This is a genomic window from Acinetobacter sp. CY17 (genome assembly GCF_059515825.1).
In genome coordinates, this window is record NZ_JCAKMX010000003.1 from 54,884 (window position 1) to 112,554 (window position 57,671).

Annotated in this window: 55 protein-coding genes and 4 tRNA genes (2 of these 59 running past the window's edge); 26 read left to right on the forward strand and 33 right to left on the reverse strand. The window is 41.4% G+C overall.

All coding sequences use genetic code 11. The features are described from left to right. The 7 genes from rpsK to AC5YCI_RS03070 all read left to right on the forward strand — a co-directional run. Positions 1 to 63: the 3' end of a 30S ribosomal protein S11 gene (rpsK, locus tag AC5YCI_RS03040; RefSeq protein WP_001040166.1), read on the forward strand. It extends 324 nt beyond the left edge of the window; 63 of the gene's 387 nt are visible here — the last part of the coding sequence; its start codon lies beyond the left edge, outside the window; the stop codon is at positions 61 to 63. A 12-nt stretch (positions 64 to 75) separates the two neighbouring features. After that, the gene (rpsD, locus tag AC5YCI_RS03045; protein ID WP_496128831.1) at positions 76 to 702 is read left to right on the forward strand and encodes a 30S ribosomal protein S4; all 627 of its coding nucleotides are present in this window, start codon (positions 76 to 78) and stop codon (positions 700 to 702) included. A 17-nt stretch (positions 703 to 719) separates the two neighbouring features. Continuing rightward, a complete protein-coding gene (locus AC5YCI_RS03050; RefSeq protein ID WP_034587449.1) occupies positions 720 to 1,727 on the forward strand; it encodes a DNA-directed RNA polymerase subunit alpha in 1,008 nt (335 codons plus the stop codon). Positions 1,728 to 1,745: 18 nt separating this feature from the next. Continuing rightward, complete coding sequence (gene rplQ / locus AC5YCI_RS03055; protein ID WP_004691290.1) at positions 1,746 to 2,111, forward strand: 50S ribosomal protein L17; 366 nt, start codon at positions 1,746 to 1,748, stop codon at positions 2,109 to 2,111. A 140-nt stretch (positions 2,112 to 2,251) separates the two neighbouring features. Further along, positions 2,252 to 3,706, forward strand: a complete 1,455-nt coding sequence (locus AC5YCI_RS03060) for a flavin-containing monooxygenase (RefSeq protein ID WP_496175179.1) — start codon at positions 2,252 to 2,254, stop codon at positions 3,704 to 3,706. Between the two features lie 57 nt (positions 3,707 to 3,763). Further along, on the forward strand, positions 3,764 to 4,018 hold the full coding sequence (locus AC5YCI_RS03065) for an FAD assembly factor SdhE (protein ID WP_496128832.1): 255 nt from the start codon (positions 3,764 to 3,766) through the stop codon (positions 4,016 to 4,018). After that, a complete protein-coding gene (locus AC5YCI_RS03070) occupies positions 4,011 to 4,388 on the forward strand; it encodes a hypothetical protein (RefSeq protein ID WP_496128833.1) in 378 nt (125 codons plus the stop codon). Before AC5YCI_RS03065 ends, AC5YCI_RS03070 begins: the two co-directional genes overlap by 8 nt. On the opposite strand, the gene AC5YCI_RS03075 is transcribed toward AC5YCI_RS03070, so the two are convergent. From AC5YCI_RS03075 to rnr, 5 genes are all read right to left on the reverse strand, one after another. Beyond that, on the reverse strand, positions 4,375 to 5,250 hold the full coding sequence (locus AC5YCI_RS03075; RefSeq protein WP_496175180.1) for a DMT family transporter: 876 nt from the start codon (positions 5,248 to 5,250) through the stop codon (positions 4,375 to 4,377). The genes AC5YCI_RS03070 and AC5YCI_RS03075 overlap by 14 nt on opposite strands. 63 nt (positions 5,251 to 5,313) lie before the next feature. Continuing rightward, complete coding sequence (locus AC5YCI_RS03080) at positions 5,314 to 5,730, reverse strand: hypothetical protein (protein WP_496128835.1); 417 nt, start codon at positions 5,728 to 5,730, stop codon at positions 5,314 to 5,316. A 4-nt stretch (positions 5,731 to 5,734) separates the two neighbouring features. Further along, positions 5,735 to 5,941 carry a YheV family putative zinc ribbon protein gene (locus AC5YCI_RS03085; protein WP_496128993.1) on the reverse strand — a complete coding sequence of 69 codons (207 nt, stop codon included), beginning with the start codon at positions 5,939 to 5,941 and terminating at the stop codon, positions 5,735 to 5,737. 50 nt (positions 5,942 to 5,991) lie between these two features. Next, the gene (locus tag AC5YCI_RS03090; protein ID WP_496175181.1) at positions 5,992 to 8,022 is read right to left on the reverse strand and encodes a M3 family metallopeptidase; all 2,031 of its coding nucleotides are present in this window, start codon (positions 8,020 to 8,022) and stop codon (positions 5,992 to 5,994) included. 100 nt (positions 8,023 to 8,122) lie between these two features. Next, positions 8,123 to 10,567, reverse strand: coding sequence for a ribonuclease R (gene rnr / locus AC5YCI_RS03095; protein ID WP_496175182.1), 2,445 nt, complete (start codon positions 10,565 to 10,567; stop codon positions 8,123 to 8,125). A gap of 243 nt (positions 10,568 to 10,810) precedes the next feature. Between rnr and AC5YCI_RS03100 the strand changes: the two genes are divergently transcribed. From AC5YCI_RS03100 to AC5YCI_RS03130, 7 genes are all read left to right on the forward strand, one after another. Next, positions 10,811 to 10,900 (forward strand) — tRNA-Ser (locus AC5YCI_RS03100). A 14-nt stretch (positions 10,901 to 10,914) separates the two neighbouring features. Further along, positions 10,915 to 10,991: transfer RNA gene (locus AC5YCI_RS03105), tRNA-Arg, on the forward strand. Between the two features lie 47 nt (positions 10,992 to 11,038). Next, positions 11,039 to 11,115 (forward strand) — tRNA-Arg (locus AC5YCI_RS03110). A gap of 284 nt (positions 11,116 to 11,399) precedes the next feature. Further along, complete coding sequence (locus tag AC5YCI_RS03115; RefSeq protein ID WP_496175183.1) at positions 11,400 to 11,612, forward strand: hypothetical protein; 213 nt, start codon at positions 11,400 to 11,402, stop codon at positions 11,610 to 11,612. Between the two features lie 113 nt (positions 11,613 to 11,725). Next, positions 11,726 to 11,802, forward strand: a tRNA-Arg gene (locus tag AC5YCI_RS03120). Positions 11,803 to 11,936: 134 nt separating this feature from the next. After that, positions 11,937 to 12,437, forward strand: coding sequence for a YcxB family protein (locus tag AC5YCI_RS03125; protein ID WP_496128839.1), 501 nt, complete (start codon positions 11,937 to 11,939; stop codon positions 12,435 to 12,437). Between the two features lie 12 nt (positions 12,438 to 12,449). Further along, positions 12,450 to 13,088 carry a fumarylacetoacetate hydrolase family protein gene (locus AC5YCI_RS03130; RefSeq protein ID WP_496175184.1) on the forward strand — a complete coding sequence of 213 codons (639 nt, stop codon included), beginning with the start codon at positions 12,450 to 12,452 and terminating at the stop codon, positions 13,086 to 13,088. A 44-nt stretch (positions 13,089 to 13,132) separates the two neighbouring features. Here the strand turns inward: AC5YCI_RS03130 and msrA are convergent, their stop codons facing one another. From msrA to thyA, 5 genes are all read right to left on the reverse strand, one after another. Continuing rightward, a complete protein-coding gene (msrA, locus tag AC5YCI_RS03135; RefSeq protein ID WP_496128841.1) occupies positions 13,133 to 13,654 on the reverse strand; it encodes a peptide-methionine (S)-S-oxide reductase MsrA in 522 nt (173 codons plus the stop codon). A 114-nt stretch (positions 13,655 to 13,768) separates the two neighbouring features. Next, on the reverse strand, positions 13,769 to 14,236 hold the full coding sequence (locus AC5YCI_RS03140; RefSeq protein WP_496128842.1) for an META domain-containing protein: 468 nt from the start codon (positions 14,234 to 14,236) through the stop codon (positions 13,769 to 13,771). A gap of 78 nt (positions 14,237 to 14,314) precedes the next feature. Next, on the reverse strand, positions 14,315 to 15,340 hold the full coding sequence (locus tag AC5YCI_RS03145) for an Lnb N-terminal periplasmic domain-containing protein (protein ID WP_496175185.1): 1,026 nt from the start codon (positions 15,338 to 15,340) through the stop codon (positions 14,315 to 14,317). A 26-nt stretch (positions 15,341 to 15,366) separates the two neighbouring features. Beyond that, positions 15,367 to 15,879: a dihydrofolate reductase gene (locus AC5YCI_RS03150; protein ID WP_496175186.1), complete on the reverse strand. Its 513-nt coding sequence runs from the start codon at positions 15,877 to 15,879 to the stop codon at positions 15,367 to 15,369. A 100-nt stretch (positions 15,880 to 15,979) separates the two neighbouring features. Then, the gene (gene thyA / locus AC5YCI_RS03155; protein ID WP_496175187.1) at positions 15,980 to 16,822 is read right to left on the reverse strand and encodes a thymidylate synthase; all 843 of its coding nucleotides are present in this window, start codon (positions 16,820 to 16,822) and stop codon (positions 15,980 to 15,982) included. Positions 16,823 to 17,244: 422 nt separating this feature from the next. On the opposite strand from thyA, the gene AC5YCI_RS03160 reads away from it, so the two are divergent. Then, on the forward strand, positions 17,245 to 17,748 hold the full coding sequence (locus AC5YCI_RS03160; RefSeq protein ID WP_496128846.1) for a CHAP domain-containing protein: 504 nt from the start codon (positions 17,245 to 17,247) through the stop codon (positions 17,746 to 17,748). Here AC5YCI_RS03160 and AC5YCI_RS03165 read toward each other — a convergent pair. The 3 genes from AC5YCI_RS03165 to lgt form a co-directional block, all read right to left on the reverse strand. Further along, the gene (locus tag AC5YCI_RS03165; protein WP_496175188.1) at positions 17,745 to 18,116 is read right to left on the reverse strand and encodes a hypothetical protein; all 372 of its coding nucleotides are present in this window, start codon (positions 18,114 to 18,116) and stop codon (positions 17,745 to 17,747) included. The two genes, AC5YCI_RS03160 and AC5YCI_RS03165, sit on opposite strands and share 4 nt — an antisense overlap. Then, entirely contained in the window at positions 18,116 to 18,481 is a 366-nt protein-coding gene (locus AC5YCI_RS03170) for a hypothetical protein (protein ID WP_496175189.1), read from the reverse strand. Before AC5YCI_RS03170 ends, AC5YCI_RS03165 begins: the two co-directional genes overlap by 1 nt. Positions 18,482 to 18,570: 89 nt before the next feature. Further along, positions 18,571 to 19,386 (reverse strand): prolipoprotein diacylglyceryl transferase, encoded by an 816-nt coding sequence (gene lgt, locus AC5YCI_RS03175; RefSeq protein ID WP_496175190.1) that lies wholly within the window; start codon positions 19,384 to 19,386, stop codon positions 18,571 to 18,573. Between the two features lie 90 nt (positions 19,387 to 19,476). Between lgt and AC5YCI_RS03180 the strand changes: the two genes are divergently transcribed. After that, positions 19,477 to 20,247, forward strand: coding sequence for an NRDE family protein (locus tag AC5YCI_RS03180; RefSeq protein WP_496175191.1), 771 nt, complete (start codon positions 19,477 to 19,479; stop codon positions 20,245 to 20,247). A 70-nt stretch (positions 20,248 to 20,317) separates the two neighbouring features. On the opposite strand, the gene AC5YCI_RS03185 is transcribed toward AC5YCI_RS03180, so the two are convergent. The 4 genes from AC5YCI_RS03185 to AC5YCI_RS03200 form a co-directional block, all read right to left on the reverse strand. Next, positions 20,318 to 22,504 carry a PhoX family protein gene (locus AC5YCI_RS03185; RefSeq protein ID WP_496175192.1) on the reverse strand — a complete coding sequence of 729 codons (2,187 nt, stop codon included), beginning with the start codon at positions 22,502 to 22,504 and terminating at the stop codon, positions 20,318 to 20,320. Positions 22,505 to 22,651: 147 nt separating this feature from the next. Beyond that, a complete protein-coding gene (tatC, locus tag AC5YCI_RS03190) occupies positions 22,652 to 23,398 on the reverse strand; it encodes a twin-arginine translocase subunit TatC (RefSeq protein WP_496128852.1) in 747 nt (248 codons plus the stop codon). Next, positions 23,395 to 23,790, reverse strand: a complete 396-nt coding sequence (gene tatB, locus AC5YCI_RS03195) for a Sec-independent protein translocase protein TatB (RefSeq protein WP_496128853.1) — start codon at positions 23,788 to 23,790, stop codon at positions 23,395 to 23,397. Before tatB ends, tatC begins: the two co-directional genes overlap by 4 nt. Positions 23,791 to 23,805: 15 nt before the next feature. Next, on the reverse strand, positions 23,806 to 24,024 hold the full coding sequence (locus AC5YCI_RS03200; protein ID WP_496128854.1) for a Sec-independent protein translocase subunit TatA: 219 nt from the start codon (positions 24,022 to 24,024) through the stop codon (positions 23,806 to 23,808). Positions 24,025 to 24,173: 149 nt separating this feature from the next. Here AC5YCI_RS03200 and AC5YCI_RS03205 point away from each other — a divergent pair, with 149 nt between their 5' ends. Further along, on the forward strand, positions 24,174 to 25,055 hold the full coding sequence (locus tag AC5YCI_RS03205; protein WP_496128855.1) for an AEC family transporter: 882 nt from the start codon (positions 24,174 to 24,176) through the stop codon (positions 25,053 to 25,055). 28 nt (positions 25,056 to 25,083) lie between these two features. Here the strand turns inward: AC5YCI_RS03205 and rdgB are convergent, their stop codons facing one another. The 8 genes from rdgB to AC5YCI_RS03245 form a co-directional block, all read right to left on the reverse strand. Continuing rightward, positions 25,084 to 25,710 carry an RdgB/HAM1 family non-canonical purine NTP pyrophosphatase gene (gene rdgB, locus AC5YCI_RS03210; protein WP_496175193.1) on the reverse strand — a complete coding sequence of 209 codons (627 nt, stop codon included), beginning with the start codon at positions 25,708 to 25,710 and terminating at the stop codon, positions 25,084 to 25,086. 83 nt (positions 25,711 to 25,793) lie between these two features. Further along, entirely contained in the window at positions 25,794 to 26,381 is a 588-nt protein-coding gene (locus AC5YCI_RS03215) for a tetratricopeptide repeat protein (protein WP_496128857.1), read from the reverse strand. Further along, positions 26,378 to 26,971: a methionine biosynthesis protein MetW gene (gene metW, locus AC5YCI_RS03220; protein WP_122899985.1), complete on the reverse strand. Its 594-nt coding sequence runs from the start codon at positions 26,969 to 26,971 to the stop codon at positions 26,378 to 26,380. Before metW ends, AC5YCI_RS03215 begins: the two co-directional genes overlap by 4 nt. Further along, on the reverse strand, positions 26,971 to 28,128 hold the full coding sequence (gene metX / locus AC5YCI_RS03225) for a homoserine O-succinyltransferase MetX (protein ID WP_496175194.1): 1,158 nt from the start codon (positions 28,126 to 28,128) through the stop codon (positions 26,971 to 26,973). Before metX ends, metW begins: the two co-directional genes overlap by 1 nt. Positions 28,129 to 28,215: 87 nt before the next feature. Then, entirely contained in the window at positions 28,216 to 29,913 is a 1,698-nt protein-coding gene (leuA, locus tag AC5YCI_RS03230) for a 2-isopropylmalate synthase (protein ID WP_496175195.1), read from the reverse strand. Positions 29,914 to 30,341: 428 nt separating this feature from the next. After that, the gene (locus tag AC5YCI_RS03235; RefSeq protein ID WP_496175196.1) at positions 30,342 to 31,025 is read right to left on the reverse strand and encodes a Fe2+-dependent dioxygenase; all 684 of its coding nucleotides are present in this window, start codon (positions 31,023 to 31,025) and stop codon (positions 30,342 to 30,344) included. Positions 31,026 to 31,107: 82 nt separating this feature from the next. Further along, the gene (locus AC5YCI_RS03240) at positions 31,108 to 33,333 is read right to left on the reverse strand and encodes a TonB-dependent receptor (protein ID WP_496175197.1); all 2,226 of its coding nucleotides are present in this window, start codon (positions 33,331 to 33,333) and stop codon (positions 31,108 to 31,110) included. A gap of 225 nt (positions 33,334 to 33,558) precedes the next feature. Then, a complete protein-coding gene (locus AC5YCI_RS03245) occupies positions 33,559 to 35,826 on the reverse strand; it encodes a TonB-dependent receptor domain-containing protein (RefSeq protein WP_496175198.1) in 2,268 nt (755 codons plus the stop codon). A gap of 265 nt (positions 35,827 to 36,091) precedes the next feature. On the opposite strand from AC5YCI_RS03245, the gene tig reads away from it, so the two are divergent. The 3 genes from tig to clpX all read left to right on the forward strand — a co-directional run bounded on the left by tig (position 36,092) and on the right by clpX (position 39,552). Next, entirely contained in the window at positions 36,092 to 37,423 is a 1,332-nt protein-coding gene (gene tig / locus AC5YCI_RS03250) for a trigger factor (RefSeq protein ID WP_496128863.1), read from the forward strand. A 186-nt stretch (positions 37,424 to 37,609) separates the two neighbouring features. Then, on the forward strand, positions 37,610 to 38,215 hold the full coding sequence (gene clpP, locus AC5YCI_RS03255; protein WP_122899998.1) for an ATP-dependent Clp endopeptidase proteolytic subunit ClpP: 606 nt from the start codon (positions 37,610 to 37,612) through the stop codon (positions 38,213 to 38,215). A gap of 29 nt (positions 38,216 to 38,244) precedes the next feature. Beyond that, the gene (gene clpX, locus AC5YCI_RS03260) at positions 38,245 to 39,552 is read left to right on the forward strand and encodes an ATP-dependent protease ATP-binding subunit ClpX (protein WP_496128864.1); all 1,308 of its coding nucleotides are present in this window, start codon (positions 38,245 to 38,247) and stop codon (positions 39,550 to 39,552) included. Positions 39,553 to 39,591: 39 nt separating this feature from the next. Here the strand turns inward: clpX and AC5YCI_RS03265 are convergent, their stop codons facing one another. The 3 genes from AC5YCI_RS03265 to AC5YCI_RS03275 all read right to left on the reverse strand — a co-directional run bounded on the left by AC5YCI_RS03265 (position 39,592) and on the right by AC5YCI_RS03275 (position 42,096). Next, positions 39,592 to 39,981 (reverse strand): hypothetical protein, encoded by a 390-nt coding sequence (locus AC5YCI_RS03265; protein WP_496175199.1) that lies wholly within the window; start codon positions 39,979 to 39,981, stop codon positions 39,592 to 39,594. A 106-nt stretch (positions 39,982 to 40,087) separates the two neighbouring features. Continuing rightward, a complete protein-coding gene (locus AC5YCI_RS03270) occupies positions 40,088 to 40,453 on the reverse strand; it encodes a hypothetical protein (RefSeq protein ID WP_496175200.1) in 366 nt (121 codons plus the stop codon). Positions 40,454 to 40,569: 116 nt separating this feature from the next. Beyond that, entirely contained in the window at positions 40,570 to 42,096 is a 1,527-nt protein-coding gene (locus tag AC5YCI_RS03275) for a fumarate hydratase (protein ID WP_496128867.1), read from the reverse strand. Positions 42,097 to 42,608: 512 nt separating this feature from the next. Between AC5YCI_RS03275 and AC5YCI_RS03280 the strand changes: the two genes are divergently transcribed. Then, on the forward strand, positions 42,609 to 42,791 hold the full coding sequence (locus AC5YCI_RS03280; protein WP_496175201.1) for a hypothetical protein: 183 nt from the start codon (positions 42,609 to 42,611) through the stop codon (positions 42,789 to 42,791). A 69-nt stretch (positions 42,792 to 42,860) separates the two neighbouring features. Here AC5YCI_RS03280 and pta read toward each other — a convergent pair whose 3' ends face one another. The 5 genes from pta to nagZ all read right to left on the reverse strand — a co-directional run bounded on the left by pta (position 42,861) and on the right by nagZ (position 49,464). Then, positions 42,861 to 45,005, reverse strand: a complete 2,145-nt coding sequence (pta, locus tag AC5YCI_RS03285; RefSeq protein WP_496175202.1) for a phosphate acetyltransferase — start codon at positions 45,003 to 45,005, stop codon at positions 42,861 to 42,863. A gap of 44 nt (positions 45,006 to 45,049) precedes the next feature. Further along, positions 45,050 to 46,261: an acetate/propionate family kinase gene (locus tag AC5YCI_RS03290; protein ID WP_496175203.1), complete on the reverse strand. Its 1,212-nt coding sequence runs from the start codon at positions 46,259 to 46,261 to the stop codon at positions 45,050 to 45,052. A 257-nt stretch (positions 46,262 to 46,518) separates the two neighbouring features. Beyond that, complete coding sequence (locus tag AC5YCI_RS03295) at positions 46,519 to 46,938, reverse strand: hypothetical protein (RefSeq protein ID WP_496175204.1); 420 nt, start codon at positions 46,936 to 46,938, stop codon at positions 46,519 to 46,521. A gap of 105 nt (positions 46,939 to 47,043) precedes the next feature. Continuing rightward, a complete protein-coding gene (locus AC5YCI_RS03300; RefSeq protein ID WP_496128873.1) occupies positions 47,044 to 48,309 on the reverse strand; it encodes a glutamate-5-semialdehyde dehydrogenase in 1,266 nt (421 codons plus the stop codon). 132 nt (positions 48,310 to 48,441) lie between these two features. Next, positions 48,442 to 49,464 (reverse strand): beta-N-acetylhexosaminidase, encoded by a 1,023-nt coding sequence (gene nagZ / locus AC5YCI_RS03305; RefSeq protein ID WP_496175205.1) that lies wholly within the window; start codon positions 49,462 to 49,464, stop codon positions 48,442 to 48,444. A gap of 177 nt (positions 49,465 to 49,641) precedes the next feature. Between nagZ and AC5YCI_RS03310 the strand changes: the two genes are divergently transcribed. From AC5YCI_RS03310 to urtC, 5 genes are all read left to right on the forward strand, one after another. Next, the gene (locus AC5YCI_RS03310; protein ID WP_496128875.1) at positions 49,642 to 51,846 is read left to right on the forward strand and encodes a carboxy terminal-processing peptidase; all 2,205 of its coding nucleotides are present in this window, start codon (positions 49,642 to 49,644) and stop codon (positions 51,844 to 51,846) included. Between the two features lie 272 nt (positions 51,847 to 52,118). After that, positions 52,119 to 54,191 carry a bifunctional diguanylate cyclase/phosphodiesterase gene (locus AC5YCI_RS03315; protein ID WP_496128994.1) on the forward strand — a complete coding sequence of 691 codons (2,073 nt, stop codon included), beginning with the start codon at positions 52,119 to 52,121 and terminating at the stop codon, positions 54,189 to 54,191. Positions 54,192 to 54,535: 344 nt separating this feature from the next. Continuing rightward, a complete protein-coding gene (gene urtA, locus AC5YCI_RS03320) occupies positions 54,536 to 55,765 on the forward strand; it encodes an urea ABC transporter substrate-binding protein (RefSeq protein WP_496175260.1) in 1,230 nt (409 codons plus the stop codon). Positions 55,766 to 55,826: 61 nt separating this feature from the next. Next, complete coding sequence (gene urtB, locus AC5YCI_RS03325) at positions 55,827 to 57,434, forward strand: urea ABC transporter permease subunit UrtB (protein WP_496175206.1); 1,608 nt, start codon at positions 55,827 to 55,829, stop codon at positions 57,432 to 57,434. A gap of 35 nt (positions 57,435 to 57,469) precedes the next feature. Further along, on the forward strand, positions 57,470 to 57,671 hold the start of the coding sequence (gene urtC, locus AC5YCI_RS03330; protein ID WP_496128996.1) for an urea ABC transporter permease subunit UrtC. The gene runs 899 nt beyond the window's last position; only the first 202 of its 1,101 coding nucleotides appear in the window; the start codon lies at positions 57,470 to 57,472; its stop codon lies beyond the right edge, outside the window.

A 57,671-nucleotide genomic window follows, 5' to 3' on the forward strand; every position in this document is an offset into this window, starting at 1 on the left:
ATTACCGATGTGACACCAATTCCTCACAACGGTTGCCGTCCACCTAAAAAACGTCGCGTGTAAGGAGAAACATTCATGGCTCGTTATATTGGTCCAAAATGCAAACTCTCTCGCCGCGAAGGGACAGACCTGCAATTAAAATCTGGCGTTAAACCGTTTGACGTTAAGACTAAAAAACATGCTAAAGCGCCTGGTCAACATGGCGGCGCTCGTGGTAGCAAACAATCTGAGTACTCACTACAATTACGTGAAAAACAAAAAGTACGTCGTATGTACGGTGTTTTAGAACGTCAATTTAGTAACTACTACAAAGAAGCAGCTCGTGTTAAAGGCGCAACTGGTGAGAACTTATTAAAGTTACTTGAAAGCCGTCTTGATAACGTTGTTTATCGTATGGGTTTTGGTTCTACACGTGCAGAAGCTCGTCAGTTAGTATCTCACCGTTCAATCACTTTAAATGGTCGTCGCGTTAACATCGCTTCTATCCAAGTTAAAGCTGGTGACGTGATTGCAGTTCACGAAGGCGCTAAACAACAATTACGTATCAAAAACGCAATTGAATTAGCTGCTCAACGTGGTACAGCTTCATGGATCGAAGTAGATCATTCAAAACTTGAAGGTACATTCAAATCTGCACCTGATCGTTCTGATTTACCTGCTGAAATCAACGAAAGCTTGATTGTAGAATTGTATTCTAAATAATCCTTGAGGTAGCAATAATGACGCGTACTGCAAATGAGTTTCTAACTCCGCAAGCGATCAAGGTCGAAGCGGCAAGCGGGACCTCGGCAAAAGTTATTCTAGAACCCTTAGAGCGTGGCTTTGGTCATACTCTGGGCAATGCTTTACGTCGCATCCTTCTTTCTTCTTTACCTGGCGCAGCTGTGGTTGAAGTAGAGATTGAAGGTGTTGAGCACGAGTACAGTACTTTGGAAGGCTTGCAGCAGGACATCGTCGAGCTCTTGCTGAACCTAAAAGGATTGTCTATTAAGCTGTTCGATCAAAATGAAGCTTATTTAACATTAGAGAAACAAGGTCCTGGCGACGTAACTGCCGCTGATCTTCGTTTACCTCATAATGTTGAAGTGGTTAACCCTGAGCATTTGATCGGCACATTAAGTGCTACTGGCAATCTTAAAATGCGCCTTAAAGTTGCTCAAGGCCGTGGTTATGAGACTTCTGACTCACGCTTCCCTGAAGGCGAAACTCGCCCTGTAGGTCGCTTACAGTTAGATGCTTCTTATAGCCCGATCAAACGTGTGTCTTACACAGTGGAAAACGCTCGTGTAGAACAACGTACTGACCTTGATAAACTGATCATTGATCTTGAAACAAATGGTACTGTTGATCCTGAAGAAGCAATTCGTAAGGCAGCAACGATCTTGCAACAACAAATCGCGATTTTTGTTGACCTGCAAAAAGATCAAGCACCAGTTGCTCAAGAACCTCGCGAGGAAGTTGATCCAATCTTGCTTCGTCCAGTAGATGATCTAGAGCTTACTGTTCGTTCTGCTAACTGTTTGAAAGCAGAAAACATTTACTACATTGGTGATCTTGTTCAGCGCACTGAGGTTGAGTTACTCAAAACTCCTAACCTTGGTAAAAAGTCGCTTACTGAGATCAAAGATGTTCTGGCATCGAAAGGCTTACAGCTCGGCATGCGTTTAGAGAACTGGCCACCGGCTAGCCTCCGCATGGACGATCGCTTTGCCTATCGTAGCCGTTAATTAAGTAGGACTATCACCATGCGTCATCGTAATAGTGGTGTGAAATTAGGCCGTACAAGCAGTCATCGCAAAGCGATGTTCCAAAACATGGCTAATTCTTTGTTCGAGCACGAGTTAATCAAAACTACTGTGCCTAAAGCAAAAGAGTTACGTCGTGTAGCTGAGCCTTTAATCACTTTAGCTAAAAACGATACTGTTGCAAACCGCCGTTTAGCGTTTGCTCGTACTCGTTCAGCAGCAACTGTTGGTAAATTATTTACCGTTCTTGGCCCTCGTTACAAAGAGCGTAACGGCGGTTATCTACGTGTTCTTAAAGCGGGCTTCCGTGCAGGTGATGCTGCACCGATGGCTTACGTTGAACTAGTAGATCGCGAAGTTAAATAATTTCGCAAGAACTGTTCAGTTGTTCTAAAAAAGACCGGTGTTTCACCGGTCTTTTTTATTGTCTTTTTGTAACTAAAACTCTTCTAACAATTATTTTTCTAGATCATAAAATGCTGTTTAAGCTCAGTTAAGGATGAGCAATGCATCCACAAGTCATAGACACCGTTATTATTGGTGCTGGAATTTCCGGTATTGGTCTTGCCGTTCATCTAAAAAAAAATAACCCGCAGCAAAAATTTCTAATTTTAGAGGCGCGTCATTGCATTGGTGGTACTTGGGATTTATTTAAATACCCGGGTATTCGCTCTGATTCAGACATGGCGACATTTGGCTTTGCTTTTAAAGCTTGGAATAAAAATACTTTACTGGCTGATGCTGTATCGATCCAAAATTATTTGCAGGAAGTGGTTGAGGAGTATCAACTCAAAGCCCAGATGCAATTTAATACGCGTGTCATGCAGGCACATTATTATTCGGATAAAAAATGCTGGAAATTAAGCCTTCAAGATTCGACAGGTCGCTGCTCTGAAATCTGGGCGCAATTTGTGGTGGGCTGTACGGGCTATTATGACTATCAAAATCCCTATCAACCTTATTTTCAGGGTCAAGAAAATTTTCAAGGACAACTGATTCATCCGCAGCATTGGCCACAGGAGCTCGATTATAAAAATAAAAAAATCGTAGTCATTGGGAGTGGGGCGACAGCAGTGACTTTAGTGCCTGCCTTGGTGAAAGGCGGCGCAGCCCATGTCACTATGCTACAACGCTCACCTAGTTATGTCGTGAGTGTTGCAGCTGAGGATCGTTTATATCAAAGCTTGCGCGCTCAACTGCCAGACAAGTTAGCCTATCAAATTGTTCGCGGTCGTAATATTTTGACTCAGCGTAGTTTATATTATGTTGCGCAGAAGCAGCCTAGATTATTAAAAAAGTTACTGCTTAAGCAAGTTGATCGCCAATTACAAAATAGGCGAGATTTAAGGCACTTTCAGCCGCACTATATGCCATGGCAGCAACGTCTATGTGTAGTGCCTGATGGTGATTTATTTGCAACCTTAAACACTCAGCAAGCCACGATTATCACAGACGAAATTGCTGAATTGAGCCAACATGGTTTAATTTTAAAGTCAGGACAATATTTAGATGCGGATCTCATTGTGAGTGCTACCGGTTTAAATTTACAGGTTTTAGGTGGCTTGCAGTTGTATGTAGATGATCAGCCAATTGATATAGCTCAGCGTATGCTTTATCACAGTACTTTAATTAATGATGTGCCCAACTTTGCCCTTATTATTGGTTATATCAATGCCTCATGGACCTTGAAAGTAGATTTAGTTGCACAGTATTTATGTCGTCTTTGGCGCTTTATGCAAAAAAATGCCTACAGCCAAGTGCTTGCGAGCAGCGCCGATATACAGATGACTGAGCAGACCATTATGGACGGGCTGAATTCTGGTTATATTCAGCGGGCAAGGCATTTATTGCCTAAGCAGGGTAGTCATGCGCCTTGGTTAACTGAGCATAATTATTTTGCAGATCAAAAGCATTTGCGTAAAGCAAGCTTTGATGATGGCACTTTGTTTTTTAAGCACTGAACATCAGCTTTTAAATCGGTTACACTTAAAAATAGATCGTTACTGTTGGAAAATGCAATGCAAGAAATGAGTTTAGAAGAACGTAAGGTAATTTATCGTGCGCGTCGTGGGTTAAAAGAAATTGATGTATATTTCGATCCTTATGTGAAAAACTATTATTTACAAGCAGATGCTGAAGAAAAAGCCACCTTTGCTGCCTTGGTGGAACAAGAAGATCCGGATTTATTAGACTGGTTTATGGAGGTGTCTGAGCCACCACGTCCAGCAATGCGTGCCTTAATTAATAAGCTTAAACATTACGTTCATGGCTAACAGCTGCTTTCAACTGAAACGTAGTTATTTAGCGTTATGTTTTCAGTTTGTGCTTGCTTCAGTGATCATTGCTGTATTGGCAATGACACTGAGCCTATGGCTATTGGGCGCTGGCATACTGCTCTTGGTCTTAAGTTACTTATATTTTTATAATCAAGATCGCATCCTTCAACTTGACTATTTAGCCGAACAGGATTGGACCTTAAGCAAGCAAAACGACAAGCAGCAGCGTGATCAAATTAAAAAAATCATCGATCATGGGCTATATATTATTATATTTTTTCAACAACATCCGCCTTTAGCCATTTGGTGTGATCAATTGTCTTGGCAAGACTGGAAACGTTTAAAGGTATTGGCTAAGCTGTATTAGTGCGTTTTTTAAATAGCGGACTGCACAGTAAAATTGCAACTAGAATTAAGCTAAAGCCAATTAAACTTAAACCATCGGGCAACTCTTGCCAAAATACATAGCCCCAGATTCCAGCAAAAATAATCGCAATATAATTTACAGGGCCAATTTGTCCGGCAGGTGCTAATTTATAAGCATGTGATAAAAACAGTTGGCTAATATTGGCCAGTAAGCCAGCTGTAATGAGTAAACTTAATTCTAGCCCAGTATAAGGTCGCCATAACCAAAACATAGGTAACATTGAAATAAGTGTGCCAATCAAGCAAAAATAAAACACAATCCGCTCTGGTGGTTCAGTGGCTGTTAAGGCACGCACGGTAACAAAGGCCATAGCGGCCAAGAGGCTTGCACCTAAACCAATGCCTGACATCAGGTTAAATAGTCCACTATCAGGCTTGGCAACGCATAATACACCTACTAAACCTAGGCCTGCGGCAACTAACATACTGGGCGTGATTTTTTCTCTTAAGAATAACCAAGCAATCAGCGGAATAAAAATGGGAGATGAATAGGTAAATACCATGGCATCTGAAAGTTTAAGATGGGCAATGGCATAGAAAAAGCCATACATGGCAGTTAAACCGACCACAGAGCGCCAAGTGTGCATCCATAATTTTTCAGTTTTAAAGAAGCTTAGCCCCTTATTAATTAGCAGGGGTAGAAAAATAAATACACCAATAAAGTTGCGAAAAAACACAATGGTAGCGTTATCTACACTCTGTGATGCATAACGAATACAGACCCCCATCACCGAAAATAAAAATGCAGCTAAAGTCAGACAAGCCAGTGCTTTAATAAGTTGAGAGGAAGCAGGGGTAGGCATCAGGCAAAGATCGCGTAGTGTTTGCTTCAGTTTAACGCAACATGACAGCAGATTTGTATGTTCTTATTCGGCAAGTAGTTGTTCTAGTAATTTAATCTGCTGTTCTTTCAGGCGAATCAATTCATCAGCAGTTAGATGTTGCTGTTGTAAGGCTTCTTCTTGCGCGATGAGTTGTTGCTGAAGATCAAGTTGTTTAGCAATTTCTTCCTGTGCCAAGCTGGCGTCTTCTGGAATAGCCTCACTGAGTAATTCTTCTTCGATTAAAACTTGATTGGGAGTCGCTTGAAATTTAGGTACATCTAGTTTGGGTGTAGATGCAGGATTTACATCTGTCTTAAACAGTTGCGTTTGCTGTGAAGCGTCGTTGAGCGCAGATGGCTCAGTCTTTTGTTTTAAAAAGAGATAACTACTTACCGCAATACTGATTGCGGTAAGTAAAACAATCATCCACCAAAGTAGTGATGAACTTTGACGCTGCATACGATTATTTTTGGCGTGGTTTAAATTGAATCACACCAATTTCATCTGGAAGCTCAGGCATTTGCGGTTCTTCAACCTCAGTTGGGCGATTCTCTGAGTAGTCGCATTCAATACACTCAATCCATTCAGCATCGGCTGTTGTGAGCATCACAATACGGTCTTGGGCTTCACAGCGTGGACATTTAGCACCTGCAATAAAACGACGCTTCATGGTCATGATCCTCACCTTATCCTTAGAAATTGAAGCGTATTTTACGCGCTTTAAACCTTATTCGTCCAACCTTGATGACGTAATAGCGCTTCAATCTTAGGCTCACGGCCACGGAAATTGACAAAGGCATCTAAGGCGCTATCACGACCGCCTACAGCAAGTACGGCTTTACGGAATTCCTGACCGGTTTGGGTATTAAAAATACCTTCTTGTTCAAAACGATCAAAAGCATCACTGGCGAGCACTTCCGCCCACTTATATGAATAGTAGCCTGCAGCATAACCACCCGCAAAAATATGGCTAAAGCTATGTTGGAAACGGTTATAAGATACAGACGGCACTACACTAAATTTGGCTCGGATAGCATCTAAAGTATTTTGGATACCTTGTGCATCCAATGCAGGATTCGTTTGATGAATATTTAAATCGAATAAAGCAAATTCAATTTGACGTAAAGTTTGCATTCCTGATTGGAAGAAGCGCGCATCTAATAGAGATTTGAGTAAATCGGCAGGTAGAGTGTGCTGTGTTTCGATATGCTCACTAAGCAAGTTTAAGCTTTCCTGATCCCATGCCCAAAATTCCATAAACTGACTTGGTAGCTCAACAGCATCCCATGCTACGCCGTGCGTGCCTGCTACAGAGATATTATCTACCTCAGTAAGCATATGATGCAGACCATGGCCAAATTCATGGAATAAGGTGATGACTTCATCATGGGTCAGTAAGGCAGGTTGATTGCCAACCGGTGGGGTGAAGTTACACACCATATAGCAAATTGGTTTTTGTAAGCCTTGTTGGCTTTGCATACGTGAACGGAAACCACTCATCCATGCACCACCACGTTTGCCACTACGTGCATACAGGTCAAAATAGAAGCCACCTAGGACTTTCCCTTGATCTTCAAGCTCAAAATAACGCGCATCAGCATGCCAAACAGGTGCCTGACGTTCAACCACATCAATACCATATAAACGTTTCACAATGCTAAATAAGCCTTGCAAGATTTTTGGTGCTGGGAAATAGGGTTTTAACGCTTCTTGCGATAAATTAAATTGCTGAACTTTGAGTTTTTCTGAATAGAAAGTGGTATCCCAAGGCTGTAAATCTGTAATACCATCTGCTGCCGCAATTGCTTTTAATTCACTCATTTCTTGCGTTGCAGGCTGACGGGCATGCTCGGCTAAATCTTCTAAGAACTTTTGTACAGTCGCCACATCCGGCGCCATTTTGCTGGCAAGTGATAGCTCGGCGTAGTTGTTGAAACCCAGTAAAGCCGCCATTTCTTGACGCAGCTTTAAGATTTCTTGCATGACATCGGTATTATCAAATTCTGTTTGCGCAGATTGATCTGAAGCACGTGTGGTATAGGCCTTATATAGCGTTTCACGTAAAGCACGATCCTCTGCATAGGTCATAATGGCCAGATAAGATGGGAAATCCAGCGTTGCGACAGGTTGCTCAAGCTCACGTTGTTGACCATATTGCTTTAATAATTCAACGCTACTTTCTGGCAAGCCTTTGAGTTCATCATGACATAATGGCTTAAAATAGGCTTGCGTGGCATCTAAAACATGATTAGAAAAGTCAGATGAAAGCTGTGATAAACGTGCTGAAATTTCAGCATAGCGTTTTTTGGCTTGACCCTCTAAAGCCACACCTGAGAGTTTAAAATCGCGTAAGGCCAATTTAATCGCACTTTGTTGTGCTGCACTTAAATTCTGGTATTCAGCGGAGTCGTGCACTTGTTCAAAGGTTTGATATAAAACAGTATGTTGACCCAGCTCAGTGTAATACGCACTTAAGCTTGGTAACAGGCTTTGATAGAGTTCACGGGTTTGAGTATTGTTCATGACAGCATTTAAATGCGATAACACCCCCCATGCTTCACTCATATTGTTTTCGAGCTGATCAAGTTGTTCAAGGATGCTTAAACGCGCAGCTTGACTCTCAGGCACGCTGCTTAAATCTTGTAAGAATTGTTGACCTTGGCTAATGGCAGTTTGGATTTGTTGTTGTAATTGTTCAAGGCTGATTTGGTCGAATTTTGGCACTGGCAAAGTGGCCTGTTGTAATGTCATGTTTAAATTACTCAATTTTGTCTTAGTAGTAGATGTAGGGCTTATGTTCGATAAAATCAAGCCTGATCAACAAAAAGAGCGCCGTGGCGCTCTTTTTTATTTAGTCACTTTGTGACTTAGCATTGGACTTTTTCTTTTTTGCCTTTTTCTTTAACTTATCTTTAGCCTTCGCTTCAGATTTTCCTGCATGTTTTTTAACAGACTTTTTACTGTAGGCACTGGGTTTAGATTTTGACTTTTTCTTTTTAATGGGCTGTTCACCATCTTCGCCTGTATCGCCTTTGCTTGGACGTTCACTAAAGGTTTGTTCAGTGACTTGTGGGCGAGGACGTGGCGTAGCACGCGGTGCAGCTTTACGTGGCGCACGACTACGTACTGGGCGACCTGCATGACTTAATTGCTGTAACAGCTCAAAGTCAATTTTACGCTCTTCTAAATTGACCGCAGCGACTTTAATTTTCACTTCGTCGCCTAAGCTAAAGCTTTGACCATGATTTTGACCAATTAAACTTTGACTCATCTGATCAAATACAAAGAAATCATCACCCAATTGACTGACATGAATCATGCCATCGACATATAAATCTTTTAAGGTGACAAACAAACCAAACTCAGCCACAGCTGTAATATGACCAACAAAATCTTCCCCAACATGCTGCTGCATATAGTGACATTTGAGCCATGTGGTCACAGAACGTGAAGCCTCATCGGCACGACGTTCTGTTGCTGAGAAATGTGTACCCGCTTCATCTAAAGCACCACCTGATAATGGCGATGGTTTATTTTTAAGATGGGCTTTAATGGCACGATGTAGCAGCAAATCTGGGTAACGACGAATTGGCGAAGTAAAGTGCGTATAGGCATCATAAGCCAAACCATAGTGACCCGCGTTATTTGGGCCATAATAAGCTTGCATCATAGAGCGTAATAACACGGCATGAATACTTGGTGCATCAATACGCTCTTTGGTCGCGTCAATTACGGCTTGATAATCAGCTTGGGTCGGTTGTTCTGGGAACGATAAACCGAGTAGTTTGACAAAATCACGCACTTTTTGAATACGTGAGAATTCAGGTGGCTCGTGAATACGGTACAACATTGGCACTTCATTTTTCAGCGCATATTCTGCAGCGGCTACGTTGGCCAATAACATACATTCTTCAATGAGTTTATGTGCTTCATTACGGCTACGTGGCAGAATTTGATTAATGCCACCGAGCTCATCAAAGGTCATATAGGTTTCAACAGTTTCAAATTCCATGGCATGACGTTCAGCACGTAGCACTTTGAGCACTTGATAGAGTTGGAACAGGGTGTTCAGTGACTTACGTACGCTACGGTCTTCGGTAATGGCTGTACTGTCACCATCAAAGTACTGTGCTACTTGGTCATAAGTTAAACGCGCCTTAGAATGCATCACAGATGGATAGAATTCATAACCCGTGACACGACCTGCACGTGATAGTTTTAAATCACACACCATACATAAGCGGTCAACGTTTGGATTTAACGAACATAGACCGTTAGAGAGCGCTTCTGGCAGCATGGGCAAGACAAAGTGCGGGAAATACACTGATGTACCACGCTCGACTGCTTCATCATCTAAAGGTTGACCTGGACGTACATAATGACTGACATCGGCAATCGCGACCACAACACGGTAGCCACCACCTGCGCGTTTTTCGGCATACACTGCATCGTCAAAGTCGCGTGCATCTTCGCCATCAATCGTCACTAAGGCTAAATCACGTAAATCGATGCGACCTTCACGGTCTTTGGCTGTAGGTTCTTTAAAACTTTCGGCTTCTTTAATAACGTCCTCAGGGAATTCGTAAGGTAAGCCAAACTCTAAAATCGTTTGTGGAATAATAATTTCAGTATCGGCTTTATCGGCCATCGACTGCACAATATGCCCAGTGGCAAACTCTTCCTTAGTCGGATACGTATCAATGGCGACGCGAATTGAATCACCTAGATTGACTTTGGCGTGTTCGATCAACTCTTTTTCTAAAGTAATCGGTTGATGGCTATTTGGTGCACTGGGTTGTACAAAGTATTCGCCATCATACATCGACACTTTACCAATGATTTGTTTAACGCGATGTTGCACCACATCGGTCACAAAGCCCCAAGCTTTACCTTTACGGTCAACCGAAGTTTGACGGACTTTGACACGGTCGCCGTTAAACACTTGGCGTAATTCACGTTCAGGTAACAATAAATCATCGTGACCGCTAATATTCGCAGTACCTAAGCCTTTACTATTGATATAGACAGTCGCTTCATGGGTCGGTTGTTCAGCAGCAATCTGGAACTTAAATCCATCCTTCATTAGCTGACCATCGCGTACCATTGCAATTAATCGGTGTTGCAGGGCATCAATACTTTTTTGATCGGCAATTTCAAACTGTTCCACCAGGTCAGCATGCGACTGTGGATTTTTTAATTGAGTAATCGTCTCTAGGATCAGAGTACGACTTGGAATGGGATTATCGTAACGTTCGGCTTCTGCCTTTGCTTCTGGATCGACCCAAGTTTTCATCATATCTTCAGTTTCTTATCAGTGGATGGCTTTAGCATAAGACATCACAGCCTAGACTGCACGTAATTGGCTGCAATAATGTGTTTTCGCTTTGTTTTTTTGTATAAACGGATAGTTTATAAACAGTAAAAGCTAAAAAAAATAAAAGATGGTTAAAAAATGTCTTGTTGGGTGATTTTTTTCACTTTTTTGCATGACAGTGCTTGCATGAAATGCATTTCCTCTATAATATTGCCACCACGTTACGGTGAGATGGGTGAGTGGCTGAAACCACATCCCTGCTAAGGATGCATACGGGCAACTGTATCGAGGGTTCGAATCCCTCTCTCACCGCCAACTTTACTTATGTCGCGCTCATAGCTCAGCTGGATAGAGCACTTGGCTACGAACTAAGGGGTCGGGAGTTCGAATCTCTCTGAGCGCACCAATAAGTAAAGATGAAAAACGTAAGTCTGTTAAGACGACACAAGTTACGCGCTCATAGCTCAGCTGGATAGAGCACTTGGCTACGAACTAAGGGGTCGGGAGTTCGAATCTCTCTGAGCGCACCAACTTGAACATTAAACCGCTTTAGCAGCGGTTTTTTTGTGCCTAAAATTTGACTTTGCTCTAATTTCCTAATTTCCTAATTTCCTAATTTCCTAATTTCCTAATTTCCTAATTTCCTAATTTCCTAATTTCCTAATTTCCTAATTTCCTAATTTCCTAATTTCCTAATTTCCTAATTTCCTAATTTTTAGCGATAAGCCCATGTTTTGGTAGATATTACTATTGTCCTATAACACTGTTTGATTAAACTCAGTTTATAGAGATTTAAAAATGTAGGGGGCAAGGAATGTTTCCACAACAAGCGCAGCTACAGCAGTTGTATAGCGATGGACAGCATCTATATCAACATTTAGATTTAGTCATTTATTTATCTAATAAACCTTGTTTTGTCTGCCAAGACAATTTAGATGGTGTAGTGGATGATTTTTATCAAATCAGCAGTGGCAAAAAGGTGAGTGTTTGTGCGGCTTGTAAGCCTAAATTAGTTAAAATTGCTTAATAAATAGCTAAAAAGTAGCAATTCGGCTGATATCTGTGCAGTTGATTAGGTTTTTGTGAAAAAAGGCTTCACAAGCTTTAAAACTTCTCTATAATACACCTCATCAAGACGTCGCGCTCATAGCTCAGCTGGATAGAGCACTTGGCTACGAACTAAGGGGTCGGGAGTTCGAATCTCTCTGAGCGCACCAATCTTGATAAGAATTCTGAAAAAACCGCACATTGATGCGGTTTTTTTACGTCTATTGTTTCTATCACGAAGCATCAACAAGCTTGAAATTATGGTGTAAGATTTGCCCATACTTTATTTGCTATTGATATTTCTATGTCGGACACTTCACCTAGTCTCTCGCTGCGTTATTACTTAAATCTAGAAGAATCACAAGATGGTTTTGCCCTTGCCACATTTGGCAAGAAACAAATCACCCGTTTTATTACCCCTTTGGTGAGTATTGCAATTTTAATCTGGGGTTTTTATTTAGGGATTGATGGCGTTGGTCGTTATTACGTGGCGCTGGGCGCATTTTTCCTCGTGTTACAAATGTTAATGCGCTATTGGTTTTTACCTATGATGTTTAAACGTCAATTTGTGAAATATCAATTTGGCAAAAGTGAACAAGGTTTAGATTTATACCAAGATCACGCGCAAATCTTTGCCAATGGGGGGACAAAGACCATTGCTTATAGCGATGTGGTTAATTTTGCGGAAGGTAAATTGACCTATATGCTTGAACTCAAAAGCCGTATGGTGGTGATTGTACCCAAACGTGCTTTTCGTGATGCGAATGAGCAGGCTATTTTTAGTAATACCTTTAGTAAAAAATAAGAGGAACTCATAATGACAACATCAGCTTCTAAAATTGTCTGCGTAGGACGCAGTTATGCAGCGCATGCCCAAGAGTTAGGGAATGCTGTACCTGATCAACCGGTATTATTTTTAAAGCCAGCCAGTAGTTTAAGTAATTTGGCACAGGGTATTACTTGGAATCAGGATTTAGGCAGTTGTCATTATGAATGTGAGCTGTCTTTACGTATTGACCAACCACTGTCACGTGTTACGGATAGCGCACAAGCTTTACACGCCATTGGTGCAATGACTTTGGGTTTAGATTTAACCTTACGTGACTTACAGGATCGATTAAAAGCCAAAGGTCATCCTTGGGAACGTGCTAAAGCTTTTGATGGTGCTTGTATGCTAGGTGATTGGGTTGATGTAGCCCATATGCCAGCATGGGATCAAATTCACTATACATTAGAAATTAACGATGAACTGCGCCAACATGGTGATACCGGATTACTGATTTTTAGTATTGCTGAGCTACTCAAAGACATCAGCCAAGTCTTTAGCTTAAATCCGGGCGATGTGGTGATGACAGGCACGCCTGCCGGTGTGGCAGCTTTACATAAAGATGATCAGCTTAAAATGACTCTTAAAGGCAAAGATCAAGATTTTGTTTGGACGACTTTTGTTAAATAATTAAATAAACATAAAAAAGGACTGCTTAGCAGTCCTTTTTTATATTAGTCACGCAATAAATGTGCAAACTTATTGTGTAGCTTTAATAATTTTGGCGGAATGGCAAAGTTGCAATAGCCTTGGGTTGGATTCTTTTCAAAATAGTTTTGATGATAATCTTCAGCAGGATAGAACGTTGGTACAGGGCTTAACTCAGTCACAATGTCTAAGCCTTCTGCTTTAAGGCTAGCAATCATCTGTTCAGAGGCTTGTTTTTGCTCATCGCTATAGTAATAAATCACCGAGCGGTACTGTGTACCTACATCTTCGCCTTGACGGTTTAACGTTGTTGGATCATGTGTTGCAAAGAACACATCGAGCAACTGTGCGTAAGTAATTTCAGTTTCGTCAAAATCAACTAATAACACTTCTGCGTGATTGGTTTCACCTGTACAGACTTGTTCATAGCTTGGATTTTCAGTCGTGCCACCAGCATAACCACTTGTTACTTTTTTGACACCTTGTAAGCGTAAAAATACCGCTTCCACGCACCAGAAACAGCCACCGCCAAATAAAGCTTGTTGCATGTTATATAACCCAAATTTTGTTGATTTATAAGCTTTAATATAAGCTTAATTTATATAAGTACAATCTGATCATGTAATCAAATGTACAAAAAGCCTGCAATAGCAGGCTTTTTTTTAGCGAGGTTGCACAGCGCTGCTAAATTGCAACAAGGCATTACCATTTTTGTCTAATAATTTGAGTGTTTTATTATACACCTGATAATGGGTGACTTTATTTAAAGCTTCTACATATTTTTCAGGTACATAGGTCTTATCCATACAGGCCATACGTGTAGTGGCAATTTGAGACAGATTTAAGGTATCACGCCCTGCGCTATAGCTGCCCATTAAGCGGTTACAGCCATCGGCCCCTGAAATACGACCATCAGTACTAAATTGTAAGCTTGGAATGTTGGTGGTGCTTGGCTTGGTGGTCACTTGCATGGCACCAATATGGGTGAGGATCCATGTACCATGTTTCAACTGCAATAGATTACTCTGTGTAATGGTTTCTGAAGGGCCTGTTTGAATTGGTGTGCTCGAACACGCAGTCATGGCCACTGTTGTGCCTAAAATAGCAACCGTGATTAATTTTTTTAACATGTTAGATACTCTTATTGTCGTGAATTACTTGCTTATCTTATGCAAATATAATGACAATGTAAGTAGAAATTACAAAAATTAAGGTTTAACTACACCTTGGCGCAACAGGGCAGAATATTGGGCACTCGTTAACTGTTGGCCATGAGTTTTAGGATTTACATGAGCCAGTTGATACCAGGTGGCTATATCAATATTAGGCTCAATTACTTTTAAATCATGTAAGTAATTGGGCAAATAGCCAGAAACCAGTAAGCGGTAATCGCTAGGTAGCGCTTGTTTGGAGACGGCCTGCACCATATCAAAAACTAAGGTGGTGCAGTTACTGGTCAAGGTGTTATACCACTTTGGGGTATGAGCCAATTGATCCGCTTTATGGAGATATTCTTGGAACAGCGCGCGACGTTCAGCTGCTGCCATCTTAACTGGAAAAAAATACACTTGCTCAGCACGGATATGACTACGGGTATAAATAATATCTTTTTCGTCAGCCGCAACGAGGCTGAGTTCAAATTGTCGAAAAAAGCCACCAATTGCAGAGAAGTCTTCTGTTTTTTCTTTACGGATTTCAATGGAAAAGGTAATGGGAGCAGCATTATAAAAATCAAAGCTGACGAGAGTATGGGCGATTTGAGGCCCCATCCAATAAGAGGTAATAATATTCACGCCTGAGATTTGACTTAAATCAAAGCGACGAGTTTCCCAGCGTTCGATATAACTGCCATCTGGCTGCCAAGCAAAGTTACGTACGTTATGCAAGCTAACTATATCGCCATGTTGTTCATAATGAAGTAAACGTGCAACTTCAGGGTTCCAATCGCGATTTTGCTGTGGTTCGAGCGAGATATACCAGCTTAAGGCCATGATAAACCCCAAGATATACAGTAACACATCCTTTTTACGGTTAAAAAAATGGGTGGCATAAACCCCAAGTACGCTTAAAGCAAAAGCCAACCAGATGCCAATCAAAACTCGAGAGAAAAATACGCCCAAAGGCTGTTGCACCCACAGCGCGATACACAGCCACAGCGATGAAAGCAGCACAAATAAACTAAAACCACTATGTAATAGCCAAGTCATGAAGGTTTTAGTATGTGGCTGGCGCATAGTCTTTAAGAGCTTCAAATAAAACCTTATTTTTGATAAGTGGCAAACTCAAAAGCAATGCCAGTTTTGTCATCAATATGTTGTTCTGACGCGACTTTCTTAAACTCAGATGGAATTTGCGGATAATGTGCATCACCTTGTACATCAAGTTGTACATGCGTCAGTTCTAAACGATCGGCAATATCTAAAGTTTGTTTAAAAATTTCACCACCCCCAATAATAAAAATAGTATTGGGTTTTTCTGAAGTTTTTACATCTGCGACAGCTTGCGTTAAAGCCTCTTCAATCGAGTAAGCAACTTTTGTGCCTGAGAATTGCCAGTTTTGATCACGGGTAATCACCCAATTAACACGCTTAGGTAAAGCTCGGCCCATAGATTCTAAAGTCTTACGTCCCATTACCACCACACCACCTTGGGTAATGGCTTTAAAGTGCTGTAAGTCTGCAGAAATATGCCAAGGTAAGTCGTTGCCTTTACCAATGCAATGCTGTTGATCCATGGCAACCACATGCACCACTTCTAAATTTTGAAATGCCATAACAACTCTTTCAATGCGTTTAAAGTTTAATAAAAATAATAGACACCATAGAATAAATCCCTCAACAATTGAGGGATTTATAAGCTAGCGCGTTTAAGTCTTAGACTGCAACAGGCGCTTTAATACCCGGATGCGATTCATAACCCACAATTTCAATATCTTCAAACTTAAACTCAAACAGATCTTTAATTTCAGGATTAAGTTTAAGTTGACACAGGCCCATTGGTTCGCGTGTGAGCTGTAATTGTGCTTGTTCAAAATGGTTGGCATATAAATGCGTATCGCCACCTGTCCAAACAAAATCACCTACATCTAAATCACAGACTTGCGCGATCATATGGGTCAGCAGGGCATAGCTAGCAATATTAAACGGTACACCCAAGAACACATCGGCACTACGTTGATACAGCTGGCAAGACAGTTTTCCATTATGGACAAAGAATTGGAATAAAGTATGACAAGGTGGCAGTGCCACTTGTCCAGCTTCATTAGGATTCCAGCCAGACACAATCAAACGACGCGAATTTGGATTGGTCTTAATTTCATTAATAAGCCATTTGATTTGGTCAAAACCATCTTGATTATAGCTGTTGTCGCTATTTTTAGTGGCACCAAAGTTACGCCATTGATGACCATAGACTGGGCCAAGCTCACCTTCAGGACGGCCAAAACGTGCAGTTTGTTCTGCTGTTGACCATTCATCCCAAATACTCACTTTATTGTCTTTTAAATATTGAACATTGGTGTCGCCTTTTAAAAACCACAACAGTTCAATCACAATAGAACGGAAATGAACTTTTTTAGTGGTCAATAAAGGAAAACCTTTAGCGAGATCAAAGCGCATTTGATGACCAAATACAGAACGTGTTCCTGTGCCTGTACGGTCGCCCTTATCGCCACCATTGTCGAGGATGTGTTGTAAAAGGTCTAAATATTGACGCATAGAACTCTCGGCTAATGTTTATTCATGCTATTTCAGGGGAAGTTAAAATAGCGATGCAATAAAATAAAAATAGGAATTAGCTAATGATACAGATAAGCCGCCTACATGCAAATGGCTTTCAGCATGTAGGTGGCTTGAGCAGGCTAGATCGTTCAAGTCTGAATGATAATTTTTTTTAACGATTAATTAAGATAAAAAAACGATTAATAATTTACCTTTTGCTACATACAAAAAATATTCAGTTCATATCTTTAAGTTTTAATTCAATGATTAATAATATGTTTTAAATAAATGTGGAGAATTTTAGGTGGTTTTTTAACCTTTTCTTACATTTTATAATATGAAAAAATGAATAAACATGGTTAACATGCCAGCTCCAAAATTTGTGTAAGCTCAATTTAGCTTAGGAAGGTGTCTGTAGAATGGTTTATGATCAAAGCGTCAACATGAGTGAAGTGCATGCTCCTGTCCAAGCCAATATTGTAATTCGTTCGCAGGCTGGTCAAACTCCCCCAAAGTCAATTGCAAAGCCGGAAAAGAATGTCTATAGCTTTAATGGTCAGCGTATTGATATCAATAAAATGACCAGTTTTTTGAAAGGTATTACCCGTCAAACCAGTACGCAAAAATGTGCACGTAGTGTGCGTTTAGCACTACAAGCGGCAGGTGCACGTTTCCAAAGTCATCCTGTTGCAGCTGCTGATTGGGGTTCGACTTTAACTAAGATTGGTTATCGCAAAATTAACTTGTCTTTTGATCAGCCGCAAAAAGGCGATATTTATATTATCGACCGTACTGCCAAAAACCGTTATGGCCATATTGCAGCTTATTCTGGTTCGGCTTGGGTGTCTGATTTTAAACAACGTAGCCATGCAGTGTATAAAAACCAAAACGTGAAATATGAATATTACCGTTTAGCGTTTTAATCGAAACGTCGGGCGCGATGGCTGTAAATGGACACCACAAACAAGCCAAGCACACTAAAGCCAATGGCTTGTAGCATCAGCGCCCAAACATGTTGTGTGGGTAATAAAAACATGAGCATCAGCCAATAAACGAGTGGCAAAATAAAAAATAGGGCATCAAAGCCTGCGTTATAGCGTCCTTTTTGTTGAAGCGTTAACTTCAATTGTCTGAATAGATGCAGCAAGGCACCTAAGCCTAAACTCATTAAGCTGAACACAAGGCTCAGTTCAGCCACTTTAGCGCACATATAAATCACTAAACATACCGCGACACAAAGGCCTAGCTTGATCTGTCGATGACATTGATCTGAATACCAAAAATCTAACATTATTCAGCCTTTTGATTAAGTAGAGAAAAAGGTGAAAACACACAAACTGCTAAAGCCATAAAGCCAATCCCTTGTGCACCTAAAATCAAAATATCGCCGTGTTTAAACTGCATAAAAATGAGGGCCATTAATAAGGCAATCGGAATCCAATGCAAGAGGCGCGCGAGTAAATGCGGTGTTTTGCTCAAGTGTATTTTGCAATAGCGACAAATTAAAAATACTAAGCCTGTGGCTACAAACAGTAAAATTGCACTGAAGTCTAATGGGGCTAGCAGATACAATCCGGCAGTCACCAAGGCTAAAACAGCCAATAGAATAAATTTACGCCCAACAGGCACACGCGGATCAAACCAAAACTCAAGCATAACTGGCCCAAAGCAATAAACGGGAGTTTAATGTAGCAAATTGGCATAAAAAAGGTGAAGTCATTGCTTCACCTTTTAATCTTGAAGGGCTACTGGTTAGCTCGTTTTGGCCCCCAATCATAGACGTTGTTCTTGTAGGCGTACCACATCATCCAAATTCCCACCAGAATCATAGGTAGGCTCAGGGCTTGGCCTTTACTCATCCAAGCAATAAATAATTGGCTGTTATCAGGTTCACGGAAGAATTCCATGATAAAGCGTGCTAAACCATACCCCATTAAAAATAACGCAGACACTGCCATACGCGGACGCGGTTTAGAACTAAACCACCACAGTAAAATAAATAAAATTAAGCCTTCAGCCAGTGCTTGATAAAGCTGTGAGGGATGACGCACCAACTGTAAGGGATCTGTAGGGAATACCATACCTAAAGGAAAGTCTGGATTATTTACGGCACGGCCATAGAGTTCGCTACCAATAAAATTACCAATGCGGCCAAACATTAAACCTGTGGGTACACATGGAGCAATAAAGTCCAAGGTTTGAAACCACGACATCTTGTATTTTTTACACCACAGTAACATGGCCAAGACCACACCCAAGAAACCGCCGTGGAAGCTCATGCCACCGGTCCAAACTTGGAATAACCACAGTGGGTCTGCCAAAAATTGCTCAAAGCCGTAAAAAAAGACGTAGCCGACACGACCACCGAGCACGACACCCAGTGCACCATAAAAAATTAAATCAGAGACCATATCTGCTGTCCAACCTTGACGTTGTTTAGCACGATAGGTCGCCAGCCCCCAAGCAAATAAGAACGCCAATAAATACATTAGTCCGTACCAATGTACTTGTAATGGCCCAATTGCGATGGCAACTGGGTCAATATTTGGATAGGTCAGCATGTAAATTCCTTGATATTGTTTTCGTTAGATTCTAGCCGAAAGTCTGGAAAAATGTTGTACATTCAATGTGTAAAGATTGGAGAGTATTGAATGTGTATCGTAGCTTTAGCATGGCAGGTGCTTGATGATACCCCCCTATGCCTGATTTCGAATCGTGATGAGTTTTATGCACGGCCAAGCCAAACCCTACATAGCTGGCCAGATCAGGACGTGATTGCCGGACGTGATCTACAACAAGGCGGTACTTGGATGGGGGTGAGCAAAACAGGCCGTTGGGCCGTACTGACTAATTTTAGAAATGCACATGATCAAAAAAGTTACCCGACTTCACGTGGGCATTTGGTCAATGATTTTTTAAATTCAGATTTAGCACCTATTCGTTTTGCTCAGCAGCTTGAAACTAAGCAATGTGATTATGCTGGCTTTAACTTGATCTGTGGTGATCAGCATCAGGCGGTGTATATGAGTAACCGTGGTGAAGCGCCGCAAATTTTACCAAATGGCGTATATGTGGTCTCTAATGGTCTGATGTATGAACCTTGGGAAAAGACCCGTCATTTGCGTAAACGTTTTACCCAAGAGCTGTTACCGTTGTTACAACAGCAGAAAACAGAGATAGAGTCTGCAGTCTGGGATATTTTAGAAGATCAGCGCCAAGTGTTACCAGAATTACTGCCAGAAACGGGGGTGTCTTTGGAAATGGAAGTATTACTTTCATCCACTTTTATTCAAAGTCCAAACTACGGGACACGCTGTTCCAATTTTTTACGTTTAAAAGATCAGACTTGGCATTGGAGCGAGAAAACTCAACACGGTGACGGTATAGGGCACATCAAGAACATTCAACAAGCCTTAATATAAAAAAAGATCCCTCATGTTGAGGGATCTTTTTTAAGTGATTCACTTAAGCTGGTTGTGCTGCAGCTTGAGGCTATTCTAAGCCTTCACCTGCAATTAAACCACCGTCTTTACGGGTAATGACCACTGTTGCTGAACGTGGGCGTGTACCGCGACCACGACTTAAATTTAACTCAGCAGGGTGATTATTTGGCCACGTGCCGCCCGGATGTTGCACGTTGACAAAGATTGCTTTGTAGTCAGGCGTCATGGTCACACCTGTGATTTCACAGCCGCTTGGACCCGTTAAGAAGCGACGTAGTTTTGAGTCATCCAAAACTGCACCAGCTGGAGTTAATTGCGTATTATCACCTGATTTTGCTTGCGCAATTTGTCCATCCCCAACTTGACCTGGTAGGGCTGCTAGCATCATACAGTTGGTTTCATTGGTATAAGCGCCATCATCGGTTTGAATCCAAAGCACACCGCGTGGGTCAAACCACATGCCATCTGGGCTTGAAAAGTCATTGGCATCCGTTAAACCTGATAAGTTGACATTGCTCAGTGAATCAGCTTCAGCACCAAATAAGAAAATATCCCATACAAAGTTTAATGCTGTGGTTGTATCGCCATTTTCGCGTAAACGAATAATGTGACCGTTAATATTGCCGCGTAAAGAAGTTGAGCCACTGTCGTTGTCAAAATAGTTACGTGGGTTGGCAGCATCAGTACCATAGCTATGACCACGGCTACCGTTGTTGGTCAAGGTCACATAAACTTCACCATTTTTTGGATTGACTGCGACCCATTCAGGACGATCCATCTTGGTCGCGCCGACAGCATCACCTGCCAAACGTGAATTCACAAGTACATCGGCTTGGTCAGCAAAACGATATTTGTCATAGTTTGCAATCAGTGGGTTATTGATTGAAAGTTCAATCCACTCACCTGTAGCAGTTTGTGTCGCTTCATTGAAGTCAAATTTTGCGACATATAACTTACCGTTATCCATGTACTTGTCACCTGCAGCATAGCCGCCGTTGACATCTTTAGCATCCCATTTTTGGTCTGAAACGAACTTGTAGATATATTCGCCTGTTGAGTCGTCACCCATATAAAATGCCAGGTTTTGACCAGAGATCGCACGGCTTGCACGGCAATCTTCATGTGCAAAACGACCGAGTGCAGTACGTTTTACAGGACGCTCATTGGCTGCAAATGGATCAATTTCTACAATCCAACCAAAAGTATTGGTCGAGTTACGGAAATCTTCTGCGGCTGTTAAATCAATTTCTTTACGTGTTAACCAACGGTCGTATTGGTATTCTTCATCGGCAACACGATTTTCAACGGTATGCCATGCATAGCTGCTTTTCGCTGGAATTTTGTAACGATTTAAAGAAACAATTTCCTGAGCGCTACGCTCGGTGTCTTCACGTGAGAAATATTGGTTAAAGTTTTCTTCTGTGGTGAGGTAGGTGCCCCACGGCGTATAGCCATTACCACAGTTGTTAATGGTACCTAAAGAGAAGTGACCTTCTGGACTTGTCGCGGTTTTAACTAAGTCACTGCCTTTTACCGGACCTGAAAAATCAATTGGTGTTGCAGCAGTGATACGACGGTTAAATGGTGAATTACGGTTAATTTCAACAATTTGTGTCGTCGGATTTTTCACAACGTGTACGATCGATACACCATGTGCATTAATTTCACGTATTGCTTCATCTTCACTACGGATCGCTTTACCTACTGTATTGTTTTCTGAGTGTAGGAAACGTGCGTTATTAATATATTCATGATTCATCACCAATAAACCTTCAGTTGATTCATTGGCATCATAACGGCTATTTTTCATGCCAAAGAAGGTCATACCATCATGGCATTCACCTGAACGTTTGGTAAATGACGCACCAGATGGCACATTATTGTCATCCCATTCATCTAGGTTTGGCGCAATTGGATCACCCATAGCATACAGTACACGTGCTTCATAGCCTTCAGGTACGCTAAACGCATTTAGGGTGTTTTTATCTACCGCTTTAAAATTTAAGGATGATGGTAGCTTACTTTCATCAAATACAGAATCATCTACAATTGCCGATGAATCATTGTCATCGCTACAGCCTGTTAATGTGGTGGCTAAGGTAATAGCAACAGCACCACCTGCTGTTTTTGTGATGAGTTCACGGCGGCTCATACTTTTATTAAATAGATCTAAAAATTCAGCGTTCCCCGAAGTGTTGCTGTCATAATCATCATTAAAAGGCATTTGTTCAGACATGTTATTTTCCTAGCGATTTAGTGCGTCGGTATTGGAATGGTTGAGCAACACCTTAAAGTGCTAATATGACAATCCGTTGAACAATGTATTGCAATCTGATGACATAAAAAAAGAGCAGACCAAGCTGCTCTCATTTAAGTTAAGTATTTATTTTTCTAGGAACTTACCTGCCATTAAGCCAAGCTCAAACAGCAGCCACATCGGTACGGCAAGCATAATCATAGACAGGGCGTCGGGCGGTGTGACGAACATGGCCACAAAGAAACATCCCACAATAATAAAGCGCCGATTAGCTGCCAACTGCTCTGTGGTCACCACCCCAATTAAAATCAGTACCAAAGTAATAATGGGAATTTCAAAGGTAAGACCAAAAACTAAAAACAGTTTTAAGCAGAAACTGAGGTAACTATTAATATCGGTCATTGGTGCTACAGTTTCAGGTGCAACACTCATAAAAAAATGTAAGATTGAAGGCAATGCAACAAAGTAAGCAAAAGCAATACCACTATAAAACAGCACAATACTACTGATCAGTAAAGGTAGAGCTAAGCGTTTTTCCTTGGCATACAGTGCAGGTCGTACAAAATCCCACAACTGATAGATGATAAATGGCATGGCCAACATCAATGCGACAAAAAAATTCAGCTTAAAGGGTGCCATAAAAGTTGCCGTCACATCGGTGGCAATCATCGATGAGGTGCTTGGCATTTGAGCACGTAATGGCTCAGACATAAACTGATAGGTTTCGTTGGCAAATGGCAATAAGCAGAAAAATAGCAGCAATAAAAGGCCAACAATTTTAAATAAATGCCGACGTAGCACAATGAGATGCTTGGTGATTGGCATCTCATGGAGTTGTTCAGCATCATCAAGCGGCTGTGAGTGTGTCGTCATACGGCCACCTTATAAACATTGTGTGCTTTTTTATATTGCATGGGTGCAGGCAGCATTGGCTCTTGACAAGGTACATAAGCCACTTGCTTTGATACCTGAGATGCTTGTTCTGGCTCAATCAGGTTAACTTTTTGTTGTTCGATCGTCTGCATTTGCGCTTGCATTTTGGCTTCAAGCTCTTGAATTTTTTGCATCTCTTGCTGCATTTGCTCACGCAATTCAGACAAGCGTAATTCACGATCAATGTCGGTTTGTACATTGCTAATTAAACGTTTAATTTTGGCGTAACTTTTACCGGCAAAGCGTGCAGCTTGTGGTAATTTATCTGGCCCTAGCACCAATAATGCAATGATGCCGAATAGCAGCAACTCCGCCATTCCAATATTGAGCATGACAAGACATCCAGATTAATGTTTATGGGTAGAATTTAAATTTTGAGTGTTGTGTTCTAAAGTGCGTGGTTCGTTCAGCTGAGTAGCTGTAGCCTCATCATCACGAATAGATTTTTTAAAGTCTTTGACTGCACCGCCCACATCTTTACCTAAGTTTTTAAGTTTTGATGTACCAAACAGCAGTAACACGACAATTGCAAAAATAAGGACATGCCAAATTGATAAGCCGGCCATAAGATTTCCCTCGAATTATTCTGTGCTTATCTCAACAGCTCTATATGACAACACGGTGACGTTTATATTGCAGTTTGAAGAAAATCCTGCAAAGTCAGCTTAAATGAGTGTGCTAGCATGAGCCATCGCTTGCTCTGAGCTGTTGTGTGATGGCGTTGATTGTTCCGATTTTTGCATTTTTAATGGGCTATTTGGCTGTAGAACAGCTTAAACCGCTGCGACCTTGGTTAGCCGCAAGTCTAGCGCGGGTGTTGATTCCTATACTGATTATTTACAACATGGTGTTTTATCAACAGGGGAGTATGTGGCTAGTTGGCTTAAGTTTTGTAAGCTCGATCATTTTCTTTCTTTTCTTTTATTTTACGCAAAAAGATAAATTACAGGCGCTGTGTTTAAGTTATTTAAATGGAGCGTGGTTAGGCCTGCCTTTCGCCTTAGCACTTTTTGGTAAAGAAGCCACCAACACCATTGTGGCGCTGTATATTGGCGGCTCGTTGTTTGGCAATATTTGCGCAGTGATGGCAGTCAGTAAAACTCAGCAAAGCCCAGCTTTTATCATGAAAAATGTGCTGCAATCCCCGCCAGTCATTGCCTTAAGCATTGCAGGGATTTTGTCTTTTTGGGATTTAAGCGCTTATCAACATACATTCGTAATTGATTTAGTCTATCAAGCCAATAAATTTTTGGTGACCTTTGCGGGTATGTGTGTGCTTGGTATGTGGCTGAGTAAGGTCAAAATTCAAATCAGTGATTTAGTTTTAAGTCTAGGTTTGATTTTAATACGCATGTTGCTGGCAGCTGTAATCTGTATAGCAGCCTATTTTATGTTACCGATTCCACATGTGGCTTTAACCTATGCGGTCATTTTTATGTTCTTTTGCCTACCGCCAGCGGCCAATATTGTGGCATTAGAAACCCATTATCAGGGTACAGGGCACTCAGCCAAATATATTGCCTCAGGCACGATTGCCAGTGCTTTCATTATTAGTCTTTACGGCATCGTGCTGCATAGTTTGAGTATTTTAGATTAAAGCTGCGCCCGAAGACGCAGCGCATGTCTTAATGGCTTAAAGATGCACGTAACAGTTGCATGGCTTGACCACGATGGCTGATTTTGTTCTTTTCATCTTTGCTCATTTCTGCACTCGAAATCCCTAATTCCGGTAACCAGAACAGGGGATCATAACCAAAGCCATTGTCACCACGCGCTTGTTCTAAAATTTCGCCCTGCCAAATGCCTTGGAAAATTTGGGGTAAAGGATCATCGGCATGTTCAACCAGAGCCAAGACACAAACAAACATACCATCAATTGCTTGGCCATCTTGGCGTAATGGTTTTAAGTCGGCTAATAACTTGGCATTATTGGCGGCATCATCACCGTGCTCACCGGCAAAACGCGCTGAATAAATACCGGGCGCACCGCCTAAAATGGGTACACACAAACCTGAATCATCGGCAATCGCAGGTTTACCAGAAATACGTGCGGCATGACGGGCTTTAATAATGGCATTTTCGACAAAGCTTAAGCCGTCTTCAATGGCATCTGCAATGTTGAGTTGACCTTGTGGGATTACATCTACAGGCAAATTTAAATCGCTAAACATTTTTTCAAACTCAGCAATTTTACCTTTATTGTTACTGGCTAAAACCAATGTGCCTTGTGACAGCCATGCTTGATTGGACATGCTAAAACTCATGTTATAAAAATTTGCTTTAGTGTACCTGATTTTATCTAAGCAATAAAAAAGCACCCGAAGGTGCTTTTAGTTTATAAACCCTGAATCCAGCGATCAGCACGGTCACGTGCTTGGCGGATTTGCTCTTGAGTTAAATTGGCTGCTAAAGCAGTTTTTTTGCCTTCAGATAAGCTAATCACTTTATTATCGAGCATGCCGTCACGGGTAGAGAGTTCATACCATTGATAAGCACCAATAAAGTTACGTTTTTTCTCATCCAGCATGGCAAGGTTAAAGCTGGCACGATTATCGCCACGGCTGGCGGCTTTTTCTAAATATTGACGCCCCAAAGCTTCATTTTTAGAGGTGCCTTTGCCATCAATCAACATACGTCCGACATTGAGCTGAGCCGCTGTTAAACCCTGATCGGCAGCAAGTTTATACCAAGCAAAAGCTTGCTTTTCATCTTGCTTAACGTCTTTACCGTATTCATATTTGGTGCCTAAATAAAACTGAGCACCAGCTTGCCCCGATTTTGCGGCTTGACTTAAGCTCTGCACATCCATCACTGAATAACGTGCTGCTTGATTGGAAATGGAGTTGCTTGGTGAAACATAATCTGCATTGGCTTGCAGGCTAAACAGTCCCAAAAATAAACCACCAATTAATATTTTTTTCATAGAGCGCTCACCCGATAAATTGCGACTTCACCAAACAAGTTCGGGATATGTTTACTCAGCAAACTACCTTGCTGATCCCCATTTACGGCGAGTCGATTAATGATTCGAATATTATTTTCTTCGCATAATGCTTCAAAATCACGGAAAGTACACAAATGAATGTTGGGCGTGTTGTACCACATATACGGTAGCGCATCAGAAACAGGCATTTTACCTTTTAGTGCCAAGAAAGAACGGGTCTTCCAATGGGCAAAGTTAGGAAAAGTAATAATGGCTTGTTTACCCACACGTACCATATCGCGTAATAACACGTCTGGCGCATCCACTGCTTGTAATGCTTGAGCCATGACCACGTAGTCAAAAGATTGATCCGCGAAACGACTTAAGCCAAGATTTAGATCTTGTTGGATAATATTTAACCCGCGACTAATCGCAATTGCAATCTTTTCTTGGTCAATTTCCAGTCCATAAGCGCGGATATTGTGTTTTTTGCTCATATGTTCGAGCAATTCACCTTCACCACAACCCAAATCTAAAACGCGCGAACCCGGCTTAATCCACTTTTCGGCAAGTTGTTGATCAATACGCATTACACGCTCTCCTTGGTTGCTTGAAGATGTTCCTTGCCACCTAAGAAGGCACGTAACGATTTCACATATAAAGGAATAGGGAACAAGAATGAGTCATGCCCTTGCTCAGCATCAATGTCTAAATAGCTGACAGGTTTATTGTTACTAATTAATGCATCAACGATTTCTTGGGAGCGGGCAGGGGTAAAACGCCAATCCGTAGTGAAAGACACCAATAAGAACTGACATTTGGTTTGTGCCATGGCTTTGACTAAAGACTGCTCATATTCACGCGCAGGATCAAAGTAATCCAAAGCTTTGGTCATAATCAAATAGGTATTGGCATCAAAGTTACGGCTAAATTGCTCGCCTTGATAACGTAAATAGCTTTCGACTTGGAACTCAACATCAAAACCATACATAAATTTGCCTGACTTTAAGTCGCGACCAAATTTCTGTTTCATGGCTTCTTCAGATAGATAAGTAATATGACCCACCATACGAGCCAAAATTAAGCCACGTTTTGGGTAGCTATCATTCTCGAGATAACGACCATCATGGAAATCTGGATCGGATAAAATCGACTGACGCGCTACTTCGTTAAAGGCAATATTTTGTGCCGAAAGTTTAGGTGCGCTGGCAATAATCACGCATTTTTGCATACGCTCAGGATAATCGACTGTCCATTGCAGCGCTTGCATACCACCTAACGAACCACCAATTAAGGCGTACCATTTACTAATCCCTAAACGGTCTGACAACATGGCTTGGGTTTTGACCCAGTCACGTACCGTAACCAATGGAAAATCTGGGCCATAAGGACGATTATCATTTTCAGGGTTTTGTGAAGTTGGACCAGTAGAACCATGGCAACCGCCAATGTTGTTTAATGCCACAACAAAAAAATTATTGGTATCAATAGCTTTGTTTGGGCCAATACATGCATCCCACCAGCCCGGCTTTTTGTCATCTTCATGATGATAACCCGCAGCATGATGATGACCAGACAAAGCATGGCAGATCAAAATTGCATTGGAGTGATCGGCATTTAAAGTACCGTAAGTTTCAACCATTAAATCAAAACGTGGTAATACGCGACCACATTCGAGCTCTAACGGCTCTTCAAAGGAAAACTTTTGTGGGGTAACAATACCCACGGAGTCAGCTGGGAAAGACACGGGAATAATTCGCCTTAAATCTTTAGAGTAAACGCAGAAAAGGATACCACTGGGGTATCCTTGCATAAAGGGCTTTATTGTTGTGCGTTAAACTGCAGCAGCAACCACTTGCTCTGTGCTTAACACGCCTTGTTCAATTAAGCGGTTGGTGCAGGCAATAATTGCTTCAATTGAAGAAGTGACAATATTGTCATGTACACCCGCGCCAAATGCCGATTTACCTGTACCTTGCACTTGTAGCTCAACTAAAGCCAAAGCTTTGGCATGTGCACCGGCACTAATGCTACGTTCTTCGTAGTTTAATACGTCAATTGGCAACTGTAGTGCATTTAAAATGGCAGAGATTGGGCCATTACCTTCACCACGAAGTTTTTGCACGTTACCATTCACCTCTACATCAAGCTCAATGACTTGCTTACCATTTTCATCAGATAACTTGTAGTTTTTGGTCGAGTAATGCGCATCTTTAGCTGCCACATAGGTCTTTTTAAACAAGTTCCAAATTTGTTGTGCGCTGACTTCAATGCCTTCATCATCGGCAACTTGTTGCACCACTTGTGAGAATTCAATTTGTAAACGACGTGGCAAAGTCACGTTGTAATTTGATTCTAACAAGTAAGCAATACCACCTTTACCAGACTGTGAATTGACACGAATCACCGCGTCATAGTCACGCCCTAAATCTTTAGGGTCGATTGGTAAATATGGCATATCCCAAATTTCCTGATCTTTTTGGAACTCAAAGCCTTTTTTAATCGCATCTTGGTGTGAACCAGAGAAGGCTGTGAAGACCAAATCACCAGCATATGGGTGACGTGGGTGTACAGGTAAACCAGTACATTCTTCAACGGTGGCAATGATTTCATTAATATTTGAGAAATCAAGATTTGGTGCCACACCTTGGGTATACATGTTTAGCGCAATCGCTGCAACATCAACGTTACCAGTACGCTCACCGTTACCAAAGACACAACCTTCGACACGGTCAGCACCTGCCATAATCGCAAGCTCAGAAGCCGCAATACCACAGCCACGGTCGTTATGGCAGTGAACCGAAATGATCACGCCATCACGACGCTGTAAATTACGGTGCATCCATTCGACTTGGTCGGCATAAACGTTAGGCCCAGACACTTCCACAGTAGCTGGTAAGTTTAAAATGACTTTATTGTCAGGACTGGCTTCCCAGATTTCAGTTACAGCATCGCAGACGTCTTTAGCCACTTCTAATTCAGTGGCTGAGAAACATTCTGGTGAATATTGGAAAACAAACTCAGTTTCAGGTTGTTTAGCGGCATATTCTTTGACTTTCGTTGCAGCATTAATCGCAAGTTGCTTGGCACCCGCAATATCTACATTCAAAACTTTTTCACGGAAAGTCGGTGAGTTTGAATTATAAATATGTACGATGGCACGTTTGGCACCTTGCAATGATTCAAAAGTACGTTGAATTAAATGGTCACGCGCTTGGACTAAAACTTCAATATAAACGTCATCTGGAATATGACCTTCTTCAATTAATTTACGCGTGAAGTCAAAGTCAATTTGAGAAGCGGATGGAAAACCAATTTCAATATGTTTAAAGCCGATTTTTACCAACATCTGGAACATTTTGAATTTTTTCTCAATATCCATTGGCTCAAAAATCGCTTGATTACCGTCACGTAAGTCGGTACTCATCCAAATTGGCGCTTTTGTAATTTCGTTATTTGGCCATTGACGGTCAGGTAGATCAACACGTTGATACATGCGACGGTATTTTTTACTTGGATCAGCCAACATCATGAGATAACTCCTTGTGTAAGGATCATTGCGCTGCTTAAAATACAATGATCATTACTATATAGATTGTGTCTATTAATCTGTTTTACAAGGTGGAGGTTTGAAGCGGTTTCGTAAAAAATCTGAATAAATTTTACGACTTAACTTTACCTTTTTTTCTACCTTATAAATCTATAACTTAAAGTTTAATCCAGTTAAACCGAAAAGTTTTTGCTTTTTCTATGGATTTTAGTCGTATGGTAAAAAAGCTTTTCTGATAATAGTTAAATTTTGGTAAAAATTTTCATAGATCAAAATATTATCTGCGTTGATTTTCTTGATATGGCAATTTAGGCTAATTTTTATTAAACATTTTGCCATAACAGCGAACATTTTTGTCAATCTTTAAGTTGCATGATATGTCTGAATAGATGGCTAACTTAAACAGGGGGTTAAATCTCAGCCCATTTACGCATGAGGTTATGATAAAGATTGGTCAATTTCATGACCTCAGCATGTTGATCACCCAGTTCTAGACGTAGGCTTTGAATACTTTTATCCAAGTTAAACAACATGTGGCGGTTTGCATCATCACGAATCATACTTTGTAGCCAAAAAAATGACGCTGTACGGCAACCTTGGGTCACTGGTGTAACTTCATGCAAACTGCTCGCTGGATACAAAATTAAATCACCCGCAGGGAGTTTGACCTCATGGTAGCCATAGCTGTCCTCAATCACCAAGTCACCGCCTTCATATTCATCTGGCTCACTTAAAAACAGCGTGCAAGATAAATCGGTGCGTAAGCGTTGTTGGCTGCCGCGAATACGGCGAATGGCATTATCAACATGAAAACCGAAGCTTTCATTGTTTTCATAGCGATTAAATAAGGGCGGAATAATATCCAGCGGCAGGGCAGCCGATAAAAATAAGGGATGCTGTCCAAGTGCTTCTAAAATAACCGTACTTAACTGCTGGGCGAGGGGATGATCTTCTGGAAGTTGTTGGTTGTGCTTAACAGTCGCTGACAAAGTGCCTGCAGTAACCTTGCCATTGACCCATGCAACTTTGTCCATTTCTTGACGGATAAATTGAACTTGTTGTTTGGTTAAAATGTTTGGAATATGGTGTAGCACAGTATTGTTCCACGCAGCATTGAATGTTTATGAATTACAAATCACATCGCTTCATAAAAGAGGCGATGTGATGGATCACATATTAATATTTAAAGTTTAATGATAATACTGCGTTACGACCTTCAGCTTCAGTGCTGTAATGTGGTGAGCTAAGTTTGGTGAAGTAACGTTTGTCCGATAAGTTGTTAAGGTTTAACTGTAAATCGACATTTTGATTTACATTGTAGCGTGCCATGGCATCAAAACGTGTATAGGCTGGTGCCCAGCGGTAGTTGGTGTTATCGGCATAGACTTTGTCCATATAAGTTGCACCTGCACCTAGCGTGAACTGTGAAGTGAAGTCATAGGTAGTCCAAAGCGTTGCACTGTGTTTAGGAGTTGTTGGTGTTTGATTGCCGTTTACAGAACCAGTCGGTGAACCTGATACATAGCCGCCATCAATAATTTCCGCATCCAAATAGGTATAGCCCGCAGATACAGCCCAAGCATCAGTAATATTGCCATTGATACCAAGTTCCACACCATCAACACGCGTTTCACCAATGTTACGGCTAATACTTTCATCATCGCTTACACGGGTATTGGTTTTCTCTGTACGGAAGATTGCCGCTGTGAGGTTGGCACGACGATCAAATAGATCCCATTTGGTCCCCAGTTCCATAGTACGCACTTCTTCAGGCTTTAAGTTTTGTGATGTAACAGAAATACTTTCTGAACCATCACCAAAATCACCGACTGGATTTGAGGCCGTCGCAAAGCTTGTGTAGATCGCAGCTTGTTCAACTGGTTTATAGGTTAAACCAATTTGATAGTTAATAAAGTCATCTTTATTGCTGACTTTGACTGGAGTAGATGAACCACGTTCAGTCACAGTACCTCGGGTATCAAACTCATCCCAACGCACGCCTAAATCCAGTAACCATTGAGGGGTAATTTCGATATTATCCAGTAAGTAAACAGAGCTTGAATCGGTGTTAATATAGGTTGTTGCACGATTAGCTGTAATAATGTCGTTAAAGGCATCATGTGAATTTGGTGTATATAAGGATGTACACCAACCATTGGATGCAGCACCTAAGCCCAATTTACAAGCATTGGTGTCGATAGCTGAACCACTGGCTGAGCTGATGCTATAGTTACCTTTGTCTGTTTCTTGTTTGCTGTATTCAGCACCCATATTGAAATTATGGCTGAATGTACCAGTCTTGAATTTACCTGTTAGTGCCAGTTGGTCGGTAAAGGTCGTGGTGTCAGTAATGCGTGAGTTAGCACGACGCCATACTTGACCATTCGCCACATTACCTTTTGAATCATCAGGCTGTGTCCAGATGTAATCATTTTTAGAACGGCTATATACCGCAGTATTGCTCAGCATGAACTGATCGTTGAGATCATGTTCAAGTTTTAAGCTACCAATATGGTTCTCTTGTTTTTGGAAATCACGCGCTAACCAACCGTAGTAAATCCCTTGTGGCACTGCTACAGGTTTACCATAGGTGCCATTTTTACCTGTAATTGGATTTTTAGTGTAATTAAAGGGCACACCAGAATCCGGCGTATCATCGGATTTCAAGTAGTAATAACTTAAAGTTGTACGTGTTGGGCTACCCAAACCAAAACTTATGCTTGGCGCAATACCTGCACGCTTATATTCGGCACCATTAGCTTGACCGGCTTTTTCATTTTGATGACCGAGTACAGCCACACGTGATGCAATGCCATTGCCAAAATCTTTATTGGCATCCAATGTGACACGGGCATAGGCATCTGTACCACCAGCTACGGAACCTTCTAAATGATCGCCAGCTTTGGCAACTTTAGAGACCATGTTGATGCTACCACCTGTGGTGCCTGCACCGCCCAGTGCTGAAGCAGAACCTTTGGTGACTTCAACTTGTTCAACTGCAAACATGTCACGGTTTTGTGATGTGGCACTGCGCACGCCATCGACATACATAGAGCTTTCAGAATTATAACCACGAATAAATGGACGGTCACCATTTGGATTGCCGCCCTCACCAGCACCTAGTGTAATACCCGGTACAGTGCGTAGCGCATCAGCAAGGGCAGCGATTTGCGTATCTTGCATGAGCTGTTTTGAGATCACTGCAACAGATTTAGGGGTGTCGAGTAGGGGAGCGACAAATTTAGAATTTTTAGATTGATCCACTTTGAAGCTTGCTTGAGATTCAGCCTCCGCTTGAGTGTGAATTGTATCTAGGGCGAGGTCTTCTGCCATGGTTGCGCTGGCCATAACAGAAAGCAGCGCCGATGAAACAATTTTCTTACGGTTTTTGATAAAGGCCATGTGTTACTCAGCAAAAGCAAATATTATGTTTGCGAATAATAATAATTCTTGTTATTTCTCACAGTAATCTAAAATTGGAAATGTCGATTCTCAAATTAAGATAAAATGGCAAGTTAAATGTAATAATGTAACAAAATATAAATAAGTCTTTGTATTTAATAAAAATAGAAAAACCCTGCATGAGCAGGGTTTTTGATTGGGATTTTTCATTTAAAGCTTTAACGCTTAAAACTTAAAGGTTGTACTTAATTGTACGCGACGACCTTCTTGAGTATTTGTATAGCGATTATAGAAAGCATCTTCTGTGGCAACATATTGATAGTCAACAAAATCAACATCAAAGATATTATAAAGCGCTAGACCAAAGTCAAGATGATCATTGAATGAGTAATTTGTGCCTAAATGCCATTGTGTAAAGCCTTTATAGTCACCTAATACATTTTTCACATTGCCTTCTTCACGAATTTGACTACTACGGTATTCCCCACGTAACCATAAGGATGCGTTATCACTTGGTTGGTAGTTCACTAAAATATTAGCCATATGCTCTGCATTGTCGACATCATCAAGAGTTTGACCTGCTGCATTGGTGAGTTCACCTTTGGTCCAAGTATAGTTACCTGAAGCTTTCCATTGGTCATTAATTTGATAAGCCACAGCGACTTCAACACCATGTGATTCTGCTTCTTCAGCATTATATGGGCGGGCTAAAGTTAAATTACGGTTAGCAGCAGTATTCCAATCAATTCCCCATTCTTTGAACTTTTCATCACATGCTTTAGCATTACCGGTACAGTCAAATTCAATTGGGCGACCGTTATAGCTTGTGTTTTGTACATAAGTACCATCTGCAGTTAACTTATCAATATCTGCTTGACGGATGAAAGTCAGTGCGTAGTTTGCACCAGAGGTAGTAATTTTATCTTTGGTTTTATTTTGGAACGCTGTCACGTTGGCATTAAAGCCTTGTTGGTTATCAAAATAGATTCCCAATTCCGTACTTTTACTGGTTTCAGGCTGTAAATTAATGTTGCCTAATACTGGTGAGCGACCTTGGCTAGCAACGTTAGAAAGACCTTGGGTAAGCTGTTCTAAACGTGGAACTTTATAACCTTCTGCATAACCACCTTTGGCAGTCCATTGGTCATTCATATTCCAAACTAAATAAGCACGAGGCGTAAAGAAGTCACCAAAGGTACTATGATCATCAAAACGACCACCTAGGGTTAAATTTAAGTGCGGTAAGATGCTCCATGTATCTTCTACAAATAGACCATATTGATCAAAGCTAAGCTCTGGATTTGCACGACGAATCCCATCTTTTTGGCTGGCTTCCCACCATTGTGCACCAATAGTCAAATTATGGTTTTCAAAATGTTGTGTGGTAAATTTAGTATCGAAATATATGTCTTCACTGCTGAGTTTACGATTAATAAAGTTTTGATTTTCAGGTGCACTGAGCATACCTGCTGGTAATAAGCGACCAACAGTTTCAGTTTCTACACGTGAAATACTACTTTCTAAACGACCTAACTCGGCTTGCCATTCATGTGAAATATAAGCTTTGGTGCGTTCATATTCTTGGCTGTCTGCATAACCTTGTGTGGCATTGGGTGCTAGCGGATTACCTGTAGTATCTAGATAACTCCCTAGTTGACCACGGCTGTTATCAAACCACTGCTGCGTATTTTCAAAATCGATGGCAAAGCTATGCTGTTCAAATGGAGTAAAAGTAAGACGACCACCAAAAGTTTCAATATCAGATTTTGTTGGGCTATTGCCTTGACCTAATTGTTCCGTACCATTTGCATTTGGCACAGTAATATAAGATTGTTGTCTTTCTGCTTTACGACCACGTAATTGTAAGCCAACTAAGTCCTGAATTAATGGGCCGGAAGTAAATACTTCTGCTGCATATTGATTACCAAAAGGTGAGCTATTTGGTAACAATGTACCGTTTAATGTGATGGAACCTGTCCACTCTGATGATACTTTTTTAGTGATGATATTAATCACCCCTCCCATAGCATCAGAACCATAAAGTGTAGACATTGGCCCACGAATGACTTCAATACGTTCAATTGCTGAGATGGGCGGAATAAAATTATTATTTGATTCAGCAAATCCATTTGGTGTAATGCTGCCCACGCTATTTTGACGTTTACCATCAATCAAAATTAACGTGTATTCAGCAGGCATACCACGCATACGGATATTTAGCGTTCCCGTTTTACCTGCAGCTGGGCTGATATCTACGCCCTCAACGCCTTTAAGCGCATCTGCTAAAGATGTAATACGTTTAGTTTTGAAATCTTCGGTATTGAGTACAGTAATAGAAGCAGGCGCATCTTTAATTTTTTGTTCATAGCCCGCAGCAGAGACCACAATGGTTTCGAGTTGTTGTGTTGTGGGCTGTACCGTATTGGCTACTACTGGTGTTGCTATAATCCCAAGAATCGCGAATGTAAGAGGGCGAAGATTGAAATGACGCATAGCTGAATTTCCGTATCTATTGAGTGCGTTCTAGAGCAGTTGCTCAAAATTAACCAAGATATTAGTGATAATATTTATCATTTGCAATCAAAATAGTACAAAAAATAAGGGTTCATCGCAGCAAAATGGCCTTGAAAATTAAGAATCCGTCTCAATTAAATAGAAAAATTGCCCCTGAAAAAATGCGGTTTTGTATATATTGAAATGTTGGCATATAATGTGGCACATTTTTTTTAAACCCTTTCACTAAAATATCGAGGAAGCCATGCAAGTAACTTCTGAAGCGGTTTCGGGCGTTGCCCGTCGTTTAAATGTATCTGTACCGACGAGCCGTATTAACGAGCAGTTTGAAGCTCGCTTGAAACGCACTGCCAAAACTGTAAAGATCAACGGCTTCCGTCAAGGTAAAGTGCCTGTAAACGTTGTACGTCGTGAATATGGCGCGGGTATCTACCAAGAAGTTGTGAACGACATCATTCGTGAAACAGTTTTCGAAGCAATCCAACAAGAAAAAATCAATGCTGTTGGTATGCCAAACATTGAAAAAACTGAGATGAAAGACGACGCGCTTGTATACGAAGCGACTGTTGAAGTTTATCCAGAAGTTGACGTTAAGTTTGAAGGTTTAGAAGTTGAGCGTAAAGCTGCAACTGTAAACGACAAAGACGTTGATCAAATGATCGAAAACCTACAAAAGCAACGCGCAGGTTGGGCTGACACGAAAGGCATGGCGAAAAAAGACATGCAAGTGACTTTCGACTTTGAAGGTTCAATTGATGGCGAGAAGTTCGAAGGCGGTTCTGCTGAAGACTTTAAACTTGTATTAGGTTCAGGTCGTATGATCCCTGGCTTCGAAGATGGCATCATCGGTATGAAGAAAGGCGAAGAGAAAGTAATCGAAGTTACTTTCCCAGAAGACTACCAAGCTGCTAACCTTGCAGGTAAAGCTGCACAGTTCAAAATCACTGTGAAACAAGTTGAAAAACAAAAACTTCCAGAAATTGATGCTGAATTCTTAAAAGTATTTGGCGTTTCTGAAGAAGAAGGCGTCGAAAAACTTAAAGCTGACGTACGTAAAAACATGGAACGCGAAGTGACTAACGGTCTGCGTAACCAAGTAAAAGGCGCAACTTTTGATGCACTTGTAGCTGCGAACGAAATTGAAGTTCCAGAAGCAATGTTAACGCAAGAAATTGACCGTCAACGTCAACAAATGATCCAACAGTTTACTCAGCAGTTTGGTGCTCAAGGTGCGAAAGCATTTGATTCAAGCATGCTTCCTGATGAATTGTTCAAAGAGCAAGCTGAAAAAGCGGTTAAACTTGGCGTATTAGTGAGCAAAGTATTAGCGGACTCTAAATTAGAAGTTGATGCTGCTCGTGTAGATGCTTATATCGCTGACATGGCATCTTCTTACGAAGATCCAAACGAAGTGATCGAATACTTCAACAATGACAAACAACAACGTGCGCAAATCGAAGCTGTTGTTTTAGAAGACCAAGTTGTAGATTTCATTTTAGCTGCTGCTAAAGTAACTGAAACAACTGTAAGCTACGAAGACTTATTGAAAGAGCAACAAGCTCGTCAACAAGGCTAAGTTTTAAGCTTGTAAAAAAGGCGCTCATAGCGCCTTTTTTTTTGCAATTTGTGGTTTTGTCATCTTCACAAAACTTATGCAAAAAACAGTAATGATTTATTTGTGAATCTTTTGCAATTTAATGAATTATCCCTCATATTGTGACTATGAGTGCAGTAACAAAAAATTTTAGGAATAATTAAACTTATGTACGTTCCAACTATTGATAACGCCTTAGTCCCAATGGTGGTAGAACAGTCATCGCGTGGTGAACGTTCTTTTGATATTTATTCACGTTTATTGCGTGAGCGGGTTATTTTCTTAACAGGACAAGTAGAAGACAACATGGCCAACTTAATTGTGGCGCAAATGTTGTTTTTAGAAGCTGAAAACCCAGATAAAGATATTCATTTGTATATCAACTCTCCGGGTGGTTCAGTGACAGCTGGTATGGCAATTTACGATACCATGCAGTTTATTAAACCTGACGTTGTGACTTATTGTATGGGTCAAGCAGCATCAATGGGCGCATTTTTACTTAATGCTGGTGCGAAAGGTAAACGTTACTGCTTAGAAAACGCGCGTGTCATGATTCACCAACCTTTGGGTGGTTTCCGTGGTCAAGCTTCGGATATCGAAATCCATGCACGCGAAATTTTATTTATTAAAGAACGCCTAAACCGTTTAATGGCTGAGCACAGTGGTCAAGATTACGAAAAAGTAGCACGTGATACTGATCGTGATAACTTTATGACTGCTCAGCAAGCAAAAGAATACGGCTTAGTGGACGAAGTGTTAAGCAAACGTCCATAAGTTCTTCCCTTTTAGATATTGGAGTGAATATGTCCGAACATCCTCAAGGACAAAAGCATTGTTCATTTTGCGGTAAAACGCAGTCTGAAGTCGGGAAACTGATTGCAGGCGAGGACGCGTACATCTGTAATGAATGTGTGGACGTATGCTTAGATCTCGTACAAACCAGCCAGCAAGTTGACGCTGGTGATTGGGCGAGCAAACCATTACCAAAACCACATGAAATTCGCGCTGCGCTTGATCAATATGTGATTGGTCAAGATGTTGCCAAGAAAACCTTGTCGGTTGCGGTATATAACCACTACAAACGCTTAAAAGTGACCCATAACGGTCAGAAAAAAGATGATGCAGTGGAAATCGCAAAAAGTAACATTCTGCTTGTAGGTCCTACAGGTTCGGGTAAAACTTTATTGGCGCAAACCCTTGCACGTTTACTGGATGTGCCGTTTGCAATGGCAGATGCGACTACATTAACCGAAGCGGGTTATGTGGGTGAAGACGTTGAAAACATTGTACAAAAGCTCCTACAAAAAGCTGATTACGATGTCGAAAAAGCGCAGAAGGGTATTATTTATATCGATGAAATCGACAAAATTACCCGTAAGTCAGAAAATCCATCGATTACGCGTGATGTTTCTGGTGAAGGTGTACAGCAAGCATTGTTAAAAATGATTGAGGGTACAGTTGCCTCTATTCCACCACAAGGCGGTCGTAAACATCCACAGCAAGAGTTTATTCAGGTCGATACCTCAAATATCTTATTTATTTGCGGTGGTGCCTTCTCTGGTCTTGAAAAAATTGTGCAACAACGTCAGGAAAAAGGTGGCATTGGTTTTACTGCAGAAGTGCGTAAAAAGGATGAAACCAAAAAACTGTCTGACTTGTTCCGTCAAGTTGAAGCAACCGACTTGGTTAAATTTGGTTTAATTCCAGAATTTATCGGTCGTTTGCCTGTTATTGCGACTCTAGAAGAGCTAGATGAAGATGCATTATTGCAAATTCTGACAGAGCCTAAAAATGCATTAACCCGTCAATATAAATATTTATTTGAGATGGAAGATGTAGACTTAGTTTTTGAAGAGTCAGCTTTGCGTGCGGTAGCCAAAAAAGCCTTAGACCGTAATACAGGTGCACGTGGTTTACGTTCAATTTTAGAAAATGTACTCCTTGAAACCATGTATGACTTACCGAGTCAAACTGATGTAGGCACAGTTGTCGTAAATGCTGCAGTCATTAACGAGGGCAGTAAGCCTGAGTTTAAAGCTGAGCGCCAAGCCACAACTGAAACTGCTGATGAAGCAAAAACGGACTTAAAATTAGTCAATAAAACCGCCTAATTTTAAAGTTTAAAAAAACGTGCCAATGGGCACGTTTTTTTATTTAGGCTGGTTCATCAATTTTTCTAGAGCTTTGTTTTGCATGACATCTCGACTATTATTTTTGACCTTATCTTCAACTGAGAATTCAACATTCTCGCTGCGGGCATTAACATTATATTTGTATAAAAAAGCGTTGCTTTCATCAATGGCGCGTACATCAACAAAAGGTGTGCTGTAGTTTTTTAAAGTTAAGGTGAGAGTTGTATTGGGTTTAATGACTTGATTTTCGGAAAGTAAATTATCTTGCCATGTTCCACTATTACTTGGACTGACATAAATTGCCTGAAGATTTAACAAGGTTTGATTATGAATTCGCAGCATTAAATCTGCGGCATGGGTGCTTAAACTTAAGCACAATGTACAGAATAAAACCAGTAGCTTAGACATCTTACTGCGCCCTTTATCCGATTGGTGAGTTTTATATCTTATGCTTAAAAAATGATCAATTCTATTTTTATCAGATAAAAGGCACAGTGCTTAACTAGCCAGACTTTTATTTTGAATTGGGAATAATTTTAGGGAGAGATGAATTTATAATGCGATCTTGCGCTTTAAAATAAACTCGGTCTGTTTGTGCATTTACTCGATAGCGATAGTAAAAATCTCCTTGTGCATCAATAGCGCGAATATCAAAGTAGGGGCTATCGTAATCGGTGAGAGTGAGGCTGAGCTGTCCATCATGTTCTAAAAATTCATTTTCATCGAGTAAATCCTCTTCCCAAGTTTGATCTTGTACATTACTAACATAAATATAATGCAAATCTTGCTGGGTTTGGTTGTGAATTTCCAAAATGTATTCTTTTGCCCACACACAACAGCTCATCGGTAGTATAAGCAAAGCAATGATTAATTTTGCCATGGTTGAAGCGCCTCAATCCTTAAAGCGTTAGGATGAGTGTATGACGAAATCTCAATATGGATGGTTATATTTAAGTAAAAAAAAAGCGCCTCTTTAGGCGCTTTTTTTACAGTCAATTATTGCGCAGCAGCATCAACCACTGGAATCTTACCAATTTTTGCTTGCCAGATTTTTGGTGCAGTGGCATGTACAGAAGTACCATTTACGTCAACTGCCACAGAAACAGGCATGTCTTTCACCACAAACTTGTAGATTGCTTCCATACCAAGATCAGCAAAGGCAACCACTTCCGCTTCACGGATTGCTTTCGATACTAAGTATGCCGCACCACCTACAGCCATGAGGTAAGTCGCTTTATTGTCTTTGATCGCTTCAACCGCAGCAGGACCACGATCCGCTTTACCGATCATACCGAACATGCCAGTTGCTTCTAAAACTTGACGGGTGAACTTATCCATACGCGTTGCGGTTGTTGGACCTGCAGGACCTACAACTTCGTCGCCTACTGGATCAACAGGGCCGACGTAGTAGATGAACTTGCCTTTAAGATCAACTGGCAGTTCTTCACCGTTGTTAAGCATGTCAACCATACGTTTGTGTGCAGCGTCACGACCGGTATAGATGGTGCCGTTAAGAAGCAATGTATCACCTGGTTTCCAAGCATTCATTTCTTCTTGGGTGATGTTGTCTAGGTCAACACGTTTAGAGGTTGAAGAATCCCAAGTCACTTCTGGGTAGTCTTCAAGTTTAGGCGCGATGATGTTGGCAACACCAGTACCATCAAGCGTGAAGTGTGCATGACGCGTCGCAGCACAGTTTGGAATCATACCGACTGGTTTGCCCGCAGCGTGACATGGATAATCTTTGATTTTGATATCAAGAACAGTGGTTAAACCACCAAGGCCTTGCGCACCAATACCAAGCGCGTTTACTTTTTCGAAGAGTTCGATACGAAGTTCTTCAAGTTTAGACTGTGGACCACGACGAAGAAGTTCGTCCATGTTGATCTCTTCCATGAGTGCTTCTTTGGCAAGCATCATGGCTTTTTCAGCAGTACCACCAATACCAATACCGAGCATACCTGGTGGACACCAACCTGCACCCATGGTTGGTACAGTTTTGAGTACCCAATCCACGATTGAGTCAGATGGGTTTAGCATCGCAAGTTTAGATTTGTTTTCTGAACCGCCACCTTTTGCCGCAACAGTGATATCTACTTTGTTACCTGGAACAAGTTTGTGGTAGATCACCGCAGGGGTATTGTCTTTGGTATTTTTACGACCAAAAGCAGGATCAGCAAGAACAGATGCACGAAGAACGTTTGAGTTTTCTAAGTAACCTTGGCGTACACCTTCGTTAATCGCATCGTCTAGGCTCATGGTTAAATCAAATTTAACATCCATACCCACTTCAACGAATACGTTGACGATACCAGTATCTTGGCAGATTGGGCGGTGGCCTTCTGCACACATACGAGAGTTAATTAAGATTTGTGCAATTGCATCTTTAGCAGCTTTGTTTTCTTCACGGTCATACGCACGGCTCATCGCTTGGATGAAGTCTTGTGGATGGTAGTAAGAAATAAACTGAAGCGCATCTTTAACCGATGTGATCAAGTCATCTTGCTTGATAATAGTTGTCATATCAAATATCTCTTGAGCGGGCTGTTAGCTAGCGGGCTAAATTATAAGACAAAAAATTGCTGCTGTGGGTGTTTTGGGCGAAAGTTTAATAGCTAGCCCTATAGAGATGAAATTACAAAAAAAATGTCATATTAAGTTCAAAAAAATGTCATAAAAATATAAAGTAAAATCTTGGATTTATAGTAAGTATTTGAATTATATTAACTTAGACTAAATTTGGGCTTATGTTTCATTGTCATATAACTGTCATAAAACTTTTGGATAATGGCAGCCATTCAAGTTAAGGTGTTTCTTTCATGACAGTTACAAGTATTCTTATGGTTGTTGGTTTTAGTGTTTATATCGCAGCAACGTGGATGTACGGTCAAAAAGAAGATCAAGCTTAAGCTTTATCTTCTTTTTTTAATTTGATAATAATAAAAATCGTCACAATCTTTTCTGTTTAGTCCTCGTTTTCTGTCTCTATTTCGCGTTATGCTGCTATTAAACACCTCATTTTTAAAGGTGATGCTATGCGTAAAATAATCTCTATTTTTATCTTCATATTGTGGCTTAACCCAAGCTATGCCGAGCAAACCCCAACTCAAACCAAAGAACAAGCAGCAGCGCCAAAGCCTACGATAAAAGAGCAACCGCATCCAACGCCTATTCATCCGTGTGCGCCGCTTGAACACTGTATGCCACCAAGCTATTAAAATAAAAAAAACCATCCGATACGAATATAGGATGGTTGCGCGGAGAACAGGGTAAAGCCGAAGCTTTGATTAAACCGCAGCTAAAGCATCAACTGTGGCAGCGGCTTGTTGTTCGGCTTGAATGGCAGTTAGCGCAATGGTAAACACAATATCATCGACCAAGGCACCACGCGATAAATCATTTACTGGTTTATTTAAACCTTGCAGCATTGGGCCAACACTCACCACATTGGCAGAGCGTTGTACTGCTTTATAGGTGGTATTACCTGTGTTTAAGTCTGGGAAAATAAAAACATTAGCACGACCCGCAACATCTGAATTTGGTGCTTTAGAACGACCTACGCTTTCAACAGAAGCTGCGTCATATTGTAATGGGCCATCAATAAGTAAATCAGGACGACGCTCTTTGGCAATACGGGCCGCTTCTGCCACTTTCTCTACATCGGCCCCTGCGCCTGAAGTACCTGTAGAATAGGAAATCATGGCAATACGCGGGTCAATACCAAAGGCTTTGGCTGAATCTGCTGATTGAATTGCGATTTCTGCCAATTGTTCGGCATTTGGATCAGGATTAATTGCACAGTCGCCATACACATACACTTCATCTGGCAGCAGCATAAAGAACACGGATGATACCAATGAATAATCAGGTGCTGTTTTAATCAATTGGAATGCAGGGCGAACCGTATTAGCCGTGGTATGTACCGCGCCTGAAACTAAACCATCCACATGATTAAGCGCAAGCATCATGGTGCCTAGCACCACAGTATCTTGTAGTTGTTCATCAGCCTGCAAAGCATCGAGTTTGCCTTTACGTAAGCTCACCATTGGCTCGACATAGTCAGCGCGAATTGTATCTGGGTCGATAATTTCTAACCCGACAGGCAATTCAACACCGCGGGCTTTGGCCACTTCAGCAACAGCTTCAGGTTTAGCCAGTAATACACATTGGGCAATGCCACGTGCCTGACAAATAGCAGCGGCTTCGATGGTACGTGGCTCATCGCCTTCAGGCAGCACAATACGTTTTTTGGCATGAATGGATTTTTGCACCAATTCATGGCGGAAAGCCGATGGAGATAAACGCGGTTTTTGCGTATTACTGACTAACTGGTTAATCCAATCTGGATCTAAATGGCTGCCGACAAAATGTGTCACTTGCTCGGCACGACTCGTATCATCTTGTGGAATTTCATTACAGAAACTACGAATTTTTTGCACTGTGTCAAAAGCAGATAGATTGGTGTGCAGAATAGGTAAATCTGACTTATGGCTTTGGCAGAAGTTTAAGATTGCGGTGCTTGGTGCTTGTTGTTCTGTTAAGACCACGCCTGCTAAAGGTGTACCGTTTTGATTGGCCAATTGGGCAGCAAGTAGGGCATCGACACGGTCTGCCGCGCTAATGATCAGCTCACCTGCGACAAATTTTTGTAGCTCATTGCCAATATTGCCGCTAATCAGACTGCTATTTAGCACGCGGCGCTGTGCTTCGCCTTGGTTAAGCCAAGTGGCTTGAATATGCTGGGCTAAATCAGAAATCCGCGGCACGCTTAAAGTGTTGCTAAAAGGCACCAAACCAATAATCGGTAGCGTTTTGTTGCCAATATGCGCGTGACTGCGTTGTAGGGCTTGGGCAAAATGAGCAGTTTCAGCCACTAAGCGTAAGCTTGGATCTAAAGTCACAGGAATATGCGCATCATTTAAACCTTTGGTACGCATAAACAGTACGCCAGCGGCACGATCTAAAGCAAAATGACGTAACTGACTTTGTACTTGATCAGCAGTATGTTTGGCATCGTTTAAGTCTGCATTGGAGACAATCACAACTTTGGCATCTAAAGCTTGGGCCAATTGTGCATTGAGCTGACTGGCAAAACCATCACGCCCATTAGGCACAAGACCTTCAGCAATAATGATGTCATGTTTTTTGCTGATTTCACGCTGTAAACGTACCGCATCTTCAAGCAGCTCATCAATTTGACCTGAGGCTAAACGCGAGGTAAGCGCTGCATAAGAAATCGGTTCTACAGTGTCGCTTTGGCTAATATGACGATAAAGCGCGGTGCTGCTGTCGCTTGAGGCATTGGCATCTTGTGAAAAAGCTTTTAAAAATCCTGCTTTAATGCCTTGGCATTCTAAAGCATAAACAAGACCTAAACAGGCTGAGGTTAAACCTACGCCTTCTGCGGTTGGAACAAGTAAAATCGTTTTCATCTTTATATCTATCAATTTTAAGTGATGGCCAGATGGAGTAGGGCTTAAGCCACTACTGCATCTTGTTCAATCTTTTTTGTTGTGGTCAACTCAGTAACAACATGCTCAGTTTCTTTGGCAATGCGACCCTCTTCATCGGTTGGTACTACCCAAATTTGTGGGCCTGTACCCGCATCAATACGACCTTCTGTACCACGTTTTAAGTTATTGTTGGCATCTAGGCTTAAGTTAAAACCAAAGTGCGGTAGGTAGCCTAAAGTTTTTTCACGGATATAAGCTGAGTTTTCACCAATACCGCCAGTGAAGAACAAACCGTCTACGCGTGGTAAACCACAGCTTAAAGCAGCTAAAGATTTAGCGAGGCGGTAGCAGAACACTTCAATGGCTAAAGTGGCATCTTCATTGCCTTGCTCAGAAGCTTCAATCAGTGTACGCATGTCATTGGATAAATTAGACAAACCTAATAAGCCTGATTGGCTATTGAGCATTTTGTCAATTTTATAGATATCCCAACCTAAGTTGGCTTCTAAGAAACGGTGTAAACTTGGGTCTACATCACCACTACGTGTACCCATCACTAAACCTTCAAGTGGGGTTAAACCCATAGAGGTATCTACTGATTGACCATTCCAAATTGCACAGGTTGAGCTACCATTGCCTAAATGTGCTGTTAACCAACCACCTTGTTTAAAACTACCTGCCAGTTCTGAACCGCGATCTGATACATAGGCATGGCTGGTACCATGGAAGCCATAACGACGCACGTTATGTTCGGTGTATAAGAATTTAGGAACCGCATAGCGATAGGCATGTGCTGGCATGGTTTGGTGGAAAGCGGTATCAAATACCGCCACTTGTGGTAAATCTGGGAATAAACGTTTGGTCGCTTCAATCCCGACTAAATGCGCAGGATTGTGTAATGGCGCAAGTGGTGTTGCTTGACGAATTTTATCGATGATGTCATCGGTAATTAGTTCAGCTTGAGTGAGTGTGCCACCGTGAACAATACGGTGACCAATGGCATCTGGCTTATGATTGGCAAGACGCGATAAACCCACTTCTAAGGCTTCTTTGTGGTCAGCATTTGGAATTTTGATGTCAACAGGTTCATTCCCTAAAGTCACACCTTTAATACGCGCTTCAGGCGTACCTAAGTTTTCAGCAAGGCCATGAATTCGGAAGTTTTGATCTTTAAGCAATAAAGCAAATTTAATGGAAGAAGATCCGCAATTGATAATAAGAATTGAGTTAGGCATGGCGTATTCCTTGACTTGCGATTTTAGTATTAGCTTGTTGTCATCCTCATGATCAAAAATGCTGATTTCTTGATCATGTTGCTAGTTGTATCATGCTTGTTTTTAGACTCATAGATAGACTTTAGGTGATTAGACTTAAGGCTTATCGACGCCATGCTTAATCATAATTAATATTTATTGGTTAAAAGTTTTCATTTTCTCAGGAAATGAAGATACAGCCCTTAGGCGTATTTTGTATGTAAAATAGACAGAATGCGTCATTTTTTTGCTAAATTTTCATTTTTAGCCGCTTCATTACGTCTAATCAAAACATAAGCCAATAGCGTGACCATAAAAAATACCAACATCATCCATGCTAAACCTTGTAAGGTCTCGACAATGGTACGATAAATTTCTAGTACCCATCTTTCTTGCGTCAAACTGATGATGGTGGCTTGTTTTTGATCAATATCGTAATGCATAGGTGTAATATATTTTTCCATATCATAGATACGAATTCCTGAGGATGTACCCACCACAAGACCCGCAAAGAAGGTGTATTTACCCCATGCTGTATAAATAGGGTCTTGGATAATGCGCGCTAAGATGGATTCAATTGAACTTTTAAAGAGTCGCATGATGCTATAAGACAAACCAAGCGCCAATACAAAGGTCACAATCACTAAACTGTAAAACATGCTGCTGATCCTGTACTTTTTTATGGTTATGCCATGAAAGTGAAGTTATGACTGTTGAACAGAAGTAAAAAAGCCCGCAATTGCGGGCTTTTTTTTAAAGATGGATTACTGACGAATTTGTCCGTCACCAAACACCACCCATTTTTGTGATGTTAAACCTTCAAGACCCACTGGGCCACGGGCATGAATTTTATCGGTTGAAATACCAATTTCAGCACCTAAACCATATTCAAAACCATCGGCAAAACGTGTTGATGCGTTAATCATCACTGAGCTTGAATCAACACGCGCTAAGAATTGACGTGCAAGGCTAAAGTTTTCCGTAATAATTGAATCGGTATGATGTGAGCCATATTGATTAATATGCTCAATCGCTTCATCCATACCTGATACCACTTTTACCGCTAAAATTGGCCCAAGATATTCTTCATACCAATCTTCTTCTGTTGCAGCAATAACGCTGTCACCTAAAATACGACGTGTGATCGGGCAACCGCGGAGTTCAACTTGTTTCTCGGCATAGAGTTCGGCAATCCGTGGCAAGAATTCTTCGGCAACTTTTTCATCGACCAATAAACTTTCCATGGCATTGCATACGCCATAACGATGGGTTTTGGCATTTAAAGCAATCGGCAGGGCTTTTTGTAAATCGGCTTGTGCTTCTACAAATACATGGCAATTACCATCTAAATGTTTGATAACTGGAATACGGGCTTCTTCAGTAATACGTTCGATTAAGCCCTTACCACCACGTGGCACGATCACATCGACATATTCATTCATGGTAATAAGCTGACCGACCGCAGCACGGTCAGTGGTGTTAATCACCTGTACCGCATGTTCAGGTAGACCTGCTGCTTTTAAGCCGTGTTGTACCGCACTGGCAATGGCTTGGTTGGATTCAAGTGCTTCTGAACCACCGCGTAAAATAATGGCGTTACCTGATTTTAACGCTAAAGATGCAGCTTCTAGGGTCACGTTGGGACGTGACTCATAGATCATGCCCACAACACCTAAAGGTACGCGCATTTTACCAAGTTGAATGCCTGAAGGGCGGAAGGCTAAATCGGTAATTTCGCCAATGGGGTCGGTTAAGCTAATGACATCTTTTAAACCCTGCAACATACCGTCAAAGCGTGCGGGGGTAAGTTCTAAACGATCAAGTAGCGCGCTATCTAAGTTATTGTTATGCGCTTTGGTCATATCAATGTGGTTGGCTGCTAAAATTGCGGCTTCATTGTTTTTGAGAGCCGTATAAATTGCAGATAACGCAGCGTTTTTGCTTTGGGTAGACGCACTCGCTAACATGCGTGATGCTTGGCGTGCTTGTTGTCCTACCGTTTGCATATAATGTTCAATAGAATCTTGCATAGCGGTTTGATCAGTTAAAAAATACCCATTGATAGTAGCAGGTCTAGGGATTGAGATTGAAGTATTTCGTGAAAAATTATTGCGATACATTTACTTATAAAAAAAGGAATAGCATAGCTATTCCTTTTAAGATTACACTGCTGCGTTTTTAAAGGTCGTGATGCGATCATGTACTTCACGCCATGTTGTACCTAAATCGAGTTCTGTATCAATACTAAGCTTTGGAATATCACCACGCATACGTTCTAAACGCGCTTGGTTTGGCAGGGCTAAGTGTTCAATCCCTTGTAATGCAAGCAATTGTGCAGCACGGTCATTACAGACTAAGCCCATGTCACAACCGGCTTTGAGTGCCGCTTGAATACGCGCATCAGCACCGCCAGCCACACATGCCGCTTGCATGCTTAAGTCATCTGAGAACAGTACCCCATCAAATTGCAGCTTTTCACGCAAGATACGTTGTAACCAAAATTCTGAAAAACCAGCTGGATTAGCATCGACTTTTGGATAAATTACATGTGCAGGCATTAATGCATCGAGTTGATCTTGTAACTGCACAAAAGTTTGCATATCGTGTGCTTCAATTTCGGTAAAACTACGTTCATCAATCGCGGCAGCGACATGAGAATCGGCTTTTACAGAGCCGTGACCGGGGAAGTGTTTACCTGTACTGGCCATGCCTGCACGGCGCATCCCGCTTAAAAATGCTTTAGCCAGCGCAATAATATCTTGTGGATTTTTGGCAAAGGCACGATCACCAATCACATCACTAATGTCATTAATATCTAAAACTGGGGCAAAACTAAAGTCGATACCAACAGCTAATACTTCAGTCGCCATCAGCCAACCACATTCCTCGCAAAGCTTTAAGGCACGTTCAGGATCGGTTTGATATAACTCACCAAAACGTCCCATGGCAGGTAATAAAGTAAAACCACTTTTAAGACGTTGCACGCGACCGCCTTCTTGATCGACAGCAATTAAAATATCAGGACGAATTTGGCGCATATGATCAGTCAAAGCACGTACTTGGGCTGGTGATTCAATATTGCGTCCAAATAAAATCATGCCACCCACTTGTGGGTGTTGTAACAGTTCAATATCTTCTGTATTTAATGTTGTGCCTGCAATATCAAGCATCAAGGCGCCGATCATAGCGATGTCCGTGTTAGAATTTTCAAATAAATAGAACTGCATTGTGCAATGATTTGCTACAGTTTGTCAGCACAGATTATGATAAAACTACACGATAAACACAGATTGAATCTCGTAGCATATGTTGCATTCGTTTGCAGTCATGCCTGATCCAAAAGAAGGAAAACTTTATAAATTATGAAACTTCAAACCATCGCGTGTGCAGTTGCCGTTGCAACTGGTGGATTCTTCTTCACTCATGTGGTCAGTGAAGCGCTTGCAGCCAATGAAACGAGTGTGAGCCAAGCGGCAAACCAAATTCAGCCTACCCAAGAACAAGCTTTAGTGACGCGTCAATTGGCAACATTGGTCGATCGTCAACATTATTTAAACCAGCGCTTAGATGCGGATACGTCTAAGCGTATTTTTGACTTTTATATCGACAGCTTAGATGCAGATCACTCCTTATTTTTAAAAGATGAAGTGGCAGCATATAAGCAAAAATATGCGGCCAATTTAGGCGCTGCTTTAAAAGCAGGTGATTTAAGCGGGCCTTACGAAATTCATGCGCTGTATCGCGAACGTTTAACTGAGTTTTATCAGTTTATGTTGGCAGAACTCAAAAAACCGCAAAACTTAAAACAAAAAGGCGTGTTTATTGATACCGACCGTGAAAAAGCGCCGTTCTTTAACAGCAAAGCTGAGCAACAAGCTTACTGGCGTAAAATGTTGGTCTCTCAGCTGATTAACTTAACTTTAAGCCGTGAAGAAGAACAAGCCAAACAAAAGGCTTTAAAAGAAAATCCAAGTTTAGCCAATGGACAAGATCTGTCTGGCCCTGAAGATTTAAGCCCAGAGCAGACCTTAACCAAGCGTTATACTCGTCAGTTAGAGCGGGTCAGTCGTCTCAAAAGCGATGATGTGTTAGATAAAGCCCTCAATGCCATGACCTTGACTTATGATCCACATAGTAACTATTTCCCACCGCTAGATGCCATTGAGCTAAATCGTCAAACCTCTTTACAGTTAGAGGGGATTGGGGTCTCGATCCGTCCAGATCGTAGTAACGAAGATTACACCAAGATTGAAACCATTGTAGAAGGTGGACCTGCGAGTAAATCAGGTCAGGTCAAATCGGGTGATCGGATTATTGGGGTTGGCCAAGAAGGCGAAAAAATTATTGATGTGATTGGTTGGCCAAGTAAAGAAGTCGTGGGCTTAATTCGTGGTAAACGTGGTACCAAAGTCAATTTACGTTTATTAGGGCCAGGGGCTTCTTTAAGTCAAGCACGTGTGGTGACTTTAACCCGTGATGTGATTCAAGAGGAAGATGCAGGGGTACGTAGTCGTACGGTACAAATTAGCCGTGATGGCAAGCAACATACTTTTGGCGTCATTGAGATTCCATCATTTTACTTAAACTATCGTGCGCGCCGTGCCGGTGATCAATATCGCTCAGTTTCTGAAGATACCAACAATGCTTTAAAGGCACTGGCGGCTCAAAACGTGGCCGGTATTATTATTGACTTACGTAATAACCCCGGTGGTTCACTCGAAGAAGTAGCACGTATGCTAGGGCAAGTGATTAAATCGGGTCCGGTGGTACAAATCCGTGATGGCAATGGCAATGTCAGTGTCTTTGAAGACAATGATGGCGGGCGACAAACCTATGCAGGTCCACTTGCGGTGATGATTAACTTAGCTTCAGCATCGGCCAGTGAAATTTACTCAGCTGCGATTCAAGATTATGAACGTGGTATTGTGATTGGTAGTCCAACCACAGGTAAAGGTACGGCACAAGTCCAACTGGATAGTTTGGCCTATGGTCAAGCCACGCTTACCCAGCGTAAGTTCTACCGTATTACTGGGGGAAGTACCCAAAATAAAGGCGTGATTCCAGACATTAAATTAGTTGATATTTACAATGAAGAGTTTGGTGAACGTAAGGCCAAAAATGCACTTGAGTGGGATACCATTGCCACTGCGCCATTTAAACGTGAAGGGTCGGTGCAGCCTTATGTTGCACAGCTGGCGAAAAGCTCACAAGTACGTGTGAACCTTGATCCACAGTTTAAATATCTAGAGCAGCGTAAAGCTTTGGCCAAAAAAGCTGAAGAGAAAAAACGTGTGGTGCTCGATTTAGATCAACGCCGTGCTGAACTGCTTGATTTAGAGCAAAAAACACTGGCGGCTGAGAATGCTCGCCGTAGTGCTACAGGGCAAAAACCTTATAGCAATTGGGAGAGTTATCAAGCCTCAATTGAAGCTTTAGCAGAAGCACGTGCCAAAATGAAAGTTGCACAGCGTCCAGCTCTGCCTGAAGAAGAGGTCTTTGTAATTGAGTCAGCACATGTACTGTTGGACTATGCTGCATTGCAGAAAAAAACACCTGCTAAAAACTAATCTTTAATTACGTATTCTAAAAAAGTCGAGTTTGCTCGGCTTTTTTTGATTTTAAGCAATAAATTGGAGTAAAAACTCTAATAATGCCTAAAAAAGCGGCAAATCCGTGCCCTCAATAATCGCTTGCTACTTGACCTCAATGCCGAAGTGTTAGATTCTTGACGCACTTATTTGTCTAACAAAAAACTTGTAGTATGCGTCTACATTTGGGGAAGTTTTTCGTGCAGTGTTTTGACTGCAGCCTAGACAAATCAAGCCTATGGAAATAAATGATGGTACATGTCCATTACAACCTAAGTCTGGTGACAGGCTCAGCGATTGTGGCTTTAGTGGTGTGTTATTTTGCCATTTCAATTGAACAGTTGCTTTTTAAAGGCTTACGTAAAGAGCTACAAAAAATTGTTTTGCTCGTGAGCGGTGCAATCTTAGGTGCAGCCATTTGGTGTATGCATTTTATGGGTATGCTTGCCTGTAATTTTCCTGCGCCGTATACGATCGATTATTTATTCACCATCGCTTCATATGTCATTGCATTTTTTGCTTCTACCCTTGCCATTTGGCTGAATACGCGAGAAAAATTATCACTGGTTCGTTTGGTACTCGGCTCATTTTTAATGGGCATCGCCATCACAGGGATGCACTATGTCGGTATGCTTGGGGTGGTGGTCGAAGGGCATAAAGCCTATTACAATTTGCTGTTGGTGCTGCTTTCATTTTTAATTGCTATTAGCGGTACAGGCCTGACCTTTTGGCTGTCATTTAAATACAAGCAAAAAGTACGTCATCAAGCGATCTTTCGTTTTTTAATTGCCTTGATGTTAGCAATTTCTATTATTGGTATGCATTATTCGGGCATGGCAGCGGTGCAATGGTTCCCTGTCAGTCATCGCGTTTTTCAAAGTTTGCTGGCCTCTGAACAGGGCATTTTGCTATTTAGTGTGATCTTTGTGACCAGCTTAATTTTGCTAGCAGCATTCGCTGTGGCGATTATGGATCAGCGGCTTGAAGAACGTAGCCTGCAACTGTTTAAGCTCAATCAGCAATTGGCTAATCAGGCTTTACTAGATAGTTTAACCCAGCTACCAAACCGTTCTTTTTTAAATGAATATGCGAAAAGTCTATTTAGCTATCATCAGTATCATCATCATAAATTAGCTTTTTTATATATTGATTTAGACCAATTTAAAACGGTCAACGATGGCTTTGGGCATCATGTAGGTGATCAATTGCTGGTACAGATGACTGCGCGTATTCATCGTAATTTGTCGGAAAATGAAAAGTTGCTGCGCATTGGCGGCGATGAATTTTTACTGATTATTGAACGCGCCAACATTGAACATACGATTAAACTGGCTGAACACATTCTGCTGGCGATACAAGAGCGATTTTTAATTGCGTGGAAGGAAATCAATGTTTCGGCCAGTATTGGCATCGCGATTTATCCTGAACATGGGCAAAATTTACAAGATTTATTAATGAATGCCGATGCAGCCATGCTGACCTCTAAGTTTCAAGGCCGTAATACCTATTCAATTTATAATTACAGTCTTGAGCAGCAAGATATTAAGAGTCAAAGTAAACTGATTAACGATTTATATAAAGCAGTGGAAGAACAACAGTTTACCTTGTTTTATCAGCCTAAATTTAATTGTAAAGATCAAAGTATTTGTGGGGTTGAGGCGTTAATTCGTTGGCAGCATCCACATTTAGGCTTGCTTGGCCCGCATATGTTTATCCGCGGCGCTGAACAGACTGGCTTAATTATTCAAATGGGCTATTGGGTGATTGAAGAAGCGCTCAAACAAATCCAAGTTTGGGAGCAACAAGGGCGCAATTACTTCCCCATTGCAGTGAATTTATCTGCAGTGCAATTTGAACATAAAAATCTATTTTCGACCTTAGAACAACTGTTTAGCCAATATCCTGTCAATCCAAAGCATTTGATGTTGGAGGTGACCGAATCGACAGCCATGCATCATATTGAAACCAGTATTCAAAGCTTTAAACGCTTGCGTGCCATGGGCATTCAACTGTCAATTGATGATTTCGGCACGGGGCATTCTAGTTTCTTGTATCTCAAAAACTTACCCGTCAATGAGCTGAAAATCGATCGTGGTTTTATTTTAGATTTAAAAGAAAACTCTAAAGATGAAATGATTGTGGAAAGTATTATTCAGCTGGCGAAAAAATTAGGTTTATTGGTCACGGTAGAAGGTGTTGAACATCAAGAACAGGCTGATATTTTAAGTCGTTTGGGTTGTCAGCAATTACAAGGGTATTTACTGGCGCGTCCTATGCCGATTGAGCAGCTTGAAAGCATGGCATTGCCCACTCTTCGTTCATAAACGCTAAGAATGCATAAAAAAAGAGCACATTATTGACAGCAATTTAAGCTTAAATGCCCTTTTTTTGTTCGCTTTACTTGGCCCCAGACGTGTTGGTCTTAGAACAGATTAGGTTGCCTACCTTACTCATTTAATTTAACCAGATGGTTAAATTTTTGTAATAAGTTAATATATTTCAATTATTTGTTTATTTTCATTTGAAATTTCATTGTTACGATAAAGCCTTTGGCACAGAAATTGAATTGATACCCCCAGAAAAAACAAATATCTATTCATGGGGTTTCATTATGTGGCATAACACGACAGCATCAAAATCACTACTTGCAGCCGCAGTCGCTGCTGCAATGTTTATGACAGGTTGCTCTAAATCAGAAAATAACGCTGCACCTGCAGCTGACAATAAAACACCTGTGCAAGCCAGTAGTAACGACAGCATTAAAGTGGGCATCTTACATTCTTTGTCAGGCACGATGGCAATTTCAGAAACATCGCTGAAAGACACGGCGTTAATGACCATTAATGAAATTAACGCCAATGGTGGGGTGCTGGGCAAAAAGCTTGAACCTGTAATTGTAGATCCAGCCTCAGATTGGCCTTTGTTTGCGGAGCGTGCGCGGCAATTGGTCACTCAAGATAAAGTCGCGGTGATTTTTGGTGCTTGGACATCGGTATCGCGTAAATCGGTGTTGCCGGTGGTTGAAGAGTTAAACGCCTTATTATTTTATCCGGTGCAATACGAAGGCCAAGAGCAGTCTAAAAATATTTTTTATACTGGCGCGGCACCTAATCAACAAGCCATTCCAGCTGTTGAGTATTTGATGAGTGAAGAGGGTGGCAAGGCTGAGCGTTTTGTCTTATTAGGCACTGATTATGTTTATCCACGTACCACCAATAAAATCTTACGTGCTTTCTTAAAATCCAAAGGCGTCGCGGATGCCGACATCATGGAAGAATACACCCCATTTGGACACAGCAATTACCAAACGATTGTTAGTAATATCAAAAAATTCTCTGCGGGTAAAAAGACGGCAGTGATCTCCACTATTAATGGGGATTCCAATGTCCCGTTTTATCGTGAATTAGGAAATCAGGGCATTAAAGCCGCTGATATTCCAGTGATGGCCTTTTCGGTAGGTGAAGAAGAATTACGCGGTATTGATACCAAACCACTGGTGGGTCATTTGGCGGCATGGAACTATTTTATGTCGGTTAAAAATCCAAGTAATCAGGAGTTTACTAATAAATACAAACAGTTTGCAGTGGAATATAAATTACCAAATGCCGATAAAGTGGTGACCAATGATCCAATGGAAGCAACCTATGTAGGCATCCATATGTGGAAGCAAGCAGTGGAAAAAGCGGGCACAACCGATGTCGATCAAGTCCGCGAAGCCATGAAAGGTCAAACCTTTGCTGCGCCATCGGGCTATAACTTAAAAATGGATGAAACCAATCACCATTTACATAAACCAGTCATGATTGGTGAGATTCGTGTCGATGGTCAATTTGATGTGGTCTATAAAACCCCAAATACCATTCAAGCTGAGCCATGGAGCCCCTATATCCCTAAATAATTTAAGCGTTTAGCCCATAGCATGGCTATGGGCTTGTGATCCATCATTTTTGGGGATAGTTATGCTGATACGATATTTTTTTGCCTTTTTTTTAATTTTTTCTAGTTTAAGTTTAACTCAAGCACGAGCCGAAGCAACGCTCCAGATTCAACAGCGTGATCCGATTGCACAGTTTGTGCAAAGTGATTTTGGTCAGCGCCGTGCTTTACTTAATCAATGGCCGGGCAGTGTTGATCAATTAGATCAATTGGTTGAATACTTAAATCAAAATCAATTGTATACAGACGGTACTGGTCAAACATTTATTTTACAAGATGACAGTACATTAATCGCCTATCAAAGCGGTCAAGTTGTGAAGACATGGCCAATCGATCTCTCTGAAGTCACCTTAGTGAATACCTTGCGTAAGGCCTTAAGCTTTGCTCAAGCACAAGTCAAATTAAAATCCGCAGACCCGCAACAGCGTCTCGCTGCGATAGACATTTTAGAAAATAACTTAGCTGAATTAGATCATCAGCACATCAGTGGGCTGTACTTAAATGAGCAAAATAATAAAGTTAAAGCGCGTTTAGCGCAGCTCAAAGCGCGCTTAGATTTACAACAAAATAATATTTTAACCAAAGTTCAAGCAGTCAATGTATTGGCAGAATCCAATCGTCCTGATGTATTGGCGCTCATTGAACAAGAATTAAATAGTCCAAATCTGCATCCTGATTTAGCTGCAGCGTTAACGGCAGCCAAAAGCAGTATTCAAACTCGTATTCAAGCCAGCGAATGGACGGGGCATATTTTCTCAGGCTTAAGTAGTGCCAGTATTTTGCTGCTGGCTGCGCTTGGTCTTGCTATCACTTATGGTTTGCTTGGCGTGATTAATATGGCCCATGGTGAGCTGATTATGATTGGTGCCTATACCACCTATGTGGTGCAAAGCCTGTTTAAAAGCTATTTAGGCAGCTATGTAGATTGGTACTTAGTGGTGGCCATTCCTGCAGCATTTTTGGTCAGTTGTTTGATTGGTATGCTGATTGAGCGCACGGTGATTCGTCCTTTATATGGTCGTCAATTAGAAACTTTATTGGCAACATTTGGCGTGAGCTTAATTTTAATGCAATTGGTACGTATGATCTTTGGCGCGCAAAACGTTGAAGTGTCGAATATTGCATGGCTCTCAGGTGGCATTGCTTTAACGCCTAGCCTGATGCTGCCTTATAACCGCATTGCGATTATTGTCTTTACCCTCGCTGTGCTGCTGATTTTGGTTTATCTGCTCAATAAAACCCGTTTTGGTTTATTTGTCCGGGCAGTGACGCAAAACCGTCAAATGGCGCGTGCGGTAGGTATTCGCTCTAGTCGCATTGACATGATGGCTTTTGGTTTAGGTTCGGGGCTAGCCGGCCTTGCAGGCTGTGCCTTGGCACAAGTGGGTAATGTCGGCCCAGATTTAGGGCAAACCTATATTATTGATGCTTTCCTTGTGGTGGTGGTTGGTGGTGTAGGACAGGTGTTAGGTGCGGTTTTAGCGGCATTAGGTTTAGGCATTAGTGGCACTGTCTTAGAAATTGGCATGGGCGCAGTACTGGCAAAAATTTTACTGTTGATCTTGGTGATTTTATTTATTCAAAAACGTCCGCAAGGCTTGTTTGCGATTAAAGGTCGATTTGTGGAGTAAATACAATGAAAACAGAAATTTTAACTTCCAAATCGATGATTGATTTACAGCGTAAACCACGCGGTATCTATGGTTTATTGGGTAATCAACCCATCAGTGCAGCCGCAATTGCAGTGTGTTTTACGATTTTACTATTATTGCCGTGGCTACATGTATTACCCAGTGATTCTAGTTTTTATTTATCAGCCTACTGGGTCACTTTAATTGGCAAGATCATGTGTTTGGCTTTGGTGGCTT

What these genes read in the sequence shown, in the direction of transcription:
- AC5YCI_RS03290 (WP_496175203.1), bottom strand. Translation starts at nt 46,261, where the DNA reads ATGCCTAACTCAATTCTTATTATCAATTGCGGATCTTCTTCCATTAAA.
- AC5YCI_RS03275 (WP_496128867.1), bottom strand. Translation starts at nt 42,096, where the DNA reads ATGACAACTATTATCAAGCAAGATGACTTGATCACATCGGTTAAAGAT.
- AC5YCI_RS03165 (WP_496175188.1), bottom strand. Translation starts at nt 18,116, where the DNA reads ATGTTAGATTTTTGGTATTCAGATCAATGTCATCGACAGATCAAGCTA.
- AC5YCI_RS03130 (WP_496175184.1), top strand. Translation starts at nt 12,450, where the DNA reads ATGACAACATCAGCTTCTAAAATTGTCTGCGTAGGACGCAGTTATGCA.
- leuA (WP_496175195.1), bottom strand. Translation starts at nt 29,913, where the DNA reads ATGATGTTGGCTGATCCAAGTAAAAAATACCGTCGCATGTATCAACGT.
- AC5YCI_RS03200 (WP_496128854.1), bottom strand. Translation starts at nt 24,024, where the DNA reads ATGGCCGGCTTATCAATTTGGCATGTCCTTATTTTTGCAATTGTCGTG.
- urtB (WP_496175206.1), top strand. Translation starts at nt 55,827, where the DNA reads ATGCTGATACGATATTTTTTTGCCTTTTTTTTAATTTTTTCTAGTTTA.
- msrA (WP_496128841.1), bottom strand. Translation starts at nt 13,654, where the DNA reads ATGCAACAAGCTTTATTTGGCGGTGGCTGTTTCTGGTGCGTGGAAGCG.
- clpP (WP_122899998.1), top strand. Translation starts at nt 37,610, where the DNA reads ATGTACGTTCCAACTATTGATAACGCCTTAGTCCCAATGGTGGTAGAA.
- tatB (WP_496128853.1), bottom strand. Translation starts at nt 23,790, where the DNA reads ATGCTCAATATTGGAATGGCGGAGTTGCTGCTATTCGGCATCATTGCA.
- AC5YCI_RS03185 (WP_496175192.1), bottom strand. Translation starts at nt 22,504, where the DNA reads ATGTCTGAACAAATGCCTTTTAATGATGATTATGACAGCAACACTTCG.
- AC5YCI_RS03300 (WP_496128873.1), bottom strand. Translation starts at nt 48,309, where the DNA reads ATGCAAGATTCTATTGAACATTATATGCAAACGGTAGGACAACAAGCA.
- pta (WP_496175202.1), bottom strand. Translation starts at nt 45,005, where the DNA reads ATGAAAACGATTTTACTTGTTCCAACCGCAGAAGGCGTAGGTTTAACC.
- AC5YCI_RS03315 (WP_496128994.1), top strand. Translation starts at nt 52,119, where the DNA reads ATGGTACATGTCCATTACAACCTAAGTCTGGTGACAGGCTCAGCGATT.
- AC5YCI_RS03180 (WP_496175191.1), top strand. Translation starts at nt 19,477, where the DNA reads ATGTGTATCGTAGCTTTAGCATGGCAGGTGCTTGATGATACCCCCCTA.
- AC5YCI_RS03215 (WP_496128857.1), bottom strand. Translation starts at nt 26,381, where the DNA reads ATGAAAAAAATATTAATTGGTGGTTTATTTTTGGGACTGTTTAGCCTG.
- nagZ (WP_496175205.1), bottom strand. Translation starts at nt 49,464, where the DNA reads ATGATCGGCGCCTTGATGCTTGATATTGCAGGCACAACATTAAATACA.
- rdgB (WP_496175193.1), bottom strand. Translation starts at nt 25,710, where the DNA reads ATGTCCAATCAAGCATGGCTGTCACAAGGCACATTGGTTTTAGCCAGT.
- AC5YCI_RS03080 (WP_496128835.1), bottom strand. Translation starts at nt 5,730, where the DNA reads ATGCAGCGTCAAAGTTCATCACTACTTTGGTGGATGATTGTTTTACTT.
- AC5YCI_RS03140 (WP_496128842.1), bottom strand. Translation starts at nt 14,236, where the DNA reads ATGTTAAAAAAATTAATCACGGTTGCTATTTTAGGCACAACAGTGGCC.
- AC5YCI_RS03060 (WP_496175179.1), top strand. Translation starts at nt 2,252, where the DNA reads ATGCATCCACAAGTCATAGACACCGTTATTATTGGTGCTGGAATTTCC.
- AC5YCI_RS03070 (WP_496128833.1), top strand. Translation starts at nt 4,011, where the DNA reads ATGGCTAACAGCTGCTTTCAACTGAAACGTAGTTATTTAGCGTTATGT.
- AC5YCI_RS03240 (WP_496175197.1), bottom strand. Translation starts at nt 33,333, where the DNA reads ATGGCCTTTATCAAAAACCGTAAGAAAATTGTTTCATCGGCGCTGCTT.
- tig (WP_496128863.1), top strand. Translation starts at nt 36,092, where the DNA reads ATGCAAGTAACTTCTGAAGCGGTTTCGGGCGTTGCCCGTCGTTTAAAT.
- rpsD (WP_496128831.1), top strand. Translation starts at nt 76, where the DNA reads ATGGCTCGTTATATTGGTCCAAAATGCAAACTCTCTCGCCGCGAAGGG.
- tatC (WP_496128852.1), bottom strand. Translation starts at nt 23,398, where the DNA reads ATGACGACACACTCACAGCCGCTTGATGATGCTGAACAACTCCATGAG.
- AC5YCI_RS03310 (WP_496128875.1), top strand. Translation starts at nt 49,642, where the DNA reads ATGAAACTTCAAACCATCGCGTGTGCAGTTGCCGTTGCAACTGGTGGA.
- AC5YCI_RS03160 (WP_496128846.1), top strand. Translation starts at nt 17,245, where the DNA reads ATGGTTTATGATCAAAGCGTCAACATGAGTGAAGTGCATGCTCCTGTC.
- AC5YCI_RS03085 (WP_496128993.1), bottom strand. Translation starts at nt 5,941, where the DNA reads ATGAAGCGTCGTTTTATTGCAGGTGCTAAATGTCCACGCTGTGAAGCC.
- AC5YCI_RS03115 (WP_496175183.1), top strand. Translation starts at nt 11,400, where the DNA reads ATGTTTCCACAACAAGCGCAGCTACAGCAGTTGTATAGCGATGGACAG.
- clpX (WP_496128864.1), top strand. Translation starts at nt 38,245, where the DNA reads ATGTCCGAACATCCTCAAGGACAAAAGCATTGTTCATTTTGCGGTAAA.
- AC5YCI_RS03145 (WP_496175185.1), bottom strand. Translation starts at nt 15,340, where the DNA reads ATGCGCCAGCCACATACTAAAACCTTCATGACTTGGCTATTACATAGT.
- rplQ (WP_004691290.1), top strand. Translation starts at nt 1,746, where the DNA reads ATGCGTCATCGTAATAGTGGTGTGAAATTAGGCCGTACAAGCAGTCAT.
- AC5YCI_RS03280 (WP_496175201.1), top strand. Translation starts at nt 42,609, where the DNA reads ATGCGTAAAATAATCTCTATTTTTATCTTCATATTGTGGCTTAACCCA.
- AC5YCI_RS03265 (WP_496175199.1), bottom strand. Translation starts at nt 39,981, where the DNA reads ATGTCTAAGCTACTGGTTTTATTCTGTACATTGTGCTTAAGTTTAAGC.
- AC5YCI_RS03090 (WP_496175181.1), bottom strand. Translation starts at nt 8,022, where the DNA reads ATGACATTACAACAGGCCACTTTGCCAGTGCCAAAATTCGACCAAATC.
- AC5YCI_RS03150 (WP_496175186.1), bottom strand. Translation starts at nt 15,879, where the DNA reads ATGGCATTTCAAAATTTAGAAGTGGTGCATGTGGTTGCCATGGATCAA.
- AC5YCI_RS03050 (WP_034587449.1), top strand. Translation starts at nt 720, where the DNA reads ATGACGCGTACTGCAAATGAGTTTCTAACTCCGCAAGCGATCAAGGTC.
- AC5YCI_RS03075 (WP_496175180.1), bottom strand. Translation starts at nt 5,250, where the DNA reads ATGCCTACCCCTGCTTCCTCTCAACTTATTAAAGCACTGGCTTGTCTG.
- AC5YCI_RS03245 (WP_496175198.1), bottom strand. Translation starts at nt 35,826, where the DNA reads ATGCGTCATTTCAATCTTCGCCCTCTTACATTCGCGATTCTTGGGATT.
- metW (WP_122899985.1), bottom strand. Translation starts at nt 26,971, where the DNA reads ATGCGTATTGATCAACAACTTGCCGAAAAGTGGATTAAGCCGGGTTCG.
- thyA (WP_496175187.1), bottom strand. Translation starts at nt 16,822, where the DNA reads ATGCGTCAATATTTAGACCTTTTACAACACATCCTCGACAATGGTGGC.
- rnr (WP_496175182.1), bottom strand. Translation starts at nt 10,567, where the DNA reads ATGATGAAAACTTGGGTCGATCCAGAAGCAAAGGCAGAAGCCGAACGT.
- AC5YCI_RS03125 (WP_496128839.1), top strand. Translation starts at nt 11,937, where the DNA reads ATGTCGGACACTTCACCTAGTCTCTCGCTGCGTTATTACTTAAATCTA.
- AC5YCI_RS03205 (WP_496128855.1), top strand. Translation starts at nt 24,174, where the DNA reads ATGGCGTTGATTGTTCCGATTTTTGCATTTTTAATGGGCTATTTGGCT.
- AC5YCI_RS03065 (WP_496128832.1), top strand. Translation starts at nt 3,764, where the DNA reads ATGCAAGAAATGAGTTTAGAAGAACGTAAGGTAATTTATCGTGCGCGT.
- AC5YCI_RS03295 (WP_496175204.1), bottom strand. Translation starts at nt 46,938, where the DNA reads ATGTTTTACAGTTTAGTGATTGTGACCTTTGTATTGGCGCTTGGTTTG.
- AC5YCI_RS03270 (WP_496175200.1), bottom strand. Translation starts at nt 40,453, where the DNA reads ATGGCAAAATTAATCATTGCTTTGCTTATACTACCGATGAGCTGTTGT.
- AC5YCI_RS03170 (WP_496175189.1), bottom strand. Translation starts at nt 18,481, where the DNA reads ATGCTTGAGTTTTGGTTTGATCCGCGTGTGCCTGTTGGGCGTAAATTT.
- lgt (WP_496175190.1), bottom strand. Translation starts at nt 19,386, where the DNA reads ATGCTGACCTATCCAAATATTGACCCAGTTGCCATCGCAATTGGGCCA.
- urtA (WP_496175260.1), top strand. Translation starts at nt 54,536, where the DNA reads ATGTTTATGACAGGTTGCTCTAAATCAGAAAATAACGCTGCACCTGCA.